This is a genomic window from Actibacterium lipolyticum (assembly GCF_900184935.1).
Classification (GTDB): domain Bacteria; phylum Pseudomonadota; class Alphaproteobacteria; order Rhodobacterales; family Rhodobacteraceae; genus Actibacterium_A; species Actibacterium_A lipolyticum.
On the sequence record NZ_FXYE01000003.1, the window covers coordinates 1 to 57,671 of the forward strand.

Consider the following 57,671-nt stretch of genomic DNA (forward strand, 5'->3'; position numbering starts at 1 on the left):
CGCGTTCGATGAAGCCGAGCGCATCCCCTGCCCTGCCCGCGGCCAGCAGGCGCATCGCGATTTTGGCAGCGACCTGCGGCACCTTGCGCGTCCTCACATCGTATTGGGCGATGAACGCATCCACATCACCCATCGCATCGGCGATGTCCTTCAGCGCCATCTCCACCATGCTTTGCCGGGAGCGTTCTTCCATTTGGTGCGCATAGGTCGCACCGCCGCTGCCATACCCTACGGCCTCCCATTGCCCTTTCGGTGGGACGGGAACTGGCGTCGCGGCAATTGCCTCGATCTGCCGCTTCAGATGGGCCAGCCCCTCTTCCCCAAGCGCGGGTGTCAGGATTGCGATCAAACCGTCATACTGGCCGTAGCCATTGTCACGAAGGGCTTCGACCACCGCATCGGCCAGCAACTCAGGCTGCGCCCCGGCAGCAAGTGCTATCTCGCCCAGCAAAGCGCAGCCGTCGTGAAACACGCCGATGACGATTCCACTGCTGTCATCGCAGCGCTCGAACAGCGGTGTTGCCACCTGCATGAAGCGCCAGGCCAGTGCGAGTGCTTCGGCCGGATCGGCCGGGGCGATCTGCTCCTTGATCGCTCGGAGTTGGCTTTGCAGATCGGTGACAAGTGGCTTGCGTTTTTGCCAATTCACAAAGCTGCGGGCCCGCGCGATGCTGGTCAGCCGCTTGGCCACCGCCCGCCCCGCTTCCTTAGGGCTTTGCGCTCCTGCAAGTTCCAACCTCAGCCGCCGTTTGGCCACGGCAGAGCCGGTACTGATCTCAATCAACAAATCGGCCAGGCGAGCAGCGCCGAGCGTCTCAAGGTTTTTTGCGTTCAGTGTCGTTTTCGATACCATTGGAAACCCATATTGTCTTGGCGGACTTTAGCAGCGGTCAACGATAAGCGAAACGCCGACATTGATTAGGTGCCAAGACCAGCCTCAGGCCAAAAAAACCAGACCTGAGTTTCTCGTACAGCTACGCAGGTTTCACCTGCATTGCTCAATTCGAATCTGTTCGCAATGTTCTATACGTCCTGGTTCAGTCGCCGGCCTTTCCATCGAGTGGGCGCGGCCCTTAGCGCTTGCTTCAAAGGATATTATTGAGGAGATCTTTGGATTAAGTTGCTCCGGGATTATGACCTTCTGTCCAGATATGACGTATGGCCATGCCATCTCTGTTACACAGATGGAGATGTAAATGAGCCACGAACAACACCTTGCCCTAGATTTGATCGCCCGACTTGCCAGTCGTTTTGGTCCAACAAGCCGAATTGCCAAAGAACTGCCCGGCTGGCTGGAGTATCTGACCGAAGTTGAATGCCCAGAGCGCCCCCGCACCCGACCTAGTGCGATTTGGTGGGAGAAAATTCGGGAACTCGTCCGCAACCTGATTCCAGGCGCTGGTGGCGGCGAGGGCGAGATCGTGCAAGGCAATGCCGCTCTTCTTGGTGATCATTTTGGATTATCCCCGGTCGAGACATCCATGCTGACCTTTGTTGCTCTATACAAGATCTTCGACACGTTTGAGCATGTCGTCGACGGAGCCTTGGAGACGAAGGAGGTCACAGTACCGCTTCTTTTGTCGTGGTTCTGCCTAGCGCCTGAGCCTGAGATCCGGGCTGCTATGCGCGCTTCCAGTCGGCTGGTAAGCTCGGGGTTGGTGCAGCGCAACAGCGGCGGGCGCTATCATCGTATGCCGTTTGACCTATCTGATCGTCTCACCTTCGCGCTTTTGGCCGAGGCGGGAAACATTAACAATCTGATCGCGTTGATGTTTCCTTGTGCGGGCGCTCCCGAGGCTGAATGGCAGGATTTCGAAGGACTGGGACGAGATGCAGACCTGATGCACAACTTGGTGTCCAAAGCTCTGGCTAACAGCACGCCGGGCGTGAACATCCTGCTCTATGGTCCGCCGGGCACCGGAAAAACTGAGTTTGCAAAGGTGCTGGCACTTAAGGTTGGGGCCGTACTGCGTGCGGTGGGAGAAACTGACGATGAAGGTGGGGAGCCGTCGCGCCATGAACGCCTGGCCGAGCTGAGCATAGCGTCCCGCATGCTAGGGCAAAGATCGGACACCGTACTCCTCTTTGACGAAATGGAGGATCTGTTCGGGGCGAGGGGGTCTTTTCTTAGCCGGGAGATGTCGAAAGTCCATTTCAACCGGATATTGGAAAGCAACCCCATTCCGGTAATCTGGACCACGAACTCGGTCGATGCCTGCGATCCTGCCTTCCTGCGCCGGATGAGCTATTCGGCTATGATGCGATTGCCATCAGGAAGGGTTCGATCACGGATATGGCAACGCCTAGAGGTACGACATTCCACCGGCATTCCGGATGCAGTCTTGACCGTACTGGCCGAAAGGCACGATCAGGCTCCGGCGCTGGTGTCAGACGCGATGCGGGTGGCGCAGCTTTGCGCAGGTGACGAGACGGTGGTGTCGCAGGTGCTTGATGCGGCCGCCCGGCTCGCGAAGGGCGGCGCGGACAGCGCGCCGAGCCATCACTCGGAAGTGCCATGGCAGCCCAATCTCGCACAGACTGACACCGATCTGGGTCGGATCGAGGCACGGCTCCTAGATCCAGATGCGCCCCGGCGAATTAGCTTTTGTCTAGACGGCCCGGCCGGCACCGGGAAAAGCGCTTGGGCACGGCATCTAGCCCGCGTGATCGGAATGCCGGTGATCGAGAAGCGCGCCTCGGATCTCATCTCGAAATGGATCGGCGAAAGCGAACAGAACATCGCCCGTGCTTTTGCCGAGGCGCGCACCAACGCTGCTATGCTAATCTTTGATGAAGCCGACAGCCTGCTGGCTGACCGGCGCGGTGCCGAACGCATCTGGGAAGTATCTCAGGTCAATGAAATGCTGACCTGGATGGAAAGCCACCCGCTGCCCTTTGTGTGCACCACGAACTTCGTAGAGAAGCTCGACCCTGCCACACAGCGCCGGTTCACCTTTCGCATCCGTTTCGACTTCCTATCAACTGATCAACTCCCACTGGCTTGGGTCTCGCACTTCTCCCATTCGCCGCCAACCGGACTGTCGGCGCTCGATCGGCTAACATCAGGAGATTTCGCCAATGTAGCTCGCAGGATGCAGGCGCTCGGGAACGCTGATCCGCACGAAATCCTACGCGAGCTAGCACGCGAAGCTGCTGCAAAGGTAGGAGCGGCACGTCCGATCGGTTTTGGCCGTTGACGACCCGGAGGGTCGCCGCGAAGGTGGCAGTTCTTTTCCCGGAGGATTCATGCGTTACGCTCGTCAGGAAGATCTGCAGAAACTAGCGCTCCTGATGCAGGGATCGGCCGAGGGAGTATGCCTTGCCGATATCGAAAGAGAGTTCGACGTGTCTCGACGCACAGCAGAGCGCATGCGAGACGCTGTGCGCAATGCATACCCTCAGATTGAGGAGCTTTCCGGCGAAAGCGGACGCAAATACTGGCGTTTCCCGCCGGGGTCATTGGGTCGAATGGTGGAGCCAACGCTGGATGAGCTGACCGCCGGGCACCGGGCCGCCGCGATTGCTCGCCGCGAGGGGGATGAGGTTACGGCTGATGTGCTTGAGCGTCTGTTGGTCAAGGTGCAGGCCATGTTCCGTGAGGATCGCCGCCGCACAATAGCCGCCGACCTTGAGGCACAATTGATGGCTGACGGCGTCGCCTTTAGGCCCGGACCGCGCGAGAAGATTGCTCCTGACATCCTTTTCGCGCTCCGCGAGGCGATCCTTGCAGGGGTGATGATCTCTTCTGACCACCGTGCCCGCGGCACCACAAAGCTTTCGCGCAATACCCGGCTTGGCCCGATTGCGATGCTATTCGGACAAGGGCGCCAATATTTGCTGGCCTGGAGCGAATATCAGGACGATCTGCGCCTGTTTGCTCTCGCTGGTTTTGAGCGAGTTTCGTTGGAAACCGATGTCTATCAGCGCCCCGAGGGGTTCGATCTACAGGATTGGCTGTCGGAGAGCTTCGGCATCTGGCGCGAGCAACCCCGTGACGTCGAATGGCGGTTCCTTCCAGAAGTGGCGGATGAGGCGGCGGGATATATGTTTCATCCGAAACAGCAGATGGAGCGTTTGGAAGATGGTTCTCTGATGGTGCGTTTCCGTGCGGGCGGACAGCAGGAAATGGAATGGTATCTCGCGAGATGGGGAGACAAGGTCCGGGTGCGTTACTTGACCAACTCGCGAAATTTCGATCCCGATACGACCGAAAATGACGTAAGCGGAGAGTAGTGTTGGCTGGAATCGACAGAAAAGGAACACCGCTTGCTTCGAAACAGCACAACCCACCCACTTCGCATCGATAGTCTGCCGATCAGCAACGGTCTGCTCGGCCTCACACTTTGCCCTGGCAAGAAGGGCGACAGCGTCTTTGGCGGTGCTTGGGACCGCGATCTGGACGTCGATCTCGATGTGATCAAAGCTTGGGGGGCGAAAGCCGTTCTGAGCCTGATTGAAGACCATGAGTTCGGCTTGCTTTCGGTGTCGGGGCTTGGCGATGCCGCAAAATCGCGAGGCATAGACTGGTATCACTTCCCGATCCGCGATCTGGACGCACCGACGCCAGAGGCCATGCAGATGTGGCGCAATCTGTCGCCACATCTCCACCAAACTTTGGAGAACGGCGACCGTTTGCTGATCCATTGCCGAGGCGGCCTTGGCCGTGCCGGCACGGTTGCAGCCCTTCTGCTCGTCGAACGGGGGCATTCAGCGAGCGAATCTATGAAGATTGTGCGCGACGCGCGGCCGGGGGCGATAGAGACCCCGGTGCAAGAACGTTTGGTGGCAGCCCATGGCCGACATGACGGATTGCAGCCTATCCAGCTCCACGCCAGTCTTCTCGGTGGCGCCATTGGGGATAGCCTCGGCGCTGAGATCGAGTTTCTGTCTCTCGCGAAAATCTGCCGTCGCTACCCCGGTGGCATCAAAGACCTGCCTCCGCATATGGGACTGCGCGGCGCCATTACCGACGACACTCAAATGACGTTGTTTACGGCCGAGGGCATCATCCGCGCGCTCATCCGCAGTGAGTTGAAAGGCATCTGCCATCCGCCATCTGTGATTCATCATGCGCTTTTGCGCTGGTACAAAACCCAAGGCGGCAAACCGATAGTTCAAACAGATGATGTGGGCCTGATCGAAGATCCACGACTTTGGGTTTGCCGCGCGCCGGGCAATACCTGCCTATCCTCGCTGGGGGCGAGCGCGCATTTTGGCGACGTGGCGCGAAACAACAGCAAGGGATGTGGCACCATCATGCGCGTTGCACCGATCGCGTTGATGTTCCCACGCGATCAGGTGCGCAGGATGGCGATTGAGACATCAGCGCTGACGCATGGCCACGTGACAGGTCAGCTTGCGGCGGCTGCATGGGCAGAAATGCTTGCTGATGTTGCCGCAGGCGCGCGCCTTGAGGAGACTGCAACCCGCACAGGAGAGATTTATGCGCGACTGGATGGGGGCAATGAGACTGCGCAGGCCATTCAAGCCGCACTTGCCGCGCCGCGTGACGGTGCCGGTGAAACTGTCGAGTCCCTTGGTGGTGGCTGGACGGCAGAAGAGGCCCTGTCCATAGCCCTCTATGCCTGCCTAACTGGCAATTCCTTTGAAGAGGCTCTTGCGATTGCGGTCACACATGGTGGGGATAGTGATTCAACGGGTGCGATTGCGGGCAACATGCTGGGCTTGCTCGATCCCGCGGCCGTGTTTCGACACAGATGGGCTGAGACCGTTGAAGGTTCGGATCTCGTCACTCGGCTGGTTCGTGATTTCCGTCGCCTTTCTTCCGACATCGATGCCGCAGAAGAACTCTTCCAATACTACCCGGGCGGATAGAAACAGCTATTGCTGCAATTGCTGAATTATAAACCGCAAAAGCCATATAGATCATTGATTTAGACTGGCTGCTCAATACACTGCGCTAATAGCATTATTTACAGGCAAACCATGTTTTACCCTTTTCTCGTCGCGGATCCCCGTTCTGGTTTGCAGTATCGCCTGACTGATACCAGCCTCGCAGAGCTTTCGCTTGCGCCCATAGCGTCGGAATGGTCGCCCGGGCGCGCGATTATCGACGACCCGGATCCCGTCTGGAAAGACAGCGTTGCGAACGCACCGGTCGAGACGATCTCGGCAGTCAGTATGGCGTTGGAGGATCTGGTGCTTGCCACCAACGATCTCCGTGTGCCCGTGGTAGATCCTTTGCAAGACAGCCGCGCACGGCGGCATCTGGATGCACTGATCGGGCTATGGCGCAGGCTGGGCGATGGGTTGCCCGAGGGGCTTGCCCCGGTGCGTCATGTTCTGGAGCTTCCGCATGGGAAGTTCCTTGATTCACTGCCCGTGGTTGAGGGATCGCTCGACTTGGCTGCACCTGCCGCGATGCGGGCTTTGTATGCTCGCCTGGAACAAGAGTTTGGCACAGTCCCCGCGCCCGCCAAAGGTCTTGCCGCGCCGGTTGGAAGCAGAGTTCACGCTTTACAGAGCGGCATTGCTGCGCCCAACATTACAGTCGGAAAAGCTGACGATAGCCTTGCCTTCTTTGGCTTGCGTGATCCGGCGGCCTGTGCTGATTTCGCGGCGGCGCGGGCCCGCGCACTAATTGAGGCCGGAGTCCCCGCTCGCGAGATCGCGGTCATGGCCAACAATAATCCAAGCCAAATCGCCCGTGCCTTTGTCGAGCAGGGCGTGCCACTGTCCGGCCTTCCCGGCAGCCTGCCAGAGCGCGACATCATTGGCGAGACAGCCCTTCATCTGGCACTGGCCAAGCGCACACCGACCCCGGCAATGGTGCTTGCAAGTCTTGCGTTATCACCTCTGATGCCTTGGTCATCGCAATCCGGGCGTGATCTGGCCGAAAGCCTGATCGGCGGCGATTTCCGGGGCGATATACTGTCACCTACCCCTGCGCATAAGGAATTGTGGAAAGACATCCGTTCTTCGGCGGGCAGCTTGGCGCAGCTGCGTTTCTTGCTCGACCGTATCTGTGAAAGGATCAAACGAGGTCAGGACGTGCGCGCGCGCCTGCCCATTTCGCCCGGTGACGGTAGCCCGGATTGGGAGGCAATCCTGCGGGGCATCCACATTGCACCGCCTTTGGGCGCTGATCCAGATCGCAATCTGGAGGGCGTCAGCCTGTGGTCCGCGCAGGACAGTCCGTGGCGCCCCTGCCGACATCTGATCGTGACGGATTTCACCGACGGCCTTTACCCGACGCGGGGGCGCGGCAATCCGATGTTTCTCGAAAGCGAGATCGCCGCAATCCGCCGATCTGTTGGATTGCAGCTGCGAGGCCGGGCCGAAGTGCTGGCTTATGGGCTCTCGTTATTTGATCAACAGCTTCAGGCGGTCTCTGAGACGGCGACATTCCTGACCCCTTGGCGGGATTTGTCCGGTGTGCGCCTGCAACCCTCGGCAGGGCTTTCGCTGGTTGCGCGCGCCATCGAGGGTGTCGAAGATGCTGCCAATTTAATCCTAGACCTGTCGCTCTTGCCACCAGCAGATTGGCCCATCACGCACCATCACCTGCCACCGGTGCCAGAACCGCCCGATCTGCCAGAGGCCCTAGCTTTCCCGGGGGTCGACTTGTTGGCCCTGCGCCAAAAAGATGACGGAACGATGAAACCTCAATCACCCTCGCGACTGGAGACGCTTCTGGTTAGCCCGCTGGCCTGGCTTCTGGCCGAAGTGGAGGCCAGTGACATGTCCTGGTCGGCAGAGGAACTGGATGTCATGGCCAAAGGAAACATCGCCCATGATGTGTTCGAGCACATATTCCTCAAGGACCAGCCCATTCCCGACCCCGCGGCCCTGACCGCCGCAGTGGCCGACGCCTATGATCTCGCATTGACCCGCCATGCCGGGTTTCTGCGCAGCGCGTCATGGGAAATGGAACGCAGCGGGCTGGAACGCGAAATCCTTCAGGCGGCCCTTCGCTGGCGCGAGTATCTGTTGGCGCTCGGCGCAAAAATCATTGGCAACGAGATCTGGCTGGCTGGCGAGGCGCATGGCATCAACCTTCACGGAAAGGCGGATGCGATCCTTGAACTACCAGACGGCGCACTGCTGGTCGTTGACCACAAGAAGAGTGGCACATCAGCCCGGCGCAAGCGGATGGAAGCGGGTTGGGATCTGCAGGCGGGGCTCTATCGCGACATGATCGCGCGTCCTATTCGGCGCGAAGGCGACGGGATGGAGCCGTTGATCGGCCGTGACGTCGGGATCGCCTATCACCTGATGAATGACGGTGGTTTTCTGACCTCAGGTCTGCCCGTAGCCGAGGGTTCACCCGCCCGCGACATGGGCGATGCCATCAACCTGGCTGCGATTGCAAAGCTGGCCGAGCGGTTGGCCGAGCTTGGTGCGGGGAGGGTCGTGCTCAACACCTCGCTCGACGAGAGGTTCTTCAAGAAAGAGGCGGGGTTTACGCCCTATGCGCTGACCGATGGCTCGGCCCTCGTAACTTCATTCATTCGCCAGATTGAGGAGGAATGATCATGGGCGAATTCGATTCAGACCGGGGACTGGTGATTGTGCCGGCAGGCGCGGGCGCGGGAAAAACCCATCGTATCAAGACGCAGCTTTCCGACTGGGTCAAACGCAAGGTCGTGCGCCCCGAGCGCATCCTTGCCGTGACTTTCACCGAAGCCGCCGCAGGCGAATTGCGCGAACGCATACGGGCGGGCCTTCTGGCGGACGGGCTGGTAGCTGAGGCCATGGCGGTCGAGCGTGCCTATGTCTCGACTATTCATGGGCTGGGCCTGCGGCTTCTGACGGAACATGCGCTGGCGGCGGGTGCGTCACTGCAACCGCGCCATCTTGGCGATGCCGAGCGCGATCTGCTGATCCGACAGGCACTGGCGCATGCCAGATCGCTGGACCCGATCAAGGCCGAGCCCGAGCGCTTCGGCTATCAGGCCAACTGGCAAAAGGGCGAAACGGTCGAGGACTCATTGCGCGGACGGGTGCTGTCGATGATCGACCTCTTGCGCGGGTTGGGTGACAAGGGCCGCGATCCCAGGCTTATTGCACCGGCGTTGACGCGCCTCGATACCATCTATGGCGAGGTGCTGACAGATCCCGCCGCTGCCCGTGACGCGCTGGTGTTTGCGGTTCGGGCCATGCTTGCGAGTTTTCCCGAGGGCGGCATGGCTACTGTGACGGCCAAAGGTCCGCGCGAGACACTGGAAAAGAACCTCGCGCTCCTTCGTCGCGTTGAACGGGAACCGGAGCTGCTGGATCGGGACTGGGGCCTCTGGCAATCCCTACGAAGCCTCTTCATCTCAAACAGCCGCACTAAGACACCGGATGGTTATGACGCGCTTGCCGAGGCAATCATGCAGGCCGCCGATGTGCTGCCAACCCATCCCGGCCCGCTGGCGGATGCAAAGCTGCATCTGTCGTGCCTGATCGCCTGTGCGCAGGAGGTGATGGAAGCCTATGAGGCGCGCAAGAAGGCACTTGGCTTGATCGATTTCGCCGACATGATCGCAGGGGCGGAACGTCTGCTGCGCACCGATCCGGCGGTGCGACAAGCTGTGCTCGACGAAATTGACTGCGTCATCATCGATGAATTTCAGGATACGAACCCGGTACAGTTTGCGCTGCTCTGGCAGCTCGGCGCGAAAGCACCGCGCACCCTGCTCGTGGGCGATGTGAAGCAGTCGATCATGGGCTTTCAGGGAGCTGATTCGCGTCTGTCGCAGGCCCTTGCGGCGGCCAATCCAAAAGCGACGCAGCCCCTTGACCGCAATTGGCGCTCGACGCCAGCAGTCATGGAATTCATCAATGCCATCGGAGCGGGGCTGTTCGGCGCAGGCTACAACCCGCTGGCCCCAACCCGCGATCCGGTGGCCGGTCCGGCATTGGAGATACTGAATGTCGTGAAGGGGCGCGGGGTCAAGAAATCCTCGAAACCTCAGGAACACATTGCCGAGCGCATCGCCGGTATCCTGAAGACAGGCGAATTGATCATCGATAGGCACACGAAGGCCGCCAGGAGCGCCCGTCCCTCGGACGTAGCGCTTCTTGTCTGCCGCCACGCCACCGCCGCACGCTACGCGGAGGAACTGCGCGCACGTGGTGTCCCTGTCCGCATCGCTGAAGATGGCTGGGCGGCAAGCCTTGTTGTGCAGGCGGCCCGTGCTGCGCTGAGCTATGCCGCGAATCCCTCCGATATTCATTCTGGGCTTTTGCTGCGCACGCTCGGCCCGGATCCACTCAGCCTACAAACTGCAATGGCAGCGCAGATCGACGGGCTGCTGGCGGATGATCCGGTTCTCATGCGCTTGGCAGCCCTGTCTGATCGGCTCGCTCGCCTGTCGGTGTCGACCGCGCTGGACGTGATCCTCGACGCCGCCAGTCTCCGCCTTTGGGCCGCGCGTCAGCCCGACGCTGCGGCGGCGCGCGCAGACCTTCTGCGGCTTGAAGCCGAGGCGAGTGAATTCGAAGCCGCGCACCGCGACCTCAAAGCTGCCTCCGGTTTCCATGGCGAAACTGCCAAGGTCTTTCTCGGCTGGCTCGATGCACGCGCGGCTGATCGTGATTTTGATCGCCGTCCCGATCCCTCGGGCAACAGTGCAGAAGCGGTGGAAATCGTCACATGGCACGCCTCCAAGGGTCGAGAGTGGCCGATCACCGTGGTCGCCGAATTCGACCATGGCATTGAGGAATGGCCGGGCAGCACAGCGTCTCGGTTCGACGCATTGGACAAAATTGACGACATGGAAGCCGTGCTGGCATCAGCCGCGCTGATCCATTTGCCAGGATTTGCAGCCCCCGAAGCTGAGCGGCGGTTCATTGAGGATCGTCGCGCGGATTTCGAGGCCAATGCGAAGAACCTGCTGTACGTCGCCCTGACCCGGGCGCGCGACCGGCTGGTGCTGGAATGGCCGAGCTTCATCAAGGAGCGCGACGAGGACTCGCCCGAAGCCAAATGCCTGTTCCATGTGTTTACAGATGCCTGCGCGCCGCAGGTCAGTAGTGGGAAATTGCGCATCGGCGCGGTTGCTTGCCCATCCGTGATCACGCAGATGCCCGAACACGCAGGTTTCACCGAGTATTTGGCAGGGGCGATCACGGATACGCCACGGCTCGGCCGCGCCACCCCCTTGCCTGCCGTGACATTGACGCCCTGGCGGTTGCAACCATCACAAGCCACAACGGCCCAGCCCGCACCAGAAACCCAGGGTATCACTTTGGGCACACCATGGCCCCGCACGGTCAGCGATGCGGCCCGAGGCACGGCGCTACACCTCGCCTTGCGCACGTGCCTGACCCGGCCTGATCTGATCACAGCCTTGCCAACGGCAACCGGACTGGACGATGCAACCCTCAACTTGGTGGCAGAGCGGGCAGCGGCGCTGAAGACTTGGCTTTCGGCCGACGGCTACACCGATCTGCTCTGTGAAATTCCTCTGCTAGGACACACTACAGAAGGTGCTGAAATTCCCGGCATGATCGACTTGCTGGCAGTTGGGCCGAAGGGATGCCTGTTGATCGACCACAAAACCGGCGGTGCGGGTGAGGGTTTTGGCCTCTACTGGCCGCAGCTTTCAAGCTATGCAGATCTGGTGGCAAGACTGTTCCCGCAGCATCCGCTGCAAGGTTTAGCTGTGTTCTGGATAGACCATGGGCGGCTGGAACTGGCGCAGCTACCCGCCACCGAACCGAAAGTTATTACTGAATGACAATACATTGGGGCATGCTGGCACCTGAAAACGTCAAGCCGTCGCGCAGAAGACTGACACTGGGGCTTGGCAGGGCAGTCATGCTCTACAACGAAGCTGCGGTTCCCGGCCTGGGCGGGATTTGGTTCATACGCCAGGCGGCGCTTGCGCTTCTAGGCATTCGGGTTGCGGAGGAGTCTCCTTATGCAGGAAGCAAGATAGAGGTGGCCAACGCCATAGAGGCTCTGGCCTGCTGGATCGGCTATCAGGAAAGGGACTGGAGCCGTGGAGACTGGAGACTTCGGGGACCACGAAAGCTCAAGTCGCTGCAGGACCGGGGGATGGAGCAGACCTTTCGCCGTCTGAAGTCGCCGTCGTCCTATGTAACTCAACCCATGCGCATGAGTTGTGTCGAAGCGCTCCCCGGGCTTGGACTCGTTGATGCGAGCGGATCCAGATTCAACAGCTTTTCAGTCAACATTCGCGGACAGCAACTCATCGATGCCGTCTTTGGCGAAAGAGGCCAAGGGCGGCTGCACCTTCCCGATTACCTCCGCGACTGGGTGCTCGATAAGCCGGTAAACTTTACTTCCTCTCTTCGCCGAAAACTCAATCCAACGACCGATGCGGGAGATGATGCCCGCATTGCAATGCGTGAGGCACTAGCGTTCCCCGGAGCAGGCGCCGAGCGTCGTCGGAACGCTCTAGTCTGGATGCGGAGAATCGATAGAGGGGACGATTTTGGCACGACCCCGGACACCGACTGGGGAAATCAACCCGCCGAGATCGACGACAACCACTGGAAGGATCTGCGAGCAGGAGCAGCGCTTCTTCAAACCCGCGACGCCGCTATCGGTGTGCTGGCAAATATCGAACAGGAACTTGTCGCCCATTCACGTCTTGACCTGACCCGAGCGCTTCCTGAAGGCGTGTCAGCCTCATTGGAAGCGTGGCGCAAGGAAGCGCAGCGCTTTCTGGCACTTGATGGTCACGGGCCGATTGACGCAGCTGCAGCGGCACGCGAGTTTTGCACCGAAGCACTTCAATCCGACGTTCATGCGATCACGATGCTCGTGAACCGCGAGAACCACATGTTGCGGGTGACGGGCAGCGTTGTCGTTCCGACTGCTGCGTGGCGGACAGACGCCGCTCTTCGTGTAGACGATGCTACGCACGAGGGGTCCGATATCGAAACAGACCCCGAGGGCAGAGAGGACGATTCGCCCATGCGCGCCGAGCGTGACGTCCTGCCCCCTTCGATCTCTCCGCGCATAATTTACCTGCGACGCCTGTCACTAGACCTTGAGGGACGGCTCGGCACGTTCATCGAAGCGCAGGGGCAGAACTGATGGCCGCTCCACATCTGCCCCTTTCCCTCGTGGAGCATGCTGCACCCCCGACGGACATGACCGGCCATGCAGGATGGATTTGCGGATTTTCTGCCGACGCAGATTTCATGGAGGCGTTCGTCGAGCGTTTCACCGGCCATGGTCGATCGGCACGCGCTGAACTTGGCCGCACGTTCATCGGGCTCTGCCTTGACCGTTCGCAGGCACAGATCCCTCCTGGCGAAGTGCCAGGCGTCTTGCATCTGCCCGCCCGCAACGACGCACCGCCCTATCGCCTCATGCATGCGAAGGTGGCGCTGTTGGCATTTCGCAACCCGACCGATGAAAGCAAATGGGCTCTGCGCTTGCTCGTTACCACGGGCAACTGGACCCGGCAGACCACCGAAGACAGCATCGACCTCGTCTGGCGGCTCGATCTGGCGGCGGAAGATGTTCTTGCGCGGGAGTCGGACGACGCGCTTAAACAACACTGGACTGACATGGCCGCGGCGCGCGATTTCTGGCGTTGGTTGCGGCGGCAATACCAGTGCCGACTTTTTGAAGGGGACGCCGAGGCGGGAAAGGCCCAGGAAATTCAAGGTGCGGCATTTGCAGAATTGGAGCGCTGGACGAACCGGCTAAAACCCCGGCCAAATGCTACGCCACGCTTCATCGATACGAGGCAGCAAGCACTAGTCGCCCAACTGGCGAGTCGCGTCAAAACCCATGCCGGGTCGCAGCGCCGCAACAACCTCGTTCTTGGGTCTGGATTCTGGGAAGGCGGGCAGACGGCGGGCTTGCCACTTGTTCCCAGCACGGTCGCCAAGGCGCTGATAGATGCCTCTCTCCTGACACGATCCGCGAAGATCACGCTTGTTGTTGAGAGCGACAAATGCGCAGCACTGGCCGAGGAGCTTGTTTTCAATAGCATGCGCGAGGCGAAATGGTCGCTCCTACGTCCGCTGAAGGCTGATGGCGACATGAGGCGCATGCACGCCAAATTCCTGTTCTCGGCAAACCGGCAAGCAGATGGTAAAGGCTGTGCCTCCGCCTGGGTCTATCTGGGTTCGGGCAATCTTACGCCTGCCGGTTTTCTCGCTGCGCCAAGCCGTGGCGGGAACCTAGAGGCCGGGGTCATAATGGCGGCAGACGGTTTGAGCTGGGAACCCGCCGCGACCAAGTCCCGCCTGACTCCTGTCGGGCACGTTCTACCAGTCGACTGGGACGCTCACATCACCGACCTTTCAGCCCTAACCGCAGGAGACGGCCCACCCGTCCGAGACACGCGCTTTATCGCCCCGCCTGTCTCCCATCTTGTCTGGAAGCCTGGCGAGACGGCCAATTTCCTTGCAGTGCCTCAAGGCGAGGATGCCACGGGAATAGTGATACTGGGACCGAGCAATCAAGCGCTTACATCGAACGGGTCCGGACATTTCCTGTGGGATGGCGAGCAGCCGGCGCATGTAGGCGTGCGTCGCCTCGATCAGAACGACGGTGCATCGACCGTCCTGGTTCCCGTATTGGACCACTACGGACGGCTTGCTGCGCGGCCACTGGAGCCGATAGATCTGGAGCAGGCCATCGAGCTTCTAGACAGCTTTCCTGCAGTGCCAGGTGGAGGGGACACCGGAGACGACGAGGATCCGCCTGCACCGCCAGACACCAGAAATTCGTCGGGCGCGGCTGGGCGAGCGGCACCGGACGCGCGCTATGCCATTCGGCGAACCATGAAACTGATCGAGGCCATTGCCGAACGCCAGACGATGGTTCCCAAGGCTGATTGGACGATTTGGACACAACGGCTGCAATGTGTGCTGACGCAATTAGGCAACCTGCCCGAACGTGGGAAGCTTGGCCCGAGGCGACACGACGTCAAAGCGCCGACGAGAGGCGCATTGGTCGAGGCCCTGCTTCCGCTAAAGATCAACCCGCTTTCCTGCCTACGGGAACCGCCGTTCCTGCCGGACTACGTCAAGCGGGGCAGCACTGAGTTCTTGGCCCTTAACGAAGCCTTGAGTGCCGCTGAGGCCAACTGGGACGTGAGCGAATTCGATGGGCTGGAAAGTAGGGTCTCTGATGTCGGCTAAGATGGGCAAGTTCGCGGGATGGGGATCTGTTGCCGCCAACATCAGCGGGCCACAGGCATCGCCATTGTTTCCACAAGGCTATCTCGATGCAGGTCAGATCGAAGCGTTGAAAGCCTTGGCGGCATCCTTGAGAAAACACGGAGCCGTGCTCGCCGATGAGGTAGGAATGGGCAAGACGCGGATCGCCGTTGCTCTGGCCCTCGCAGTCAAGCGTAGCGGCGGCAGGGTTGCCTTGGTTGTTCCGCCGGTCGTCGCCCCCCAATGGCGCGACGAGATCACCAAGGCAGGCGAAAGTTCAAAAGATATTTTGCGCAGCTTCGACGGCTTGATGCGTGAATATGAAACCGATGGCGCGGCAAGAATGGATGATGCCCTCGTGATCCTTTCCCACCGTTTTGGCGATCTGCGTGCGCAAACGTCCGGGATAAGGTGGCGTGCCGATCTCCTGAAGCTGATCGTTCGAAAGCTAGACAGGAAGATCAGAAACGGGTGCAAGCTCGCACATTGGCGAATGCCAGGCGTCGAACTGGCGGCAAAAGAAATTTTGAAGCGGGCAGAGAGATGCCGACTTACGGAGACTTCAGTTGAAGCGATCGTCCAGGAATTCCGAGACATCGATAACCGTTCTGAGCTCGATGATTTTCAGTCTTACCGCTTTGAGAACCATTCGACCGAGCTCAAGTTGCTCGAGCGCACTCTCGGGCTTGCTCTTGGCCAGTTCGACCTTGTCATCATCGATGAGGCCCATAAGTCTCGTCGTGAATGGGGAAAGCTATCGGCGCTGCTCGATAGCGTCCTTTTTCCGCGTGGCAAAACATGCCGCCGTCTGGGCCTAACTGCGACCCCGGTCGAACTTGATGTGTTGCAGTGGAAAAGCACGCTAAAGCGCGTTTCCATGTCGGACAGCAAATGGATGTCGATCGAACCTGCCGTTTTAGAGTTTCGCGAAGCTGCCGAAGCGGTGCGCAGGCGGTGGCGTACAGACGAAGCAGCGCATCATCGTTACAAGGCCGCCGCGACAAATTTTCAAAAGGGTCTCGAGGCTTGGGTAGTACGCCGGGACAAGCGGCGTGATGAAACCATCATGCTGTTCGACAAGCATGCGCCCAACGGAATGAGCTACCGGCGCGAGCACCCGATCGAAGTTCATGCCGGCAATTTGTCGCCAGGTTGGCGCCGGATCGTCTTTGCCGCCGAGGCACTGTCAGTCATCGGCCAGGCGGCGGCCGATACAACGGCGGCCCGTGCACGGCTAACGATCAGCAACGGACATGGAGTGGCAGGAATCATCGACAAACTGGCGAAGCGGCGGGCCGGAGACAGTCGCCTCGAAGATGAGGAAGCTGATCGCCAGCAGATAGCAGAAGATGGTGCCGACGAAGGTGTCGAAGCAAGTGCAGAGCTCACGGCCGAGCAGTATGGCGTACGCAAGCGAAAACAACGCGCAGATTGGTGGAAAAACGCGCTGACTGCATCATTCGCTGATGGCACTGAAAGCCTTTATGAGCATCCGGTTCTGTCGGCGGTCGTTGATGAAATTGAAAATTACACACGCAGCGGGGAGAAGGTTCTTGTGTTCGGCCGCTTCACGCGGCCCATGCGCGTGCTGACCGATCTTCTCAATGCTCGGGCCATGTTGCGGGCAGTGCGGGACGGAACGCCATGGCCACAGGAAAAGACGTCAGACGACGATCAAGGGGTACTGCGCGCAGCGGCCAATCAACTTGAACTCGAATACGACCGCAAGCGCGTCGATGACATCCTAACCGCTTCCTACAAAGCCTTTGAAACGCAACGTCAGACGCTGCGCAACCACATCCTGGCCCTGATTGAGAGCGGGGCGACCGGCCAGACAACACTGCTGCAGGCCTTTGCGAGTGACAAGAATGCGTCTGATATCGTCACGCCACTGGCTCGGGCAGCCGAGCCCTTTCTACGGGAGGAGGCTTCGGGAGCCAAAATCTCACGCGAAGCGGTAGTGGAAGCGCTCACTCAGGTAACCAATGCCCTCCGCGAACGCGCCGAAGGAAGTGCGCAAGACGACGAACTAGACGGCATATCTGCGAAGGCATTGTGGGCAAAGCTTCGTCAGGGTCTGATAGACGAGTACGGTGCGCCTCGAGCCTCATTCGCCCGGATGCTTTACGGGCAGACAGCCCCTCCCACGCGACGTCTGGTCCAACTTGCATTCAATCGCTCGGAAAGCGAACCGCATGTGCTCATCGCCCAATCCATGGTCGGACGCGAAGGGCTTAATCTGCACGAAAGCTGCCGGATCGTCATTCTACTCCATCTCGAATGGAACCCGGGCGTCGTAGAGCAGCAGATCGGCCGCGTCGATCGCAAGAACAGCTATTGGTCGCGGCTTCTGCAGGAGGCAGTAGATGCCGGTAGCCAGGATTTGCCGCGAATCGAAATTCGGCCCGTAATTTTTCGGGGTACGTATGACGAGCATCATTGGTTAGTGCTGTCACGACGCTGGGACGAACAACGGTCGCAGCTTCACGGACTTATTGCGTCCGGAGAAGATCGTGAAAATCTTAGCGAAGAGGAGAGTAGGCTTCTACAATCGCTCGAAGAAAAAAGCCCTGACTTCTGGCCAAAGCCACCGCCGCAGAGCTAAGCTCACGGCCACCGCTTATCACCGCCGAGACGAAGATGCATCTGGCGGGAAGTCCTTCAGGGAGTGCACCTCTGCCGTCAACAAGATCGGTGAAGTCTGCCGCGGCCTTCAATTCGCCGAACGCCACATCCGGTAACGGCCCTGCCCGGTCACTTCGCGGATCAGCCCCCGCGTTTCCATCCAGGCAAGGTTGCGCTGAACGGCGGCACGGCTCGAGCTCGTCACTGCCTCGGCCATCGGAGCGGATACAAGGGGCCATTCGGTCAACACTGCGCGCAAGGCGCGCGGGGTCTTTCCCGAGAGTGGGATCATCTCGGTTTCTGCGCGCGCTGACCATGCCTCGATATCATCTAGGTGCCGCATTGCGGTCAAACATGCGGTCTCTATCCCTTCGAGCCAGCGCCACAGACGGTCAGCAGACGGGCCGCCAGAGCGCAGCCCCCCTGCCCCGCCCATGGCCAGAGGCGCAAAGACTACGCCGCTCCCCTCGCTGACCACGATCCGTGCGGCCGTGACCGCCGCTTCCATCCTATCACCCTGTTGCCCGAGGCCCGCAAGGCTCCAGAGGTGAAACCCCATGCAGGCGCGCGTGATCGGGTGCAGGTCGGCGGCTTGCGCCATCAGGTCAAGCCAACCGCCCGCGCGATCCGCAAAGGGCTCGGCCTCATCTGCCATGTTCTCAGGATCGCGGCGGTCGAGGAAGGCAGACAGGTCCACCTCTGGGCCTGGCCCCCCTGTCAGACGACGTACCGCCCAACCGACACGCGCGAGTGCGGCGGTGTCGTCTTGCAAGCCGGAAATGCGCATGGAGATCCAGAGCGCCAGCCGATCCGGGCCGATGCGGTCACCCGCGAACCAGCTGAGGTCGGCAGCCTCGATCAGGGCAAGCCTGTGCCGCCATCCTTCCGGGCCGCGCTTCAGCCGGTCGTCCAGCGCGCCTACGCGACCGGCCACACAAGCAAGACGCGCGGCATGACCCGCCTCTGCTTTCCGCCAATCGCCGAGGACAACGGCTTCACGCGGTTCGGCACGTGGTCCGGGCGGCAAATAATCTGGCTCCTCTTCCGTCGGACCGGGCAGGAACCAAAGATCGTCCTCGGACGACTGTTCCATTTCCTCAGCGTCTAGCAAGAGAGCATCAGTTTCATCATGAAATACGGGTGCTTGAGACTTCATATATGCAAAATACTGGAATTTTGCATATTACCCAAGGGTTTTGTTGGAGTGCGCCCACGCTCCTTGTATAGCACGCGTAGGCGATGGTCAGCGAGGGCTCTCTCATCGCGCTCACTGTATAGAAACCAAGGGGTTTCTGATGAGCAAAGTCCGAGAACACGGGCTTGCATTCGTTTACAAACGGTCGTTTAATAGCGATGTATGAAACTGCAAAAAGACTGTTTTGGTGCCCCTGATAGGTTACGCTCGGGTCTCGACCGAGGATCAGACCCCCCTGCCCCAGTCGCAGGCCCTGAAATCCGCGGGCTGCGCCGAGATCCATGAAGAACAAGCCTCGGGCGGCAATCGTGCGCGGCCGGTGCTGGCGCGGGTGCTGGAACGCGTATCCAAGGGCGACACGCTGGTGGTCGTGCGGATTGACCGCCTCGCGCGATCCCTGTCGCATCTGCTGGAGGTGATCGAGCGGCTGGAGGCCAAGGGTGCGTTCTTTCGTTCCATTCAGGACCCGATCGACACTGGATCCCCCCAGGGCAAGTTCACGTTGCAGGTCTTGGGCGCTGCGGCCGAGTTCGAGCGTGCCCTGATCCGGGAACGCACCAAGGCCGGCCTTGCCAGCGCACGCACAAAGGGCCACGTGGGCGGGAACCCTGGGCTGCGGGCCAAAGACCCTGCCGCTCTTCGCAAGGTGCGGCTCGCGCGGCAAGACGGCTACATGGAGCGGCTGAACGAGACGGCTCAAGACTGGGTGCCCCAAGTGCGCCGGTTGCGCCCCGACTTGGCCTGGGAAGACGTTGTGCGCATCATCAACGGCCCCCTGCCCGAGGCGCGTCGCTGGACCCAAAGCCGTCTCTTGCGCGCTGTGAAGGCCTATGTCCGCGACGGCTTCCTGCCTGCCGAGGTGCTGGCCCGCGCCGGGCGCCGCGAAACCGACGACCGCCTGCCCGCAATTATTGCTGGCATCAAGGGCGCAGATCCCGACATCACGCTTCAAGCGATCTGTGAACGGCTGGAATCTATGCGCGAACGCACGCCTCGTGGCCGAACAAGATGGCAGCCGTCTTCGGTGAAAATGCTGTTGGAGCGGGCGGAACGACTTGGCCTCATGCCGTACGAATCGAGCCAAGATCAGATGTAGCTTCTGACCCGAATCCAAAAAATCTCACTGGGAGAAAACTCCGCAGGAGGCATAAAGTGCCAATAGTTGCTTGGGGTTAGCTGCTAATGTGCCAACTCAACAGAGTAGCGGCTCGATTCGGTTAGATCTGCATTTAATATATCTATATCAATGACTTGCTGAGTTTTTTATACGACAACACCTATAGGTGTTGTGGATAACTTTCACACTACATTTAGATTCTTCTTGCCGGACTCACTGGATCGTGGCATTCCCATTCTGACGGCAAAACGCGTCAGACACGCTGTACACCGTCAGAATGACTAAGAGCCTCAACAGAGGCCGAGAGTAGGCGGCAGGACATGGATGATCGTAACATTGGATACACGCAAGGCATAGGCTCTTCCGATATCGGAGCATTTGCCGACAATCTGGCTGAGTCTTTGGATCGCCAGATGAAGATCGCTTTCGAACCCGAAGAACGAAAGTCCCTACGCCGCTTCAGTTCCACCGAAGTCGCCGGCCTCCTGCGCGTAAGCACATCTAACCTGCGCAACCGGCACAAGGACGGCAGCTTCCCGGAAGTGCATACAGACAACCGCGGACACCGGTTCTACACAGCCCAAGAGATTGATGAGTTGCGCGATGTTCTTGGACGCACTGGAAAGAACGCAGAAAGCTACCGCCCAGGTCGACGTGATGGCGATCGTCTCCAGGTGATATCCGTCGTTAACTTCAAAGGCGGTTCATCAAAGACTACTGCAACGATTCATCTTGCGCAAAGGTATGCCTTGCGCGGTTACCGCGTGCTGGTCCTAGACCTCGATCCGCAAGCAAGTTTGACCACGTTTTTCGGCTTTCGGCCCGAGCTTGAGTTCGCCGATGGCGGCACAATCTATGATGCTTTGAGATATGAGGACCAAGTTCCTCTCTCGAACGTCATCCAAAAGACCTACTTCCATAAGCTCGACATGGTGCCCGCCGGTTTGATGCTCTCGGAGTACGAAACCGAGACCGCAAACGCTCTCGCCCGTCGCGTACAACCCATCTTTGCAGAGCGCCTCGCCTTGGCGCTTGAAGAGGTTGAGGCAAACTACGACATCGTCCTGATCGACTGCCCGCCTCAGCTTGGGTTTCTAACCCTAACTGCGCTGGCAGCCTCGACGGGACTTTTGGTTACCGTGGTACCTGGCATGCTTGACATCGCATCCATGAGCCAATTCCTGAAGCTTGCTTCAGAAACGGTCAAGGCGGTGGAGGAAGCCATCGGTCGGCGTGTCACATGGGATTTTGTCAAGTTCCTGATTACCAGATATGAACCGTCGGACGGTCCGCAGACCCAAATGGCAGGCTACCTGAGATCAATTCTGGCAGGTCAGGTCATGACAGAGCCGATGCTGAAGTCTACGGCGATCTCCGACGCGGGGATGACCCAGCAGACCGTCTACGAAGTCGATCCAAGCCAATTCATCAGAAAGACAATTGATCGCGCCCTGACCAGCGTGAATGGCGTTGGCGATGAGCTAGAGCAGACGATCCAAATGGCATGGGGGCGTCGCTAATGGCCCGAAACATCTTCAACCAGCCTCCAAGGAATGAGACGGAGAGCGGAGCCCCCTCCCCTACCCCGCCAAAAGCGGCAAAGCTGCCGGGATCTGTTGGAGGATTGCGCGACTCTTTGCGCGAGATCACAGCAAACTCGATTCGCGATATCGAACCCGATCAGATTGACATGGATGGGCTGCGGGATCGGTTGGTGCTGGAAGATTCCAGTATCGATGAGTTGGCCGAGAGCATTCGCAAGCATGGCCAACAAGTGCCCATCATGGTCCGTCCATCAGCCCAACCGGACAGATACCGCATCATCTACGGCCGCCGCAGGCTTGCGGCGATCCGTAAGGTCGGTGGAACGGTCAAGGCAATTGTTCGAACCTTGGACGATGACGCATCTCTGATCGCTCAAGGCCAGGAGAACAACCTCAGGCTTGATCCGTCTTTTATAGAAAAGTCTCTTTTTATCAAAGAGATGCAAGAATCCGGGTACAAACCCGGCGTCATTCAAGATGCTCTAGGTCTGACCCGGCAAGGCGTATCCAACCACAGGGTCGTCATAGAACAACTGCCAGACGGTCTTGTTCAACTCATCGGGCCAGCACATGGGATCGGACGACGGCAGTGGGGTGAGCTAGCTGCCTTATCGGTGAAGGTAGATTTGGTGGACATCGCCAAAGAGGCGCTCACCGCCCTGCCCGACGACACTCCTAGCTCCGAAAAGTTCCAAGCGGTCTATTCGGCTTGCTCGAGCAAAGCCCGTAGCGACAAGAAGCCGCCCAATCGTGGGCTGACTTCGGTCATCAATGATGAGAACGGCAGTTCATTGGGCACGCTGACAATCGATGAGAAGGCGATCGCTCTCAAGGTCACCAAGAAGGACAATCCAGAATTCGGCCAATGGCTCGAAGAACACGCGGAAGCTGCGCTTTTGCAACTCTTCGTACAGTGGCGGAATGAGAGAGGCTCTGGGTCCTAACCCAGGCCACACAGAGCAACACGAGCAGAGGAGAAAAGCGAAGACCCGAAAGAAAAGAGCCCCCCAAAGTTTCCCCTGGAGAGCCCTCATCATCTGATTAGCATCTTTGATGTAGCAACCTCCAGCATACCGGTCAAGAGTCACCGATTCGGTGGACTGATATTTTTTGCCTTTTTCCGCGAAAATTCGAGGAAAGAGACGGGGAAGTTGTGGGCCGAACGGTCGTCGTGAACAAGCCATGGCATTTACAAAACTCTCGATCGAAGCCGCAGGTGCTGATGCAACCCGCGGCTCATTTCCCCCATCTGAAACCGACGTCTGGACCATCTTCAGAGCCCTGAGAGATGCACGCAGCGTGTTTGGTCTACGTCCTGGCCACATACAGACACTTCAAGCAATGCTCAGTTTTCTGAAACCTGGCCATGGCGAAACGGTTTTTGCGTCTAACAATTCACTTTGCCAGCGCGTTGGCGGAATCGACGAACGGACACTCCGGAGGCACATCAACCGCTTCGTTGAACTCGGATTCATCAAGCGCAATGACAGCTCGAACCGAAAGCGCTACCGCGTTCGCTCATCCGGCGGGGAGTGCATCAGTTATGGATTGTCTCTCACCCCCCTGCTCCAACGTGCGAGCGAGCTTATAGCCATCGCGCAAGAGATGGAGAATAACCGGCGAGATCGGATATTTGTCCGCAAACAGATCCTTACAAAGCTCGCCCATTTGGAAGAGCACGATCCTAGCAACGCATTCATCAACCACGCACGGAAAGCTCTACGCAGGAAGCTGAGCCTCCCCGAATACCACGCTCTGCTCGCCAATACAGATGCAGAATGCCAGAGTTTGTCTACCCCGGATGACCCGCCTGAAACTATGGAATTGCCCGCCAATGACGGACAAACTGTCCGGCATCAATCTAAGTCTGAAGAAGAAAAAAAAGATTTAGATAGCAACATAGGCGATGAGGCCCTGAAACCAGACTTGCTGACCTCAGTCTGCGATCAGGCGACATCGTTCTCCACAGAGAGACTTAGAAACTGGTTGGACATTGAAAACCATGCTCGAACACTTGCACCCATGATGGGCATTCACCCAGAAACTTTCGAGAAAGCCAAGAATGCTGTAGGAGCTCAGAAAGCGTCATGCGCGATCTTTATCATGCTACAACTTGGAAAACGCATCAGGGATTTTGGGGCGTATTTTCACAGTATCACCCTGGGTCAAAGGCAAAACCAATTTGATCCATTAGCTTTGATCAAGCGACTGTCCGAAACCAATGAGCGAACTGTCTAATGTCCACCGCGGTGGACTTCGAACGAGAAGCGGCGCTTGTGGCAACCAAAACTGTCCAAACGCACCTGGCGGCGCGTGGTGGTTCTTCAGTTTATCTCAGACCAGCAGATGTCCACCGCGGTGGACAAGTAACGCACGAGCGAACCTTGATGCAAATCTCGCCGCCCATGGAAGAAATCGGCGGCCAGGCATCAAAACCTAAATCCCTAAAGTTATTGTGGGAGGTCACCATCTCCAAAGAGGTTTGGAAAGAGCCGCTCTCGATAATCCAACGGAAACGCCAACCGAACTGGTGTCTTCGGCGAGGCGGAAGTCAGGTATCCGGCGGCGGTCAATTTACTCAGCGTGTTGCGAGCAGTACGCTCGGACGTCTTGAGCACTATCTGCGCGTCGCCTCGTTCCAGTGCGCCATGCCGAAGAACCGCCGAGATTAGTTCCGGTGCTCGCTTGTCATCGATGGTATCTGCAACAAGACGACGATACCGTTGGTCCAATCCGCCGAGATCGAACAATCTTGCTGAGAAGGTGATCTGGTCGAGCGTCACCTTTAGGAACCATTCACTGAACGTCTTCAGTGCCGCTTCTGACAGGTTCCCACGCCCGTCGCGGTCTCCGCGGCGAGGACTGTCGGCCAGATCCATCATCCGTTTGTACTCGCCCCGATCGGTTAGTCCGCGGGCCAGCCCTCGCGATACGGACCAGAGCCCCTGGCCACCGATCCCCGCTGTGAGGGCCATGGCATGAGACATCAGTCTGCTGACACGGCCGTTACCATCCGGGAAAGGGTGGATGTAGTTGAGCCGGTGATGTGCAGAGGCGATCGCGATGATCCGTCCGCTCGAAGACCGCGCCGCAATCTGAAATCGTTTGTCGAAATGGTCCATGAATGCCGCGACCCGCGACGAAGAAGGAGGTAGGTGGCGCCCGACTGCAACTTCCCGATCGTCATCCTGGCGCATGCGTCCTGGAACGATGGGCTCTTGTGTGCCGTCGGGATGTTCGATGACCCGAAACTCATCAGGCATCTCATCGTAGAAGCTCTTATGGACCCAAGTCAGGAATTCGACAGATGTGGGGCGGGGCAGGGTGCCTATGCGATGCATCTCATCGATGGCCCGTTGAACGATGACGTGCGCCCGGGCCTCAAGGGCGAGAGGGCGGGTTTCTTCCTCTAGCACGGCGCCAGCCAGCGCCCTTTCGATGTCGCGGGGGCGCGTGTTGTGTCCTTCGATCAGGTTGGAGTAGTAGCAGTTCATCACACGGACGAGATCGGCAAGTTCGGCTGCGCTGTCAGGATGCAACCCTTGTCCCAGCCCGGTGGCTTCCCTCTGGATGTCGACCGAAAGGTCTGCCAGTTCTGTAGGAATATGCTCCTCGAAGAAGCAGGGTTCGATCCTGGCGGGTGTTTCCAGCATTTTGCCGATCTTCCATGTTTGCAAAGTAATTGAAAAATAAACACATTTCGTACTTTCAAGCAAGGTTTTGCCGATATGCGTTGCCGATCTTGGTTGTCGATCTAGAATTGCTGTATGAAATCAATGGTTTCGGCAGATGTGCAGGGCCCTTCGGTTTTGTTGTGTGCCCAAAGGGGCCGGGAAAAAGAGAAAGTGTTCTTCGGGTTTTGTGACTGACGGATGAGGGCCTTTGGGGTCCCTCAGATGGGTCCGGGCCGGGTTCCGGTCTGCCGTTCCTGATGAAGGGCATTCCCATGCAAACAGGTGTCTTGCGCGTGTTGCGCGCCACCGCTGCCTCGTGGTGGCGACACAAGGAACTACGCCGAACCGGCCAGACGGGGCAGGCACAACGGCTCGAGCGCGAGACTGTCCTGCGTGATCTCGGGTATCTGAAGCAGGCGGCGACAGTACCGGACGCGCATGTGATCTGCGGAGAGGACGGAACATTCCTCCATCTCGGTTGCACCATCGTGTCCACCTTCGCGCCGATCGAGCGCTTTCCCTTGGCCACTCTTGCGGTCGCACGAGGGACCCCGTTCATCGATATCCGACCCGTCACCGATGTCATCGCCTTCGCAAACTTGCCGCGGGTGGCGCGGGACGGATCGGGCGACCCTGAACCTTCGGGTTCCGGCAAGTCCGTCTCGCTGACCACCTACATCGACATGGTCGAAGTGCTCGGCGCCAAGATCGCCAACGATCCGCGGTCCCATCAGTCAGCCTGATCACCATTTCCTCTCACCAAAACTCGAAAGGAGGCCAGCCATGGCCCGATCCCGCACGCCCAAATTCGATGCCTCCGAGGTCATCACAAACGAAATCATTCGCATCATCGAGCGCGGCGTTTTGCCGTGGCGCAAGCCCTGGACGGCAGGAGGCAGCTCGCGTCCTCTGCGCGTTGGAGGAGAGCCGTACCAGGGGGTCAACAACTTCCTGCTCACCATGCGAACGGTGATGGCGGGCCATAGCTCACCCTTCTGGATGACGCTGCCGCAGGCCAATGCTTTGGATGCAAAGGTCCGCAAAGGCGAAAAGTCCTCTGTCGTCGTTTATTACGGTCAAAGCCGGAAAGACGCGGGCGGCGAGGACGACCGCAGCGATGGCGATGATCGCTCCGAGGAAGCCCGCATCTTCCGCTTCCAGAAATCCTACCGCGTGTTCAATGCCTGCCAGATCGAGGGCTTGCCCGACAGCTTCTACCCTGACCCCGAGCCAGTGCCTGAACATCCGCCGTCCGAGCCCATCCCGCACATGCAGGCGTTTTTTGACGCCATCGACATCACGACCGTCTTCACAGGAACGGAAGCGTACTATTTGCCCCCCGTGGACAAGGTTTACATGCCATCCATCACGCGGTTCCAGGACCCGCGCAATTTCTACGGGGTCTGGGCCCATGAGCTGGCCCATGCCACGAAAGCCCCGCATCGACTGAACCGCGATTTCGGGTTCTCGGAGTTTGGCAACACGTCCTATGCGCGCGAGGAGATCGTCGCCGAATTGACCTCGGTGTTTCTGGGTCAGACGCTCGGCTTCACAGCGCATACGCTCGAGATGAATGCCGCCTATCTCCACAACTGGTTGCGCGTTCTTCGGTCGGACAAGGGTGCGATCTTCAAGCACGCCGCGGATGCGCAGCGCGCTTGCGACTATCTGATCGCCAGATCGGAGACGGGCAGGGTAGGGCGCAGCGCCGAGGCCGCCTGACCGCACGGAGAACGGAGACACCCATGTCACGTAAGGAACCCAAAACGCTGCGGGTGGCCTGCTTCAACGACGGCCGCCGCAAGATCATCACCTTCAAGCGCGGTGCCTATTGGTGGAGCTCATCCGAGGGCGCTTATCCGCTCTCGGCAGCGCTCGAGAGCATCACGGACCAGGGCGGCTGGATCGAAACCATCCCCAACCCGAATTACAGACCCAAAGGGCTGTTCGGGTAGGGCGCCTTCGGCCTCGATTCATCCGCCAAGCGGAAAAGAAAAAGTGGGCTTTGAGAAGGGTGTTTCAAACTTCTCAAAGGAGATTCCCATGTCCATGACCGTTCAACCCCAGCCAGATCGTCCCGATGCGACCTTGATCGCGGCGCAGAACGACGCGTTCCGCAAGCTCGCGTGCCTTGGAGTGCCGCCCGCGCAGCCTATCCAGGGCCGCATGCATGTCACCCGTTCGCTCATGGAGGCCGGTGACGGCTTCATGGCCGAGGCGGTGAAGGCCACCGGTGAGTTTGCCACATTCGAGCCTGAGAATGATCCCGAAGGATGGCACGATTTCGGGGCGGTCGAGATCCGGGGCGAGACCGTGTTCTGGAAAATCGATCTCTATGAGGCGGATTCAGACTTCCGCTACGGGGCTGAGACCCCGGACAATCCCGCCGCCACCATGCGCGTGCTGACCATCATGCTGGCGCGCGACTGGTAGAAGGGCAGGGGACTCCTCCCCCTGACATCTGAGACGATGAAGGCCCGCTGCCCCTCAAAAAGGCAAAGCGGGCCTTTTGTCGTGGTGATCCCTGAAGCCGGGGATTGGTTACGCGCGTGAAGGCGCGGGCCACACCTCACCCACCTGGAAGGAAATCCCATGACCACAAGCTTTGCCCCTCTCACCGTCGCCATCGGCGATCTGGTCCCGCATCCTGCCAATGTGCGCAGCAACTCGCCGGAAACTTATGACCCCGAGAACATCGCGCATCTGAAAGCCAGCATCGCCGTTCTGGGCCTGCTTCAGCCGCTCTTGGTCCAGAAGCTTGACGGCAAATATGCAGTGCTTGCCGGCGGCCGGCGCCATGCCGCGCTCAAGGAACTGGTCGCTGACAAGGCCGCCAAGGGGTTCACCGCGAAATCCAAGGTCGACTGCCGCCTTGTGCCGGAGGAGTGCGACGTCACCACGGCGCTGTCGCTCGCCGAGAACATCACGCAATCCCCGATGAATGCCATCGACGAGTTCGAAGCTTTCGCCCGGATGATGGAGGTAGATGGACAAACGCCCGAGACGATCGCCAAGACCTTCGGCACCACGGTGGCCGCCGTGAAAGGCCGGCTGCGTTACGGCCTGATCCACCCCGACATTCGCGCGGCGGCCCGGGCCAAGACGATCACGCTCGACACGATGAAGGCCTTTGCCGAGCACCCGAGCCAGGAGGTGCAGCGCGAGGTCTTCGAGGCGCTCACGAAAGACGGCGGCTATCTGCAGGCCTATACCGTCCGTCAGGCCCTCAAATCCCGCGGCGTGCAGGTCAGCGACGATATCGGGGCTTTCGTGCGCGAAGACTACGAGGCACGCGGCGGGGCCGTCGCGGCTGACCTTCTGGAAGAGCATTCCGTGCTCGAGGATGCGGCTCTTGTCGAGACCATTCTACTCGAGAAGCTCGGTGCCGCCGCCGAGGAGGCCCGTACGAGGCTGGGCTTTGCTTGGGCCGATGCGATGGTCCGCTATGATTACGCGACCATGGCCGACTACGGCCGCGTCTATCCCGGCCCGATCGAGCCCGATGAGGCTGCCCAGAAGCGCATTGATGAGATCACCGCCGAGCTTGAGAAATTGCAGCTCGAGATGGAGGATGAGGGGCTCGAGGACGGTGCCTACAATGCCCTTTACGAGCGCGTGGACGCTCTGGAAGAGGAAGCGCGCGACCTGCAGGAGGCTTACCGCACCGAGGACCTCGCCCGTGCAGGCGTGATCGCGTCCTGGTCGGGCGGGCAGGTGACCCTCCATGTTGGCCTCGTCCGCCCGGAAGACACCGTCAAAGAGGAAGGCGCGCGCGGCTCCTCGGCTAACCCGACGGGGGAGGAGGCCCCGGACGCCGGCGAAATCACTTTTCCAGCCTCGCTGGCAGAGGACCTCAAGACCGAGCGGGCCATGGCCCTCGGCGCCGCGATGGCGCTTCATCCGGAGGCCACGCTCGATCTCACGCTCTTCAAGCTGGTTAGTGATGTTCTGGCCAGTGGAATGAGTGTCACGCAGGCGATCAAGATCGATGCCCGCAAGGAATACCGCAGCCACGCCAAGATGGACGAGATCGACGAGACCTCGCTCGAGCAGGTGGCGGCGGCGCATGATGCGCTTGACCTCTCGTGGCTCGATGACGCCCGCGCGCCCGCCGATCAGTTCGCGGCGTTTCGCGCGCTCGAAGCAGGGGAGAAGGCCAAGCTCGTGGCCTATGCCACCGCCAGCACCACGCAGTCCTGCTTCTCGCGGGACCGCCAGCGCGACAGCCTGATGCATGATTTCGAAATCGAGATCATGCCCGATATCCGGGCGCATTGGACGCCGAACGCGGCGCTCTTCAACCGCTTTAAAAAGGCTTGGCTCCTGAAGATCCTCGGCGAGGATCTGGGTCTCGCCCAGGAGGCGGTGACGCTGGCCTCGTCGAGCAAGAAAGAGATCGTCGCCTTCTGCGACAAGCTCTTTGCAGAGCCCTTCGCTACGCTCACCGACGCGCAGCGCGTTGCCGTGGCCGCCTGGTGCCCGCCGATGATGCAGACCGCCGGTATCGCCTTTGATGAGGCGGAGCCCGCTGCGGAAACCCCCGAGCCTGACAGCGAGGTCGCGCAAGCGGCCTGAGCCATCATGCGACCCGCGCGTGGACCACGCCGCCCGCGCGGGTCGACCCTCCCACACCCAACCGAAAGACATCCTCATGGCTATTCTCAAGTTCTCTGCGTCCGCTGTTGCGGCGCAAATCGCACATGCGCGCGCCTGCAAAACCTTCCTGCCCAACTGGAACGGGCCCGTGGACAGGCCGGCCCTGATCCTCATCGTCGGCAATGGTGTGCATCTGCGCTCGAACGGCATCGATGGCACGACCACCCGTATCGTCACCACCGAACAGGCCGATCCCTCCTTCGCCTTCGCCGACGGCATGAACCCGTTCCGGGACACCGACTGGATGGCGCAGCGCCGCATGGCATTTCGCGATCTGACCGGCCAGTTCTACACCGACATCCTGGATGACGTGCAGGTGCTCATCGACCGGGGGCGGGGTGCGATCCGGCTCGCCACCGATGGCCACAGCATCCGCGTCTTCGTGCGCCGGGCCTCGGATTATCTCATCGGCGGGACCTACGAGGTGCCCTCGGGCCTCGGCGGCACCTTCCGGGTCATTCTCAAGGATGCCTGCGACACCTTCGCGATCGTGCAGAACTGCGGCAATTGCGAGGATTTCGACGCCATGCAGCCCTACCGCGTGCCGCTCGATGCGCTGATGGAACTCGATGATCGGAGGGCGGCGTAACGCGCCCTTTCTCAAACACGCATCGCCAATACCCTGCCGGGCCTGCGGCCCTCTCGGGACATTGGCGACAACAATTCCCCCAATGAAAGAAAGGACTCTGAGATGGGTTGGCTCTTCTACACCGATGGCCGCGTCCAGACCTACGCGGATGAGAAAGCGGAAATCGCCCGGCTCTGCACCTCTCATGGCGACACGCGCAAAACTGAACTGGTGAAAGCCTGCAAGGTCGGCTCCACCTGGTACGCGGCGGCAAGGGTCATCAATCTCGACGGCACCCCTGTCGAGGACGCGACCTATGTGACCGATGCGGATGGCTCCATCACTTTCGGGGCTGTCTTCCTCACCCGATACGATGACGGCTGCTGGGGCTACAAGGACATGGAGGAAAGCGCTGGCCCGAACGAGACTCGTGCTCCCCTTGGGTTGATCGAGCTTCTCTCCGACCTGAAAGACCCGGACAGCTACGCCCAGGACTGGCGCCAGCGCTGCCGGGACTGGGCTTCGATCCCTGACTACGAGGAAGGCGACAAGATCAGGCTCGCCACGCCCGTGACGCTCACCGATGGCAGTACATGCCAGATCGTCACCGCGACGCACTACAGGCGGGGGCGACAAAAACGCCGCTGCTACCGCATCGAGGAAACCGGTGGGCTCGTACGCCTGTCGAAGGCCTCGCTTGCGGGCTCGGAGCTGCTCAGCTCCGCAAAAGGCGAGGCCAGTCCTGTGCTGGCGGAGTTTCTGGCGGGGCAGGGTGGCTGAGTTTCCCGCTGAGACAACACCACGGGACCACGCGCGCACATACTGCCGACTTGAATTCGTATCTCAAATGAGATACATCACTCCCATCAACTGGAGGACCATCCATGCCTGCCCAAACATCCATGCTTCATGTCCGTGTTGACGATCAGCTGAAAGCACAGGCTTCGGACGCACTTGCGGGCGTCGGTCTGACGCTCTCCGACGCGGTGCGTATTCTTCTGACCCGCGTGGCCGCAGAAGGCGGCTTGCCTGCCGGATTGACCGCTGATCCGGATGCCTATGACGCCTGGTTCAGGGCGAAGGTACAGGAAGCGCTGGACGATCCAAGGCCCACAACGCCCCATGCCAAGGCGATGCAAGACGCCCAGGCAGTGATTGACGGGAAGCGCCTTGCCAAATCTTGAATGGAAAGCCACGGCCATAGCCGACTTGCTGGCAATCATTGACTACATCTCTGACGACAACCCGGATGCCGCCCAAGTTCTCAAAGACGAGATTGAACACAAGACGTCCCTCCTTCCAGAACGCCCTCAGATGTACCGCGCGGGCCGTGTGAACGGGACTAGGGAGATGGTTGTTCGGCCGAACTACATCGTGGTTTATGCTGAAAGCCCTGAGATGGTGACCATTTTGCGCGTTATTCATGCTGCGCAGCAGTGGCCATGATCGGGGTGCAGGCCCCCCGCTAAGAAATTGCCCGCTCTACGCCTTCAAAGTGTAGAGCGGGCTTTTTGTCCTTTGGAACTCAGACCCAGATCCAAAGGAAAATCCCCATGACCAAGCCCAATCCGGCAAGCCCGGATTTCCCAACCCCCGACACTGATCTCGCCTCTGCCCTCGCGCAGATCGGCGCGGAGATCGACCACCAACCCCTGCGCAGTTCAGCGCTCGCGCGTATCATGCGCGAGACGTTTCATGGCAGCGATGCTGGCGGTGCCTGGGACTGGCGCATGGCATATGACCTGATGCAGGCCGCGGCTGTTCAGGTGCTGCTGCGTGGGGACGGTGCAGCAGGTGACATCGCCGCTGCAAAGCTGCTTGCCTCACGGCTCCTGACGGAAACGCGCCGGTCAGAGCAGCAGATCCGGCTGCAGCAGTTTTCCACGCCGTTGCCTTTCGCGGCAATGGTCGTGCGGGCGGCAGCCATTCACAAGGGCGAGACTGTGCTGGAGCCCTCGGCTGGCACCGGTGCCCTGGCCGCTTTCGCCGCCCGGGCCGGTGCCACGCTTGTGCTCAATGAAATCGACCCCTTTCGCCAGCGCCTCCTGCGCGCGGTTTTCGGCGGCGAGGTCACAGGCCATGACGGCGAGCATATCGATGATCTGCTGCAAACGCCGGTTCTACCCGACGTCGTGGTGATGAATCCGCCCTTCGCCTCCTCGGTCGACCGCTCCCGGGACAAACACATCGCCGCCAAACATCTCATCGCGGCTGCAAAGCGTCTGGCACCCGGCGGGCGGCTTGTGGCGATCATGCCGCCGGGGTTCACGCCCGAACGCGATGCCGCGCATTGGTCCCGCGCCTGCGGTCTCCTGACGCCGCGCTTGGCGTTGACGATGCCGGGGCAGGTCTACCGCAAGCTCGGCACCTCTGTCGAAACCCAGCTGATGGTCTTCGACAAGGTGCAGGAGGTCGGCGAGATGATCCGCGTCCCTGTGCGGGATCTGGATGAAGCCTTGGCATATGTTGATGCCGTGGCCGCAACCCGGACCGAGATGCGCCCCGCCCAAAGGGCTGAGGCGATCCCTCATGCTCGGCCGACCGTTCCATCATCTGCCCCGCGCAAGACCGCCGCTGTGCCTGTCGCCGCCTCCAAACCCCGGGCCAATGCCGTCTGCCCGCTCACTTTCAAGAGCCTCGATATCCCGCGCGACAACACGCCCATCTCGGACATCTATGCGCGCTACCGTCCGCAGCGGATTGAGATCGCAGGCGCGCAGGAACATCCCACCCCGCTCGTCGAAAGCATCGCCATGGCTTCTGTCGCGCCGCCCGTGCCCTCAGACGCGGCCAGTGCGGAATTGCGCTTGCCCGCACGGTTGATCGAGGAGGGACATCTCTCCGAGGCGCAGCTGGAAACCATCATCATGGCGCATGATGCCCATGGGCGCGATCTGCCCGGTCGGTTTACCATCGATGACGACCAGACCAAGCTGACGCGCGCCGATGATGACCCGGATGCACGGGCCTATCGCCTCGGCTATTTCCTCGGGGACGGCACCGGTTGCGGCAAGGGGCGCGAATGCGCGGGGCTCATCCTTGTGAACTGGCTGGCCGGACGCAGAAAGGCGATCTGGGTCTCCAAATCTGCCACGCTCATCGAGGACGCCATCCGCGACTGGACCGATCTCGGCGGCTCGCCTGCCGACATTCAGCCGCTTTCCAAATGGAAACCGGACCAGCCCGTCCCGATGGGCGACGGGATCCTTTTTGTCACCTACGCCACGCTGCGGTCCGCGGGCAAATGCGGCACCACGCGACTGAGCCAGATCCTCGACTGGATGGGCGGAGACTTTGATGGCGTGCTGGCTTTTGATGAAGCCCATGCCATGCAGAACGCGGCCGGGTCCGAGCAGGGCAGGGGGGTCAAACCCTCCCAGCAGGGCCTTGCAGGCCTCCGGCTGCAACTGACAGCACCCCGCGCCCGCGTCTTCTACATCTCGGCTACCGGCGCCACGAGCGTGCACAACCTGGCCTATGCCGCGCGGCTGGGGCTCTGGGGGCAAGGCCCCGAATACCCCTTCCCGAGCCGCGAGAGTTTCGTCTCGGCGATGGAAGCAGGCGGTGTCGCCGCCATGGAGGTGGTCGCGCGTGATCTCAAGACGCTCGGTCTCTACACGGCCCGCGCCCTCAGCTTCGATGGCGTGGAATATGACGTGCTCGAACACGCGCTCACCCCGGCCCAGATCGAGATCTACGATGCCTATGCGGGAGCCTTTCGCACCATCCACCATAATCTCGAGGCGGCGCTGACGGCGACTGGCGTCAACGATGCCTCGGGAGAGACTAATGCCTCGGCTGCTCGCGCCTCGGCCAAGTCCCGCTTCGAGAGCACGAAGCAGCGCTTCTTCAACCATCTCCTGATGGGCATGAAAGCCCCGACCATCATCCGCGCGATCAAGGACGATCTGGCGGCGGGCAAGGCTTGCGTCATCCAGGTTGTCTCTACAGGCGAAAGCCTGTTGAAGCGTCGGCTTGAGACGATGGACCCCGAGGATGAACTCGTCGAGGGTGCTTTGACGCCGCGCGACTATGTCTTGGGCTATCTCGAACAGGCCTTCCCGATCCATGCGCAAAAGCTCGTGGAGATCGACGGCAACATGGTGGCTGAACCCTTGCGCGACGCCAATGGCGCGCTGGTTGTCTCCCGCGAAGCGCTTGCCCTGCGCGATGCGGCCATGATGGAGTTGATGACGCTGGCCCCGATCCCTTCGGCGCTGGATCAGATCCTCTGGGCCTTTGGCGACGATGCCTTGGCCGAAGTGACCGGAAGGTCGATCCGACCTCTGAAGGCGGACGATGGCCACCTCTTCATCGAGAAGCGCGCCGCCAGCAGCAATTCCTCCGAAACCCAAGCCTTCATGGACGGCGAGAAGGATATCCTTATCTTCTCCGATGCAGGCGGTACGGGCCGGTCCTATCACGCGGCGCAAACGGCGAAGAACCAGAAACGGCGGCGGCACTATCTTCTGGAGCCCGGCTGGCGCGCGGATGCGGCCATCCAGGGGCTCGGGCGCACGCATCGCTCGGCTCAGGTCAGCGCGCCCTTCTTCCGGGTCTGCACCTCGGATGTGCATGGCGAAAAGCGTTTCACCTCGACTATAGCCAAGCGCCTCGACCAGCTGGGGGCCTTGACCAAGGGTCAGCGCGAGACCGGCTCGCAAGGCATGTTCCGCGAGGAGGACAATCTCGAAAGCCCGATCGCACGGGCGGCGCTGCGTGGGTATTTCGCCGATCTTGCCGCTGGGCGCGCCGAGGCGATGAGCTACGAGAGCTTCACCGACTGGACGGCCCTGCGGCTGATCGACAAGGACGGGGTGCTCCTTGAGGAGCTTCCCCCGATCCAGCGGTTTCTGAACCGGGTTCTGGCCCTGCCCATCCACATGCAGAACGCGCTCTTTGCCGAGTTCATGCGCCGGATTGCCGATCAGACTGAACGGGCGCGCGCGGCGGGCACGCTCGATCTCGGCGTGGAAACCCTGCGTGGCGAAAAGATCGAGCAGGTCTCCACAGAGGATCTCTGGACCTGCCCGAAATCTGGCGCCGTGACGCGGATCATCGGGCTTGAGGTCACCGACCCGGTCCATGTCCTGGGCGCTGAAGAGGCCATATCGCGCAATCCGGACAAGCTGCCGATGGTCAATCGCGCCTCCGGCCGCGCGGCGCTCATCTCGGCGCGCCCTATGCAGATGTATGACGCGGACATTGTCACGCTGATGCGCAAGGTGGTGAGGCCAAACGGGTCGAGCTATTTCGAAGAGGCACGGTTCGAGTCCTCGGCTTGGGAAGAGATCGACAGGCCCGAGTTTGCACGGCTTTGGGATGCCGAGGCTGCCTCCTTGCCCAAGACCACCACGACCAAGCTCTACCTGTTGACAGGGCTGCTGTTGCCGATCTGGAAGGACATTCCGACCACCAATGAGCGCATCTACCGGGTCACGCCCGACGGGTCGACCGCGATGATCGGGCGGACTCTGAGCGAGCAAGGCGCGGCCGCGCTGCACGCCCGCTTCCTCGTGTCCAACCCGCAAACACCGCAGGAGATGTTGACCGCCGCCCTCGGCACCACCGCGCCTGTCGATCTGGGCCGGGGTCTCACCCTGACCCGTCGCCGGGTCGCAGGCGAGATGCGCCTTGAGTTGAGCGGCGCCGACAAGGGCATGATCGACGGCCTCAAGGCCCTCGGCTGCTTCACCGAGATCATCGCCTTCCAGTTGCGGGTGTTCATGCCGCATGGGGACGGGATCGACACGGGAAGCATTCTGGCCCGGATCGTGGGGCAGCGAGTCGCCAAGGTGGCAGAACAAGCCGCCTGAAAAGCCAAAGCAGGCTTTGGGTGGGGCGTCGCAGATCGGGATTTGTCCGGTCTGCGCGTTCCGGGCGCGCGGGCCAATGCCACGCCCGGCCCCCCAATTGCAGACAAGAGGACAGACCCATGACCAATCCCCAGATCGACTATGCCGCAATGGCGGCTCAGTGGCGTGCAGAGCGCGAAACCACCTTGAAGGCATCTCGAGCGGAGCTGCTCGCGCAACTACGTGCGCTTGGCATCAGCGAGGTGACTGCCGAATACGAAGGCTATGGCGACTCCGGCAATGTCGAGGATGTGACGGTTCAGCCTGCAGAGGTCCGACTGCCGGAGGCGCTTGCCACAGAGATTGGCGATTTCGCCTGGTCGCTCGCCTATCACCATCACCCGGGGTTCGAAAATAACGAGGGCGGCTACGGCACGCTGACCTGGGACATAGCACTAGACAGCATCACCCTCGATCACGCGGACCGCTATGTCGAATGTTCGCACAGCTATGTCGAGGGTCTTTGAGATGGCCCATCCGCTTCATCATGCTGAAAGCTCTGCCCGGAAATTCGGCGGGGTGCCGTCTGACTATCAGTCCATACATGACTGGTTCGATGCCTCGAAAGAGCACCTCGCGCTCTTTACGCACCGAGCCATGCGCCACCACGCTCAAGGCCTGTTCGAGGCGGAACGGGTTTTCGGCCTGACCCTGATCAATAGCGCGGGTCGGGACATCCCCGTGCGCTGGATCGGCGAGCAGCATGTCCGTGAAGACTGCCAGGGCCGCATCCCGAGCATGGCGGACTGGCTGCGACGGATCCAGCCCGAGCCATGGATGGCCAATGGCCATATCGACCGGCATGTCGGCTCCGAGCCCTGCGGCGACCCAAGGGTTGCCTGGGCCTCCGAGGTCGCCGCCGGAAGAACGGTTCTTGGTCTGAAGGATTGGATGGCGGCGCACGCGACGCAAGCCACGCATGTTGCCTGACAGCACTCGGCCGTTTGCCAAACGAATACTGCATGGAAGCCCGGTCGGACGATCGGGCTTCTTGCGTCGTTTCCCCACCATTCTTCGTAAGGAGGATCGCATGACACTCGATGAAATCAAGGCCGCCGTCGATGCCGGCCAGACCGTGCATTGGGCCAATACCGGCTACGTTGTCCACAAGGACCGGCTCGGTCAGTACCTGATCACCTATGTGCCGAACGGCAGCTGCATCGGCCTGACCGACCGGGGCGGGCACGGGTTGAACGGAAAAGAGGCGGAGTTCTTCGTCGCGCAACCGAAGGTCGCCGCAGAAAATCCGGGCAACCAATCAAGACCAGACGGGCAGGGGAGGGGCGTAGCACCCGGAGGCGTGGGGGCATTCCCACTCGGACGGCAGCTCTGACCCGTGGGCGGGGCTGAAAGGAAAGCAAGCTTTCTGGTTTGTGATCCCAGGAGGGGTCGAGAAAGCAATCCCGGATGCGCTGGCAAGAACGTCAGGCACCGGCCAATCCAAGAAGGAACTATCCCATGTTCGCAGGAACCCTCACCCGCAATGTCGAGACCGCCGCCACTGAATACACCGGCATGATTCACTCGACGCGATTTGACATCGCCATCCAGCTTGAGGCACGGGCCAAGATGTCCGCGCGCAGCCCGGATTATGACGTGACGGCGGTCAACAAGTCGGGCCGCAAGGTGCGCATCGGCACGGCCTGGAACGAAACCGGCAATACCAGCGGCAACCCCTACATCTCGATGCAGATCGATGTCGGCCTCGGCCCCTTCCGGGTCAACGCGGTGCAGACGAAAGAGGCGCGCGCGGCCCAAAGCGGCGCGTTCGAGATCATCCCGCTGGTCTCGAACGGCCTGATGAAATCCGGCTCGATTTCGGGCGAGCTCACCGCCATGGACGCCGACAACGCCTTCACCGGCTACATCGCCAACATGATGTTCGATCTGGAGTTCATGCTGATCGAGAACAGCTACAAATCCGAGGAGACCCACCCCGATTACCGGATCGAGGTCAGCTCGCCCCGGGGCACACCGATCCGCGTCGGCTCGGCCTGGATGGCGAAAAGCAGCCGCACGGGCAATGACTACCTGTCGCTGCTGATCAACACGCCCGATGGCGACCTGCGCGTCAACGCCGTGCAGAACGAAGAGCAGCGTGGCGGCCAGACCTTCTCGATCATCCCGTTCATCGACAGCGGTGAGCAACCGCAGGACGCAGGCGCGGGGCTGTCGCTGGTCGCCTAATCGGCGTGCGAGGGGAAGACGATCTGAACCGAAAGGGGAGCCGTGGGACCGCGGTTCCCCTTTTTTTCATGCCTGGGTCAGTCGAGCGATCGAATGGCGATTGCATGAGGCGGTCCGATGTAGATGTATTGTCTAGATTGGAAGCGCTGCACAGCGTCTCCAATAGAGTCAAACTTGCACAACCGCTTGAGCGGCAATTAGGGCTTCGACAGCTACTTGAACCTCGGCATAGAGTTCGGTATCCAACCCTTCCGCATCGATTTCTACGATTAATGCATAGCGCACAGAAGGCAAACCTTCAGCGAGAAGCTTTTTGGATTTCCACCATCCGGTGACTGGGTGAACGGCCAACAAGTTTCGCCTTGCGAGATCTGATGCCTTGCAAGTCAGTTGATCGATGTGCAGCGATCCGACATGGCGCCGATTGCTACCGTAGTCCCAAAGATCATCCTCGTCGTTTGCGGGACCGTCGGGCTGTTCGGCCGCCTTGCTGATCCGAGCTAGGAATTGGGCTTCGTTCTCGCCGGCGCGATTGAGTTGGAACCGCAGATTGTGGGATGCGTAGCGATAACGAACGCCGCGTGAGGCTTCCGACGGGTTTGGAGCAATAAAGCTGCTTAGCGCCACCCGCAAGGTAACGTCGGCATTGCCGAGCGCGCGCAAAGCCTCAACGGGCCAGGGTAGGGCGAAGAGCTTCAACTCATTGTGGACATCACCGCCGGTCTTTTCGGAGATTCCGTAGGGTGTAATCGTGTCTTCCACGATGAGTGTCAGCGCGTTCGACGCGCTGCGGCGGGCACGGGCCATGTCCGGAACGCCAAATCCATAGCGCTGAAAAAGCGGCATGTAATGACCTTTGTTCGCTTGGGCCGGCAAATGTGCTCGCATCTGCTGAGTCCAACGCGCGGAAGACACATAGAGACCACGGACTGTCTCGGGCCAAAGTGTCGGATAATCCGACCAGAGTTCCGTTACATCCTTCGCTGCAAGCGCTGTCGCAGCGCTGGTGTCGAAGGTGAATGTGAAAGATCGGACCGGATAATTATGGTGCGTCGAAAGGAGCGATAACCATCCGTGCCGCATTGGCGGAGGCATGGCACTTAGCGCCCAGTTTCCGCCCTCTAGGACAACGTCCGGTTTGTTCGGCCAATGGGACGACCACGATGCAGTTCTCGAAGCTGGCGATAGATCGCCGAATGGTGCAAGCGCTTGGGCCGGGTCTCCGTTTGGTAGTACAGTCTTCTCGGTAAAGGCTCCAACAGACAAAACATTCCACGCTTGGGCAGGCGACTCGATCTCGTTGTCTTCGTGATCGCATCGGTCGAGGTAGTTTCCGGCACCAAAGGTGAAGTTGTCGGTATTCCCTGCCGAAACCAGCACCAAGCGCTGCTGTCTGAGTCCACCTGAAACACCGGCGGCAAGCTGATCGACTTCCGTCGACCACGAGGTCGGGGCACCGTCGTGCGGCGTGTCCTCACCCGTCGTCGTCGTCATGGTGAAAGTACGGCGTCGGGGACCAACCTGTTCGACCGCATTGATCGCCTGCCTGGTCACCGCGCCTAGGAGATGATGCGGGTTCATGCCGGCATCTGGCAGGAGTTTGACGGATTCCAGACGGTTCATGACCATAACTGGGTTCGCCTGATGAAGTTTTTGCGTCAGATCGCCAAAGAGCGCGAGTCCTCCCATCTGCGTTCCATGGCCCTTCACATCCTCCAATCCCCAAGCCGGATTTGCGGCATGTCGATCATCCACGCTAAGCGCCGGCTGAATCAGAGGATGCGCCCGACTGACACCAGTATCCAGGAGCGTAACGTAGCCAGCATTGGGGTGATCCGAATAGGTGGTCCGGCCTGAAAGCTCATCGACCCACTGTGCCTGTTCGGCCACCGGCAAGCCGTCAAAGAAATCTGCAGTGATTGTCGGAGCGGCAAGTGCTCGTACGCCACCCAGTCGCCGGACGGCTTGGGCAAGCTGATTGCGATCGGCCTTGACGACCACCACTGTATCTTCGGGAAACTCCAGCCGATCCGCGCCCACAGTCACACCATAGTTAGGCGCTGCTGCAACGAAGGCCTCGGTCATTTGGGGCTCGAGCCAAACCTCCCAGACTGCCGCAATATCCGCCGCGGGAAACTTGCCCGGCGGGCTGCGCCAGAGGGCACGCAATCCCGCTTCCGTAATGGCAGCGACGCTTTGAACCAAGTCTGCATTCTTTGGTCGGCCCGGGATGAATTCACCATCTTTCTCGCGATCAGGCGTGTCTTCCGTCCGAAACTGGTCGACCTTCTTGCGCAGGTTCTCAATACCCTTGGCTGTTGCAAACACCGTCGCACGCTCTTGGGCACCACCTGGAATAGGAAAATCTTCGATGCGAAGAAGCATCAGGCCACTGGCATCTAGGCTATCCTTTTTCAGGCGCTCGTCGATACGGGAGCTGATTTCGAGATAAACGCCGGGAAGCTCAGTGGCCGGAATATCCGGCAACGCGTCGATGGCCTGAAGCAGCGCTTGGGCGTGCGCAGCGCGATTGGGGACATCACTTGGTCTTTTGGACCCGCCCCTGCCCTTTGCCTGGAATGGGCGAGGTTGTCCTAGATTGCGAAGGTGGAAGTGTGGAAGCTCTCGTGCCATCGTCATTGGTCCCTAAATCTTGGAGCGACCGTCGGCGTTCGAGGGCGTCAAGCAAATCCTGTGTCGCAATCTTGTCAGTATCATTCAAAACCGCACGTCTCGCGGCATCTTCCGCCGCCGCCACAATATCGGCCGTTGAGAGGCCAGTGGCGACATCCGTCACCCGCTTCCATCCTATTCGATTGAACGAGAAACCGATCAGACGGCGCTCGAGTGCCTGTCGGATAGCGGGACCATCGGGCATCACATAGGGCAATACGAGATCGAAGCGGCGCAGCACGGCGCGGTCAAGAATTCCCGGCAAGTTTGTAGTGGCGACGACGATCGAAGGCCCTGTGTCTTCATCCAGGAACTGCAAGAATGAGTTCAGAACCCGCCGGGCTTCGCCGACATCGTTCTCACCGCCCCGGGCCGCAGCCAAAGCGTCAATTTCATCGAACAGGTAGATACCGCGTGTTGTCTTGATGGCATCAAAGACCATCTTCAATTTCTGCGCCGTTTCGCCCATGAACTTCGTTATTAGACCGTGGAGCATGACCGAAAATAAGGGGTACTGCAGCTCCCCGGCCAGTGCTGACGCACTCAGTGTCTTGCCGGTACCGGGAGGACCAGAGAGGAGAACGCGCCTCCGTGGCTTCAGGCCTTTTGCCTCGAGCTTTTCGCGCATACGCGTCTCGAAGACGAGATGCGACAGTTCACTCCCAATCCTATCCGGTAAGATTACATCGACGAGTCGCTCCGTCGGATAAGACGCGGCAAGAAACTCTGCAAGATCGCCGCGAGGCGTTGCGATAGGGGTGACTGCAGGGGTTTGCTTTGCTGGCGGCTTTTGCCCCGCTTCAGCCCACTGCCGCAACTGTTCAGCCAGCCGGGTGTGTCCCTTCTGCTCTTCGGCCGCCGAGAGTTGCATCGCCAGATCGTAAAAACGATCAGCGTCCCCTTCTGCGTGGCTCTTAACGAGACCGATGAGTTGTTGGGCTGAAGCCAAAGTCGAACTGCTCTTTCTGAATGATCATTTTCAGCGTTGATAGGGTCTTTTCTACATCCGAACCCTTTAACAGACCAGACAATTTGCACGGTTTGCATGCGGAGTGTGTCGGTTTTGTGCACTTGACCATCGACCTGAGTCCCAGCCTGTCGGCCTCCCCTGCTCGGCTGCGCGTGTCGCAGGGGAGAACGGCCCTTCGGTCCGTCGCGCATTCGGCCATGCGGCCTCACCGCGGCGTCGCACCCGGCATCCCGGTTTGCCCGCCTCGCGAGCACGTCCCTCCCCGGCCGCTCCGCCGGATTGCGCTCTGGTCTGTTTTGGCCTGAGACCAAAACGATCCCGCCGCTCCATCCGTCTCCCGCGTCCGGTCGGGCCGTTTGCCTGCTCGGGTCGGGCAAACCTACCGTCAAAACACACACACATGAGTGCGGAAGCATATCCTCCGGATGGCCCCCAAATCAGCCCGCGTCAAGGATCGCAAAACTTTTCGGCGAGGGCGGGGCCTGTGGCGGGGGCGGTCCCGTGCGCGAGCGCGCGCATGTGTCGGGTGCTGCGCGCGGAAAACTTTTGCGCCCGGCAAGCCGGCGGCTGCGCCGTCCCTGACCCGGGCAGATTCGGAAACCAGGCATTCGGCCATGCCCCCACACTCACGTGGTGGCCTTGGAACCGAACACTGGAGACCAGACATGGCTTACGACACCGCAAACACCTACGAGACGATCGAACTTTTCGGACTGACCGAGAGGGACGCGCAGCTGCCGATCCCGGAGGATCACGTCCTGACCAACCACATCATCCGCGAGAGCTTCGAGGCTTTGCTCGGTCAGCTGCGCGGGACCGGGCTTGAAGCAGAGATCGAACCGCTGGCCCATGGGCTCGCCACGATCCTGCAGCGCCGCAAGGTGGCGCTTGGCAAGGAGGTCGACCGCACCGCCGACAAGATCGGCGCGCTGGCAAAATCCCACGACGGATCGGAGATCGCCGAGACCGCGCTCGAAGAGGCGCAAGCGCGCTTTGTGCAGCTGCGCGAGATCGTCGGCGCCATCGAGGTAATGAGCGAGGCGGCGGCGGAATGCTACGAGGTCGAAACGGGCCACGCCTTCATCCCGGCAGCCGGGTCGCGCGCAAGCGTCCGGGCGCAGGAGACCGGGGCGGTCTTCGAGGCGCGGCAGCTCCTGGAGCAGCACGACCGTGAAACCGCCGAGAAGTCGAAAGTCGAGGGGGTGCCCCTGATCGTCTCAGGCGCCACCGACTGGACCGATGTCGATGTGATCTTCAACACGCTCGACAAGGTTCGCGAACGGATCAAGCAGAACCGCAATCAGGAGATCTTCCTCTGCCATAAGGGTGGCAAGCACGGGGCGGAGATGATTGCGGCTCGGTGGGCCCGGGCACGCGGGGTCGCGCAGGCGCGCTTCGATCCGCGCTGGTCCGCGCATGGCCGGGCGGCACCGTTCAAGTGCAACGACGAAATGCTGGATGACAAGTTCGCGGCGACGGGGGTTGTACTCTTCGGCGGCAACGGGGTCGCGCTGAACCTCGGGCAGAAGGCGGAAGCGAAAGGTCTGACGGTCATGCGGGTTGCGGACCCGGCGAAGAAGGCGTCGCAGGATTGAAGAGAGAGGGTCGCCTTCGGGCGGCCCTTTCGTTGTTTTCCCAGATGTGTGCGAACCTCAGGCGTGTCGCAGCGAACTCCAGCAACGGGTAGCAAAAGTCTTGATGACTGCAACACGGCCAATGTGGTTTTGGGAATGGCTGGATGGTATCTCGATGCAATCACAGCTTAATGTGGCCGTGCGGCAGAAGACATTTGTTGCGCAGCTCAACACCCGAACAGGTTTTTCCTCGATGCCTTTTTCTCCGGAACGCACCAAAGAGATCCAATCACGCATTGATGCGCGTTTGCGGTCCGGGCAGGCAAACGATTGGGAAGTGTCTTTTCTCACAAACATGGCTGAACGGTTTGAGCGTCACGGGACGGAGACGCGCCTGAGCAAAGCTCAGTACGCCAGCCTGCACAAAGTCCTGAAACTGGAAGGGGAAAAACCGGCCCAGACAAGGGCAGCTGCCGACGACGGCACTTCGAAACCAGCACCAAAGCGCAGCTCCAGAGCCGTTCAGGCGAGACCTCGTCCGATCTCCGTGAGCCGCGCAATCACCGCACCTCGGCGTGCCGTGCGAAAGGCTCAACGCCAAATCATGGTGCCGCTGGTTATTGCTGTCGGGTTCTTCGCATTGGTTGGATCATTGTTTGAGACGTCGAATTCGCGATCCACGCCCTACAGTCCGTCAGCAATTCCCACATCGCAAACGACAAACACCACTTACGTCTATGTGACAGGGACACGTGTCAACCAACGTTCTGAGCCGTCTACCGCGAACGCTGTGATGGGCGTCTTGAGCGAAGGGACTCGCGTCGAAATGCTTCGCGATGAAGGGCAATGGACCCAAATTCGGTCTAACTTGGGAGTGGGCTGGATGTCTTCCAGTTTCCTATCGCCGGTCGCGCCACCTGCAGAGCGACCCGCCTCGCAGGACCGGTCGCTTCGCGCCAGCGATGTACGGATCATCGACGGTGACACCGTCGACATTCGCGGGCTGCCGGCGAACGTCCGCCTTGTCGGGTTCAATGCCCCTGAGACGTGGCGGCCGTCCTGCACTGCAGAGCGTCAGGTCGGGGAACGTGCAACGGCGCGTCTGAGCCAGTTGGTGCGGAATGCGGCATCGATAGAATTTGAACGCGTGGCGTGCTCGTGTCGACCCGGTACCGAAGGCACCGATCGTTGCAACTTTGGACGCCTATGTGGATCGCTGTTCGTAGACGGTCAGGATGTGGGACGCACTCTGATTGGGGAAGGACTGGCTGTGCCATACCGGTGCGGCCGGACCAGCTGTCCTCCGCGTCCTCAAGCTTGGTGCGGATAACATCACAACCATCTCAACACCGGAGAACTGGACTTCGCTCGAGGCTGAACAACCGCCCTGCTGTTCGTTGCGCGCGACAGACCAAATCCCCAAAACTTTGAATCAGAGCGAACCCGACCTTCACCTCTATCGAGATCAACGAGAACTGTGGCGACTGCGATGTGGCGGCGCATATTTGGGTCTCTTCTTTTTGCTCATTGATGTGGATCGCACGGGGTCGGCCCGTTCGTGCCCTCAGCTCACGCTTCGGCAAGCACAAATACGGCTTCCACGGCGGGCCGCGGACCCTCCGCATTTGCGCTTGCGACCGGGCCTCTTGCCCCCGTGCCGGGTGATCCTCATCGCAACAAGGAGTAACCCAAATGACCAACCACTACGTCGCCACCGTCCCCGTCAAGTTCACCGATACCGATGGCCAGGAGCGCACCCGTTTTCAGCGCGTGGGCGCGATGTTCCGCAACACCCGCAACGGGGATGGCTCGGAGTTCTTCAGCCTCAAGCTCGACTTCCCGGTCGCGGTCTCGGAGCTGGTGATGTTCCCGCCGAGCGCAAAGGATCCGCAGGACTAAATCCTCTGACGAGGATGGGCCGCCCCGAGACGATCTTGGGGCGGCCCGATCCCTGTTCCAGGGATGCCGGGTCCGGCGGTCAGATCGCCCGAGGCGACCTCACGAAGCCGCCGGTCGCTGCGCATTTAACGGACGCACTTCGCCCGGAATGATCAGGCCGCGACAGACCGGCCAGTCAGCCTCAAGGGGGCCATCCACAAAAACCTATCGGCCAGGGCCTCCCGGTTTTTGCGGCAGAGATTTGGGGACCCAAATCTGGTCCTCCTTGACCCTGCCTGTCCGCCCTGTCGGTGGGGTTTGCACCCGCCCGCGTTTCCGTCCGAACACATGAGTGTTCGGCCAGAGCCTCGGGCGGGGCTGGGGAAGGGGGACTTCCAAAGCTGGAGGCTGTGCTGGTGGTGACGGGACAGGCCCGCGTCCCTGCGGGCCGCGGCGTGAAGCGGACACCAAGGCTGCCTGACCCTGAATGCGACGTAAGTATATAATTGACAGGTTTGTATATTATCGTAAGGTGGAGGCAGCCTTGGTGGAAGGTGGCAGGAAATAGGGGGTCTTTCTTCGCATGTCGCGCTCAAAACGTCTCACAGATGCGGACCGCATGGAGATCGTTCGCGAAGCTGCGGAAGGCGTTTCCACTTCAGTGCTGGCGGAACGGTTTGGCGTGTCGGTGCGGGCGATCCAGTACACGCTCAAAGCTGATGCCGAGCGCCAGACGGATGCTGCGATCCCGGTCTCAGCGGTCAGTGTGAAGGTCACGGCTACGGAGCTGGTGGCGCTCGACGAGGTGCTGGCGAAGGCGGGGATCGAGAGCCGGGCCGAGGGGCTGCGGCGGCTGATCCAGGCGGCGGGTGGGGTGTTCGTTCCGGACGCGCAGATGGCTGCTGAGATGGCGCGCTACCGCGCCTCTCTGCACGAGGTCGGCAATGGGGTCGCGCAGATCGCCAAGCAGATGACACAGGCCAACCGCACGGGGCATGCGGCTGGCCCGGTGTTCACGGAACTGCGTCTTGCGCAGATGCGCGGGCTGGCGCGGTTCATTCTGGATTCCGCTGACGAGATCGATCTGCTCCTGCGCCGCCGTCGGGACGCGATGCAGCTCGAGGCCACGGCCGCGCTGAGGGAGTTTGCGCATGCGGCTGAATGATGCCGTCCATGCCGTCACGGGCGAGGTCTTCCGGGATGGCTGGAGCCGCGTCCGGGGCTCGATGCAAGGTCTGCATGTGGCCAAGCAGACCCAGCTTACCCGCGCGGCAGCGGGGCATCGGCCAGCGGTGTTCAAGGCGATCCGGGGCGGCGGCACGCATACCAAATCGCAGCTCGCAAACCAGCTCGATTACCTCACCACCAAGTCCACACATATCGTGGACAGTAGCGGGTTCCTGGATGGCAAAGCGAAACTCGAGGCGAGTGACATCAAGGACCTGACCGCGCGCTTTGCCAAGCGCTGGGATGCGGGCTTCAAGCCCAAGCTGGGCCAGACCACCCACTTGCTCATGTCCTTCCCCATCGGCACGCGCGGCGAGGATGTGCGCGACATCGCGACGGATGTGGCCGAGCGGTTCTTCCAGACTGATGAGGGGCATTTCGACTACATCATCGCGGTGCATGAGGACCGCGATCACCCCCATGCGCATCTGGTGCTGAACCGCCGCTCGCAAGAAGGCGAGTTCTTCTTCCTCGGCCGCAACCACCGCTTCAACTATGACGATTTCCGCCTCGCCATGGTCGAGGAGGCGGAGAAGTACGGCGTGCGGCTGGAAGCCACGCGGCGGGTGGAGCGCGGCGTCGTGCATTACCCAGCCCGCACCAGCGAGGTTTATGCGGCGAAAGACGAGGGTCGCGCGCCCCGCGAGCGGGAACGTGTTGGGCAGGACCTGACCCGGACGCTGGCAGAGATCGCCAACACCAGAACCGTCTATCATTCGCTTGCCGCAGAGGCCTCCCGGGAGGCCCGGGAAGACATCGCCGCGGCACTTTTTCGCGCGGGCGAGGTGCTCGCGCATGGCGGGCAGGTGGACCGAACAGGAGATGTTTATATGGCCGAGGATCAAAGCTTCGAGGACCTGAGAAGCCTCTATGCGGAAAAGCTCGCGCGGGTGCAGGGCATGATCGCCGAGAAGCCTGACGCGGAACGTCCCGTCCTGGAAAAACGCCTCATCGAGATCCAGACGCAGGTCCAGCACATGCAGCCTCTCGGTTTGCGATCATCCGCGCTGTCAGAGACCCCCTCGGAGGGCGGGATCTATTCCGAGGCGAACATCGACACCAGCCAGCTTGAGCGTCTGGCCGAGCCCGACCTGAGATCGCGCATTGACGCGGCACTACGGGGCACCGGGATCAGCACATCGGAAGTGGTGGCCCGGATCGAGACCGGGGCCTCAAATGCAGCGCTCGAGCATCAATGGATCGCCAATGATCTCGCCAAGGTGGCCGAGGCGCGGGATCTGAACCTTGAACGCCGCGCTGATCTGGAACAGGCGCGCGACGTTCTCAACGATGTGCATGTCGCGCTTGGCACGCTGCTGGAACGGGAGAACGTGCTGCGCCGGGATGGTGTCATGGAAGCGGAAGTGGTCAGCGAGCGGTTCCATTATCATGAGGGCGCGGTGCGGGCGATGGAAGGGACAATCCGTCAGGAGATGCGCGCAGACGGCCTGACAGCGCAGCAGATCGAGGACCGGGATTGGGAGGTTGTCTCGCGGGCGGAGCGCCGGATCGAGACGGAGCAGCGCGCGTATCTCGAGGCACACCCGGACCTGCTCGCACGTCCTGGCGATGTGATCGACCGGTCTGAGCCCTACAGGGAGACCATCACCGATGCGGCCCGCGCCAGCGAGATCACCCGCGAGGTCGACCGCATCATGGAGGGACGCGATGTCCGCACACCTGTTGCGGATGCTGTCGCAGATGACTTGCGCGCGCGCTATCCGGACATGCCGTCCCACCTCGCCCGCGGGCTTGGCGCGACCTATGCGGCCGTCGTCGAGATACGCGACACGGAGGCCATCAATCAGGTCCGCCGCGAAAACGAGATGCGCGATGGGCTTGGGTCTGGAACGCGCGACACACTCCTCGCAGCCCGCGATGAAACTGCTTCGCTGTCTGACCGTGCCGACCGCCTTGCAGACGAGATTGCGCGTGTCCTGGACCATGAGCGGGCGGGGGAGTTGTCCGCGCCCTTCGAGACCGAGGCGGAGCGGGACGCCTTCCGCGACGAGATCGCGCGGGTACTGGACGTTCGCCAACTCGACCGGCTCACATCTGGCGATGCCGATGCGCTGGAGAAGGTTCTCGAGGACCGCCTCGACCGGCTCTATGTCGCCAAGGTCTACCTGCAATCGGATGCAGCGACGGCCAACACGGAGGCCTTGCGCCAGGTGGTCGATGATCTTGCCGATACCGAATACGAAAAACACCGCGCGACGGACGTTGATGGCGAGACCGAGCGGGGTCAGGTCCATTGAGCGCCTCCATGGGAAAAGCGCGGATCGCCACCGGTGTGCTTCTCGTTACGCTGGTGACCGCCGCCATGGGCTACACCATCGCCTCGGCCGTGCTGAGCTACCAGGACCTTGGCTTCGGGGCCGAGATCGACTTTGCTTATATCGTGCAGAACTATCTGGCGATCCTCGATCGCCGCCCAGAGGACGCCCAACTCATCCACCTGATCGTCGGCAGCTTTGCCGCCGCCGGCATGATGCTGAGCCTCGCCCTCTCGGGATCGGCCCTCACACGGTTTGGTCAGACCCATTGGCAGACTGCGCGCGAGATGAAGGCCAACGGGTTTTTTGGCGCGCCCGGGACCGGGTTCATCCTCGGCAAACTTGGGACGCCCGGCTCCCGCGCGAAATACATCTGCTCGAAAGTCTTCCCCCATGCCCTGATCGTGGCGCCCACGGGCCGCGGCAAGACCACGGGCTTTGTCATTCCGAACCTGCTCACCTGGCAAGGCTCTGCCGTGACGCTCGATGTGAAGGGCGAGTGTTTCGAGGCCACGGCGCGCCACCGCGCTGCCCAGGGCGACAAGGTCTATCGCTTTGCCCCCACCGATTGGGAGGGCAAGCGCACGCACCGCTACAACCCGCTCCTACGCATCTTTGAGCTGAAGGATCCCGCGCGCCAGCAGATGGAATTGCAGCTCCTCGCGACGCTCTTCCTGCAAAGCGACAATGACCGGGTGCAGGGCCTCCTCAAGGGCGGGATCGATCTCTTCGTGGCGGCAGGGCTCTTGGCCTTCCAGCGCAGGCGCCCCACCTTGGGCGAGATCTACCGCATCGCTGCCTCGGGCGGGAACAAGCAGAAGGAGTATTTCGCGCGGGGCCACGAGGTCGACAACAGGGCCGCCAAACTGATCTTCACGCGGCTGGCGTCGACCAATAACGACACGCTGACCTCTTACGTCTCGCTCCTGATGACCTCGGGACTCGATCAATGGCAGAACCCTGCCATCGATGAGGCGACGGCGGTGTCGGATTTTGATTTCCGCACGATCCGGAAAAAGCCCTTTTCGGTCTATCTCGTGGTCCAGCCGCTGATGGTGAAGCCGCTCGCGCCGCTGATCCGGCTGTTTTTCTCCGACCTGCTCTCGGCCATGCAGGAAAAGGATCCCGGGCCAGACGAGCCCTGGCCGGTGATGATCATGCTCGACGAGTTCAATCGCCTCGGCAAAATGCCCATCGTGGTCGAAAGCATCGAGACACTGCGCACCTATCGTGGTCACCTCGCCGTTGTCACCCAAACCATCCCCGCCCTCGATGAAATCTACGGCGAAAACACCCGCCGCGCCTTGCAGGGGAATGCGGGCGTGAAGCTCTACCTGACGCCCTCCGATGAAAAAACTGTCGAAGAGCTGAGCAAGGCAGTCGGCAAGACCACGAAAACCGTCGTCACGCGGTCGCAATCCATCGGCAAGAACCCCTTCGAGGGGCGCAGCCAATCAACACGGACCGAAGAGAGCTCTCTGCTCCCCGAAGACGAGGCGCGCCGCCTGCCACTCGACGAGATCGTCATGGTGATCGATGCCCAAATGCCGGTCCGCGCGAAGCGGATCCAGTATTTTGACGACCGGCTGTTCAAGGCGATCCATGCTGCGCAGACGGGGAATCTGCCATTTCCGGAGCCGGGGGGAGGGGCGCCGCAAGGCAATCTGCCGTTGAGTATGCGCGCCATGCCGATGACGCCGCCTTCGAACGGAGCAGGTGGGTCTGACGCCGTCGTGGAGACCGCACGCCAAGATGCTGGCAGTCAAACGTCAGGGCAATCCGACGTCGCCCCCAAAAAGACCGCGCCTGTCGTTCAAGCCGTCATCGCCGAGGAACAGCGCCAGATGGAGATGGATTTTGGAAGCAAGGTCGTGGATGCTGACGCTGCGAGCGTCGTTGATGAGGCGCAGATGCGCTCCGCTGTCGATGGCTTGGACGACATGGAAGCGATGCTGCGAGAGGACCGTGGTGAAAAGCTGGTTGCGCGATAGGGTGGCGAGGATAGCATGTCTGTTGCGCATGGCGCAGGAAAGTTATTGGCAGCAGCAGTTACATTTGTCTGGTTTGGGCTGAGTTTGAACTCCGTCTAGTGATGGATTGGACGGTTTTAGCAATGCTTTCAACAACTTAGTGGGCGCTGTGTGCACTGTGTGTGTAACATGGAATCGCCTTCTGGCGCGCCATGTCGGGCGTTCGGCGGGTGCGAGAATTTGGTGAAAATTGAAGCGAGGTGGAGCCGGATCGACTTACGGTTCTTGCCCACCTAGGGGCACCTCGGGTAGCCACGTTGACATTAAGTGTCCTTTCGTTAGGTCGGCGGGCTGTGGATTGAATGTCATGCGTCTGCGGATAGTGGGGGAAGGGCGATATCCGCCAGCGTCGAGCGATCCAGATCTGCGAGGAACGCCGTTTCGGCGGTGCGCAAACGGGCTTTGAGCCGACACCGCCCGTCAAGCGAGCATGTGTTTGTCTGGGTTTGGAAGCACTCCACCAATGGCTGATCTTCCTCGAGCAGGCGCACAACATCACCTAGCCGGATGTCATGCGGTGTTCGTGCCAGCACTGCGCCGCCACCGCCGCCTCTGCGCGTTTCGACAATCCCGCCCCGTGAGAGGCGCTGCATGATCTTGCTGAGATGGTTACGCGATAGTTCGAATTCCTCGGCAAGTTCGGCCGTCGAAAAGGCGCGGTCCTGGGAGCTGGCCATGCGCATCAGCATGCGTAGGCCGTAATCTGTGAATGAGGTGAGACGCATGTGCTTCTCCAGCCAATCAATAGGTATTTACAATACCAATTAACAGGTCTATCGCTGTTTGCAAGCTCTAAGACCTGGAGGCCGCCATGGCCGAACTCTCCGAAACGACCCCTCGCATTGCCTCGGCCCGTCCAGAGATGACCCGCGCGGTCATGGTTGAGACCGGCCTTGATGACGCAATGCTCACGGAGCTTGTCCACCGGTTTTACGGCAAAATCCGTGCAGATGAGACGCTAGGCCCGATCTTTGCCGACCGCATCACCGACTGGACCCCACATCTGGCCCGCATGGTCGATTTCTGGTCCTCGGTTGCGCTGATGACCGGGCGCTATCATGGCGCGCCGGTGCCCGCCCATACCGGCCTGCCGGTAGCACGGGCGCATTTCGACCGGTGGCTGGCCCTGTTTCGCGAAACCGCACACGAAGTCTGCACTCATCAAGGGGCCGACCACGTCATTACCCGCGCCGAGCGGATCGCTCGGTCGCTCCACATGGCGGTGCAGGATGCGCAAGGCGTATGTCCCCACGCCATTCCTTCCCTACGTTGATGAAAGGACGCGACAATGACCGACACGCCACCAAATGACGCCGCCGAGCTGACCCGCTACATCGAGACGCGCTATCATGCGCTGCACCGCGAGCATCTTCCCGTCCTCGCCCAGATGGCAGAGAAGATCGAGACCGTTCATTTCGGCGATGACAATGTGCCCGTCGGCCTTGCCGATGTGTTGGAGCGGATGATCGGCCACATGGAAGTGCACATGAAGAAGGAGGAGCTGATCCTCTTTCCTGCCATTCGCAAAGGCGGGGTGCCGGGCATCGAAAATCCGATCGCCGTGATGCGCGCCGACCATGACGATCATGCCACCGAAGTTGCGGAAATCCGTCGTCTGACCAGCGATCTGACCTTGCCGGACGGGGCTTGTGGGACCTGGACGGCGCTTTACAACGGGCTGACGGAATTCCTGACCGATCTCGAAGAACATATGCGACTGGAGAACGACGTGCTCTTTCCGCAATTCGAGCCTAGTTGAGGGAGGACGATGTCAAACTTCGACGCATCAAGGCGCTATGCCTCGTCACCCTGCCTCGCGGGAGAGATCGCGCCAGGTTATTTCGATCCGCTGGCGGTGGACCCCGAACAGGAACGCGATGTGGCCCGTTGGCGAAATGCGGAACGCGCGCGCCTGCGAGCGGAACGTGCCGCGCTTAGTGTCGAGTGCCGCCAAGCAGTGGGCGCCTCGCTGGTCGGACACGTGCGTGACCTTTTGGCTGATCGGTTCGGCGGAGCGCGGGGCAGGGTATTCTCAGCCTATTGGCCGATCAAGGGCGAGCCTGACTTGCGCGAGTTGATGGCTGAATTGCACGCAGGTGGTGTCACGATTGCATTGCCATTGGTCGAACGAAAGGTAGCCCCTTTGGTCTTTCGCCGCTGGACGCCTGAGACAGTCATGGTACGTGGCGATTGGAATATTCCTGTTCCGCCACCTGGCGCAGAAATGCTCACACCTGACATTGCGCTGGCACCACTGGTGGGTTGGGACGCTGAAAGCTACCGCCTCGGCTACGGCGGCGGCTATTTTGACCGGACGCTGGCGGCCCTTGCCCCGCGGCCTTTTACCATCGGGATCGGATTTCAATCCGCACGATTGTCCTCCATTTATCCGCAGCCGCACGATGTGCCGCTGGATGAGATCCTGACTGAGGCAGGCGTCCAGGCTGAAAGGCCGAGAACATGAGCAGTACGGCAGAACAGATGCGCGCGTGGCGCGGTCCGGCTATTCTGACGTTCGGGTTTCGTCCGTTTTTCTTCGGGGCGGCAGTCTGGGCAACGCTGGCTATGGCGCTTTGGATTCCGATGCTGTCGAGCGCTTTGGTGCTGCCAACTGACTTCGATCCCGTATCGTGGCATGCACATGAGTTCCTGTTTGGCTATCTTGCAGCCGTGATCGCTGGGTTCTTGTTGACGGCTGTGCCGAACTGGACGGGGCGGTTGCCGATTGTGGGCTGGCCACTGGGGGGGCTCTTTGCCCTCTGGATCGCAGGCCGTATCGTTGTGGGTGTCTCACAGGTTTTGCCACCGCTGTTCGTAGCGGCGGTGGACCTCGCGATGCCTGCCGCTTTGGGTGCCGTGATCGCGCGCGAGATCGTAGCGGGCAAGAATTGGCGCAATCTTATCGTCTTGAGCATGCTGGCGGTGTTCACGCTCGCCAATGGGCTGTTTCATTGGGAGGCCGCACATGGCCTCTACGCTCCGCAGGGATACGGGCTGCGTCTGGGGCTCGGGGCGGGCATGATGATGATCGCGGTGATCGGGGGGCGTGTCGTGCCCTCCTTCACACGTAACTGGCTGGCCAAACGAGGAGGCGGGCGCTTGCCCACGCCTCCAATGCAGCGGTTGGACAAGGCGGCGCTTCTCGTCCTGCTAGCAGCACTCTTGATGTGGGTGATTTGGCCGCATTATCTACTGACGGGTATTGTTCTGTTGATGGCAGGTATCGCACAGGCTGTCCGCTTGGTGCGATGGGCCGGGTATCGGACGGGACCCGAGCCGTTGGTTGCAATTCTGCATGTATCCTATGCTTTTGTACCATTGGGCGCCCTTGCAATCGGTGCGGAGATTCTCTGGCCCGGCACATTTGGAACAGCAGCGGCACAACATCTTTGGATGGCAGGTGCTGTTGGGTTGATGACACTGGCCGTGATGACGCGCGCTACACTCGGGCATACTGGCCAACCTTTGACGGCCGGTGTCGGGACGGTGGGCATCTATACCGCCGTATTGATCGCGGTGCTGGCGCGTGTGGGTGCAGGTTTCTGGCCCAATGCGCAAGATTGGCTCAATGTGGTCGCGGGTCTTGGCTGGATAGCGGGCTTTGGCGGGTTCGCTACTGTCTATGGCCCGCTGCTGCTCCGTTTGCCGCCAGACAAGAGGCCAGGAGGGTAGGGGAGCGTGATGGGCTGGTTGGAATTCGCCCTGACTTGGATCGCGTTCTTCGTGACCCATTCAATACCGCTGCGCCCTCCGGTGCGGCCGTGGTTTCAGGCGCGGCTCGGGCGGCGTGGGTTCAGCATTGCCTACTCTCTTCTATCGCTGGCCGCTTTGGCCTGGCTGATTGGTGCTGCAGGCCGCGCGCCCTTTGTGCCCTTGTGGGACTGGGCACCATGGCAGGGACATGTGACCTTGGTCATTATGCTGCTCGTCTGTTTGATTTTGACTTTGGCGATCGGGCGGCCCAACCCTTTTTCGTTCGGTGGCGCGCGGAATGAGCGTTTTGATCCCCAGCGCCCCGGCATTATTCGGGTGATCCGACATCCGCTGCTCGTGGCGCTCGCGTTGTGGGCTGCGGCGCATGTCGTTCCCAATGGGGATCTGGCGCATGTACTTCTCTTCGGGGTCTTTGCGACGTTTGCAGCACTTGGCGGGCGTCTGGTGGACCAGCGACGGCAGCGCGAAATGGGGCCAGAATGGCAGTGCTTGCATGATGCTGTCACCGCCAGTTCCGGGAATGTCATACCTGCCTCTTGGACTGCGGCGTCGGTGCGCCTTGTTGCGGGTGTAGCACTCTTTGGCGGTTTGATCTGGGCGCACCCATGGCTGTTTGGGGTCAGTCCGCTGGGATGATGCTCAAAGCGAGGCTTGACGTCGATCAATGTGCATTTGCTTAAATCAACTATAAAACATTCCACAATTGCTTGACGGAATTGTTCTCCATGAAAACACTTCGAAACATTCTGGATGAGAAAGGCGCAGAAGTTTTCAGTGTAGCGCCCAATGACACCGTCTTTGATGCAATCAAGGCGATGGCGGATCACGACATCGGAGCACTTGTTGTTTTGGATCGCGAAATACTGGTCGGCATAGTCACCGAACGTCATTATGCGCGAAGAGTCTTCTTGAAGGGTAAATCTTCTCCGAAAACCCAAGTCAAAGACATCATGACGACGCCAGTTGTTTGCGCTGACCCCAGTCAATCAACAGATCAGGGTCTGGCATTGCTGACTGAAAAGAAGATCCGTCATTTGCCGGTTATCAGCGAGAACCAGGTCATAGGTATTGTGTCGATCGGCGACTTAGTGAAAAGCAAGATCAGCGACCAGAAATTTGTGATTGATCAACTGGAGCGATACATATCGGGTTAAACTCAGGTCCGCAGTGGTCACACGCCCAATGCCGTTGCGCCGCTCCATTTCAGAGAGTTTGTGCCAGATCAAGGAACTCTCCTGCTTTGTGTATAGAGTGATCTTGTGAAACTCACGGGAGGAGTGTCGTATCATGACTTCAAGTTTGTTTGAGACAACGATAGGCGCCTTCGAAGAGCGAATGGCGCTCAGGCGCAAGATGTTCAACGTCACCGGCGTCAAACTGCCGAAGCGACGCTTAACGCAAGATGTGGAAGATAGAATCCGCGACAGCATCATCAACTGCTACGAATGCAAGAGTGGCGACACCTGCACAAGCTGGCTGGCAGAAGTGGCGGATGACGTGCCACCGCCCGAGTTTTGCCCCAACCGGGATACTATCCTGCGTCTGAAGGCTGACGGGTACTCTAAGGAATCGATCAAATGAGCATTCGAGCGGCGCTCGGCAGTTGTTTTGCTGTTCGCGATGCGCGACTTGGTCAGATGGGGGACATGCTTCAGGTTACCGACGCATTAACAGCGTTTGAGCAAGACGCTTGCGGAGAAACAGAGCTTCAGTCAGCTGTATTGAGGTGTTTGGACTGTCTGAATGCCGATATCTGCAAAACCTGGCTTGCACGAGCCGAGCAAGGATCGGCCGCGCCTTCGTTCTGCGCAAATGCGGCACGATTCTACAGGCTTAGGCAACGTCAAGACATCATCACTTCTTAGCAGTGTCCTCGATCCAGGTCTTGGCCGCAACCGCGCGGGGCAAGCCAAGCGGTCCGATGGCCAAGAGCGCTACTTGTGCGAGAGCGCTGTCTTCGATGCCCTCAGAACGTGCACGACGGCTGTGTGAGTGCACTGCCCCTTCCGATGATGCGCCTATTGCAAGAGCCAGTTTCACAAGGCGCCGTTCCCGATCGGTCAAAGGCCCTGCCTCGGCGCAGGCTTTGCCCAAGGCGGCATAGGCGTTCCAGATATCCGGCTGCTGTTCTGCAAGATCGCCGGCGGCGCCGGGCATTGATTTTGTCATGGTTGCGTCCTTATGCTGAATAGTCGTCGATGAGTGGATTAGGTTTGGCGTAACGTGTCAGGTCTTCGAGGTCGGTGATCACAATATGGTTTTGTGCGACTTTGACACCGTACGGCTCCAAGCCCTTAAATGCTCGGCTGAGGTTCTCGGGTGTCATGCCCAAAAAGGACGCCAAGCGCCTTTTCTCCATCGTCAGATCGAACTCGAGCGACCCAGTGCGGTCCTGTTGACGCAGCAAGTAGTTTGCGAGACGCTCAAGTGAGGTACGTAGCTTGAGATCCTTGGTGTTTTTCACGACTGCTCGATAGCACTGGGCAAGTTCTGCAACGATTGCCTGAGCAAAAGCACTATCCTCAGAAAATACGGCCCTAACATCCTGGGAGGGAATAAGGGCAATGCGGCTTTTCTCGAGTGTTCTGGCGGACATCAGATATGGCAAATTCCGAACACTGGCTGCAAGAATAAAGGTCGACACGGGTCTGACGGTCGCCATGCTTGTCTCTCGCCCATTCCACGCCGAGAACAGATCGACGGAACCCGACAGGACGACATGCAGGAAGTCCGGTGGCTCATTTTCATGAATTAGATCAATTCGGGGTGGAAAGTTCTGAACATAGGCGCCGCGCATGAGGGCACGGTA

At 60.3% G+C, this 57,671-nt stretch carries 48 protein-coding genes (1 of these 48 running past the window's edge); 40 read left to right on the plus strand and 8 right to left on the minus strand.

Going from position 1 to position 57,671, the window contains the following annotated elements; translation table 11 throughout:
- The coding region (locus tag COL8621_RS17140) for a DUF6880 family protein (RefSeq protein ID WP_370804700.1) at window positions 1–853 on the minus strand (853 nt) is incomplete at its 3' end.
- 343 nt (window positions 854–1,196) lie between these two features.
- Here COL8621_RS17140 and COL8621_RS17145 point away from each other — a divergent pair.
- From COL8621_RS17145 to COL8621_RS17180, 8 genes are all read left to right on the plus strand, one after another.
- Window positions 1,197–3,197, plus strand: coding sequence for an AAA family ATPase (locus tag COL8621_RS17145; RefSeq protein WP_093968659.1), 2,001 nt, complete (start codon window positions 1,197–1,199; stop codon window positions 3,195–3,197).
- 49 nt (window positions 3,198–3,246) lie between these two features.
- Entirely contained in the window at window positions 3,247–4,233 is a 987-nt protein-coding gene (locus COL8621_RS17150; RefSeq protein WP_093968660.1) for a helix-turn-helix transcriptional regulator, read from the plus strand.
- A gap of 33 nt (window positions 4,234–4,266) precedes the next feature.
- On the plus strand, window positions 4,267–5,835 hold the full coding sequence (locus COL8621_RS17155) for an ADP-ribosylglycohydrolase family protein (RefSeq protein WP_093968661.1): 1,569 nt from the start codon (window positions 4,267–4,269) through the stop codon (window positions 5,833–5,835).
- Window positions 5,836–5,946: 111 nt separating this feature from the next.
- The gene (locus COL8621_RS17160; protein ID WP_093968662.1) at window positions 5,947–8,493 is read left to right on the plus strand and encodes a PD-(D/E)XK nuclease family protein; all 2,547 of its coding nucleotides are present in this window, start codon (window positions 5,947–5,949) and stop codon (window positions 8,491–8,493) included.
- Between the two features lie 2 nt (window positions 8,494–8,495).
- The gene (locus COL8621_RS17165; RefSeq protein WP_093968741.1) at window positions 8,496–11,687 is read left to right on the plus strand and encodes a UvrD-helicase domain-containing protein; all 3,192 of its coding nucleotides are present in this window, start codon (window positions 8,496–8,498) and stop codon (window positions 11,685–11,687) included.
- Window positions 11,684–13,015 carry a hypothetical protein gene (locus COL8621_RS17170; RefSeq protein WP_141137910.1) on the plus strand — a complete coding sequence of 444 codons (1,332 nt, stop codon included), beginning with the start codon at window positions 11,684–11,686 and terminating at the stop codon, window positions 13,013–13,015. Before COL8621_RS17165 ends, COL8621_RS17170 begins: the two co-directional genes overlap by 4 nt.
- On the plus strand, window positions 13,015–15,081 hold the full coding sequence (locus tag COL8621_RS17175) for a phospholipase D-like domain-containing protein (RefSeq protein ID WP_141137911.1): 2,067 nt from the start codon (window positions 13,015–13,017) through the stop codon (window positions 15,079–15,081). The genes COL8621_RS17170 and COL8621_RS17175 overlap by 1 nt, the downstream gene beginning before the upstream one ends.
- Window positions 15,047–17,704: a DEAD/DEAH box helicase family protein gene (locus tag COL8621_RS17180; RefSeq protein WP_093968665.1), complete on the plus strand. Its 2,658-nt coding sequence runs from the start codon at window positions 15,047–15,049 to the stop codon at window positions 17,702–17,704. The genes COL8621_RS17175 and COL8621_RS17180 overlap by 35 nt, the downstream gene beginning before the upstream one ends.
- A 108-nt stretch (window positions 17,705–17,812) precedes the next feature.
- Here COL8621_RS17180 and COL8621_RS17185 read toward each other — a convergent pair whose 3' ends face one another.
- Window positions 17,813–18,880 carry a hypothetical protein gene (locus COL8621_RS17185; protein WP_093968666.1) on the minus strand — a complete coding sequence of 356 codons (1,068 nt, stop codon included), beginning with the start codon at window positions 18,878–18,880 and terminating at the stop codon, window positions 17,813–17,815.
- A 226-nt stretch (window positions 18,881–19,106) separates the two neighbouring features.
- On the opposite strand from COL8621_RS17185, the gene COL8621_RS17190 reads away from it, so the two are divergent.
- The 4 genes from COL8621_RS17190 to repC all read left to right on the plus strand — a co-directional run bounded on the left by COL8621_RS17190 (window position 19,107) and on the right by repC (window position 23,818).
- Window positions 19,107–20,015: a recombinase family protein gene (locus tag COL8621_RS17190; RefSeq protein ID WP_093968742.1), complete on the plus strand. Its 909-nt coding sequence runs from the start codon at window positions 19,107–19,109 to the stop codon at window positions 20,013–20,015.
- A 341-nt stretch (window positions 20,016–20,356) separates the two neighbouring features.
- Window positions 20,357–21,556 carry a plasmid partitioning protein RepA gene (repA, locus tag COL8621_RS17195; protein WP_009807965.1) on the plus strand — a complete coding sequence of 400 codons (1,200 nt, stop codon included), beginning with the start codon at window positions 20,357–20,359 and terminating at the stop codon, window positions 21,554–21,556.
- Window positions 21,556–22,524 (plus strand): plasmid partitioning protein RepB, encoded by a 969-nt coding sequence (gene repB, locus COL8621_RS17200; protein WP_235823935.1) that lies wholly within the window; start codon window positions 21,556–21,558, stop codon window positions 22,522–22,524. Before repA ends, repB begins: the two co-directional genes overlap by 1 nt.
- Before the next feature lie 238 nt (window positions 22,525–22,762).
- Window positions 22,763–23,818 carry a plasmid replication protein RepC gene (repC, locus tag COL8621_RS17205; protein WP_093096833.1) on the plus strand — a complete coding sequence of 352 codons (1,056 nt, stop codon included), beginning with the start codon at window positions 22,763–22,765 and terminating at the stop codon, window positions 23,816–23,818.
- A 212-nt stretch (window positions 23,819–24,030) separates the two neighbouring features.
- On the opposite strand, the gene COL8621_RS17210 is transcribed toward repC, so the two are convergent.
- The gene (locus COL8621_RS17210) at window positions 24,031–25,233 is read right to left on the minus strand and encodes a Fic family protein (protein WP_093968668.1); all 1,203 of its coding nucleotides are present in this window, start codon (window positions 25,231–25,233) and stop codon (window positions 24,031–24,033) included.
- 278 nt (window positions 25,234–25,511) lie between these two features.
- On the opposite strand from COL8621_RS17210, the gene COL8621_RS17215 reads away from it, so the two are divergent.
- From COL8621_RS17215 to COL8621_RS17280, 14 genes are all read left to right on the plus strand, one after another.
- Window positions 25,512–25,997: a hypothetical protein gene (locus COL8621_RS17215; RefSeq protein WP_093968669.1), complete on the plus strand. Its 486-nt coding sequence runs from the start codon at window positions 25,512–25,514 to the stop codon at window positions 25,995–25,997.
- Between the two features lie 40 nt (window positions 25,998–26,037).
- Window positions 26,038–26,976: an ArdC family protein gene (locus COL8621_RS17220; protein ID WP_093968670.1), complete on the plus strand. Its 939-nt coding sequence runs from the start codon at window positions 26,038–26,040 to the stop codon at window positions 26,974–26,976.
- Between the two features lie 23 nt (window positions 26,977–26,999).
- Window positions 27,000–27,209 (plus strand): DUF6330 family protein, encoded by a 210-nt coding sequence (locus COL8621_RS17225; RefSeq protein ID WP_093968671.1) that lies wholly within the window; start codon window positions 27,000–27,002, stop codon window positions 27,207–27,209.
- An 88-nt stretch (window positions 27,210–27,297) separates the two neighbouring features.
- Window positions 27,298–27,687, plus strand: a complete 390-nt coding sequence (locus tag COL8621_RS17230) for a DUF3768 domain-containing protein (protein ID WP_093968672.1) — start codon at window positions 27,298–27,300, stop codon at window positions 27,685–27,687.
- Between the two features lie 159 nt (window positions 27,688–27,846).
- Window positions 27,847–29,829 (plus strand): ParB/RepB/Spo0J family partition protein, encoded by a 1,983-nt coding sequence (locus COL8621_RS17235; RefSeq protein ID WP_093968673.1) that lies wholly within the window; start codon window positions 27,847–27,849, stop codon window positions 29,827–29,829.
- A 76-nt stretch (window positions 29,830–29,905) separates the two neighbouring features.
- Window positions 29,906–30,499 carry a regulator gene (locus COL8621_RS17240; RefSeq protein WP_092765105.1) on the plus strand — a complete coding sequence of 198 codons (594 nt, stop codon included), beginning with the start codon at window positions 29,906–29,908 and terminating at the stop codon, window positions 30,497–30,499.
- 102 nt (window positions 30,500–30,601) lie between these two features.
- A complete protein-coding gene (locus COL8621_RS17245; protein ID WP_093968674.1) occupies window positions 30,602–31,258 on the plus strand; it encodes a DUF6927 domain-containing protein in 657 nt (218 codons plus the stop codon).
- 104 nt (window positions 31,259–31,362) lie between these two features.
- The gene (locus tag COL8621_RS17250) at window positions 31,363–31,662 is read left to right on the plus strand and encodes a type II toxin-antitoxin system RelB/DinJ family antitoxin (RefSeq protein WP_093968675.1); all 300 of its coding nucleotides are present in this window, start codon (window positions 31,363–31,365) and stop codon (window positions 31,660–31,662) included.
- A complete protein-coding gene (locus COL8621_RS17255) occupies window positions 31,649–31,924 on the plus strand; it encodes a type II toxin-antitoxin system RelE/ParE family toxin (protein ID WP_093968676.1) in 276 nt (91 codons plus the stop codon). The genes COL8621_RS17250 and COL8621_RS17255 overlap by 14 nt, the downstream gene beginning before the upstream one ends.
- A gap of 107 nt (window positions 31,925–32,031) precedes the next feature.
- Window positions 32,032–36,294, plus strand: coding sequence for a strawberry notch-like NTP hydrolase domain-containing protein (locus COL8621_RS17260; RefSeq protein WP_093968677.1), 4,263 nt, complete (start codon window positions 32,032–32,034; stop codon window positions 36,292–36,294).
- Window positions 36,295–36,413: 119 nt separating this feature from the next.
- The gene (locus tag COL8621_RS17265; RefSeq protein ID WP_093968678.1) at window positions 36,414–36,800 is read left to right on the plus strand and encodes a DUF6878 family protein; all 387 of its coding nucleotides are present in this window, start codon (window positions 36,414–36,416) and stop codon (window positions 36,798–36,800) included.
- 1 nt (window position 36,801) lies between these two features.
- Window positions 36,802–37,263 (plus strand): DUF6915 family protein, encoded by a 462-nt coding sequence (locus tag COL8621_RS17270; RefSeq protein ID WP_093968679.1) that lies wholly within the window; start codon window positions 36,802–36,804, stop codon window positions 37,261–37,263.
- A gap of 100 nt (window positions 37,264–37,363) precedes the next feature.
- On the plus strand, window positions 37,364–37,666 hold the full coding sequence (locus tag COL8621_RS17275; RefSeq protein WP_093968680.1) for a hypothetical protein: 303 nt from the start codon (window positions 37,364–37,366) through the stop codon (window positions 37,664–37,666).
- A 125-nt stretch (window positions 37,667–37,791) separates the two neighbouring features.
- On the plus strand, window positions 37,792–38,520 hold the full coding sequence (locus COL8621_RS17280; protein ID WP_093968681.1) for a DUF736 family protein: 729 nt from the start codon (window positions 37,792–37,794) through the stop codon (window positions 38,518–38,520).
- Between the two features lie 168 nt (window positions 38,521–38,688).
- Here COL8621_RS17280 and COL8621_RS17285 read toward each other — a convergent pair whose 3' ends face one another.
- Window positions 38,689–41,154, minus strand: a complete 2,466-nt coding sequence (locus tag COL8621_RS17285; RefSeq protein WP_235823936.1) for a S8 family peptidase — start codon at window positions 41,152–41,154, stop codon at window positions 38,689–38,691.
- A complete protein-coding gene (locus tag COL8621_RS17290) occupies window positions 41,060–42,142 on the minus strand; it encodes an AAA family ATPase (protein ID WP_093968682.1) in 1,083 nt (360 codons plus the stop codon). The genes COL8621_RS17285 and COL8621_RS17290 overlap by 95 nt, the downstream gene beginning before the upstream one ends.
- Window positions 42,143–42,828: 686 nt before the next feature.
- Here COL8621_RS17290 and COL8621_RS17295 point away from each other — a divergent pair.
- The 6 genes from COL8621_RS17295 to COL8621_RS17320 all read left to right on the plus strand — a co-directional run bounded on the left by COL8621_RS17295 (window position 42,829) and on the right by COL8621_RS17320 (window position 51,109).
- Window positions 42,829–43,758: a DUF2493 domain-containing protein gene (locus COL8621_RS17295; RefSeq protein WP_093968683.1), complete on the plus strand. Its 930-nt coding sequence runs from the start codon at window positions 42,829–42,831 to the stop codon at window positions 43,756–43,758.
- 103 nt (window positions 43,759–43,861) lie between these two features.
- Window positions 43,862–45,067 (plus strand): SH3 domain-containing protein, encoded by a 1,206-nt coding sequence (locus tag COL8621_RS17300; RefSeq protein WP_141137912.1) that lies wholly within the window; start codon window positions 43,862–43,864, stop codon window positions 45,065–45,067.
- A 362-nt stretch (window positions 45,068–45,429) separates the two neighbouring features.
- Window positions 45,430–45,636, plus strand: coding sequence for a hypothetical protein (locus COL8621_RS17305; RefSeq protein WP_007120662.1), 207 nt, complete (start codon window positions 45,430–45,432; stop codon window positions 45,634–45,636).
- A 562-nt stretch (window positions 45,637–46,198) separates the two neighbouring features.
- Window positions 46,199–46,780 (plus strand): helix-turn-helix domain-containing protein, encoded by a 582-nt coding sequence (locus COL8621_RS17310; protein ID WP_093968685.1) that lies wholly within the window; start codon window positions 46,199–46,201, stop codon window positions 46,778–46,780.
- The gene (locus COL8621_RS17315; protein ID WP_093968686.1) at window positions 46,767–49,100 is read left to right on the plus strand and encodes a relaxase/mobilization nuclease domain-containing protein; all 2,334 of its coding nucleotides are present in this window, start codon (window positions 46,767–46,769) and stop codon (window positions 49,098–49,100) included. The genes COL8621_RS17310 and COL8621_RS17315 overlap by 14 nt, the downstream gene beginning before the upstream one ends.
- 8 nt (window positions 49,101–49,108) lie before the next feature.
- Window positions 49,109–51,109: a type IV secretory system conjugative DNA transfer family protein gene (locus COL8621_RS17320; RefSeq protein ID WP_093968687.1), complete on the plus strand. Its 2,001-nt coding sequence runs from the start codon at window positions 49,109–49,111 to the stop codon at window positions 51,107–51,109.
- 344 nt (window positions 51,110–51,453) lie between these two features.
- On the opposite strand, the gene COL8621_RS17325 is transcribed toward COL8621_RS17320, so the two are convergent.
- The gene (locus tag COL8621_RS17325) at window positions 51,454–51,873 is read right to left on the minus strand and encodes an RrF2 family transcriptional regulator (RefSeq protein WP_093968688.1); all 420 of its coding nucleotides are present in this window, start codon (window positions 51,871–51,873) and stop codon (window positions 51,454–51,456) included.
- Between the two features lie 86 nt (window positions 51,874–51,959).
- Between COL8621_RS17325 and COL8621_RS17330 the strand changes: the two genes are divergently transcribed.
- From COL8621_RS17330 to COL8621_RS19450, 8 genes are all read left to right on the plus strand, one after another.
- Window positions 51,960–52,421: a group III truncated hemoglobin gene (locus tag COL8621_RS17330; RefSeq protein ID WP_207652097.1), complete on the plus strand. Its 462-nt coding sequence runs from the start codon at window positions 51,960–51,962 to the stop codon at window positions 52,419–52,421.
- Between the two features lie 15 nt (window positions 52,422–52,436).
- Window positions 52,437–52,907, plus strand: a complete 471-nt coding sequence (locus COL8621_RS17335) for a hemerythrin domain-containing protein (protein WP_093968690.1) — start codon at window positions 52,437–52,439, stop codon at window positions 52,905–52,907.
- Between the two features lie 9 nt (window positions 52,908–52,916).
- Window positions 52,917–53,612, plus strand: coding sequence for a 5-formyltetrahydrofolate cyclo-ligase (locus tag COL8621_RS17340; protein ID WP_093968691.1), 696 nt, complete (start codon window positions 52,917–52,919; stop codon window positions 53,610–53,612).
- Complete coding sequence (locus COL8621_RS17345) at window positions 53,609–54,820, plus strand: NnrS family protein (RefSeq protein ID WP_093968692.1); 1,212 nt, start codon at window positions 53,609–53,611, stop codon at window positions 54,818–54,820. The genes COL8621_RS17340 and COL8621_RS17345 overlap by 4 nt, the downstream gene beginning before the upstream one ends.
- Before the next feature lie 9 nt (window positions 54,821–54,829).
- Complete coding sequence (locus tag COL8621_RS17350) at window positions 54,830–55,498, plus strand: NnrU family protein (RefSeq protein WP_093968744.1); 669 nt, start codon at window positions 54,830–54,832, stop codon at window positions 55,496–55,498.
- 89 nt (window positions 55,499–55,587) lie between these two features.
- On the plus strand, window positions 55,588–56,016 hold the full coding sequence (locus tag COL8621_RS17355) for a CBS domain-containing protein (protein ID WP_093968693.1): 429 nt from the start codon (window positions 55,588–55,590) through the stop codon (window positions 56,014–56,016).
- A 133-nt stretch (window positions 56,017–56,149) separates the two neighbouring features.
- Window positions 56,150–56,443 (plus strand): DUF6455 family protein, encoded by a 294-nt coding sequence (locus COL8621_RS17360; protein WP_093968694.1) that lies wholly within the window; start codon window positions 56,150–56,152, stop codon window positions 56,441–56,443.
- A gap of 56 nt (window positions 56,444–56,499) precedes the next feature.
- A complete protein-coding gene (locus tag COL8621_RS19450; RefSeq protein ID WP_370804708.1) occupies window positions 56,500–56,727 on the plus strand; it encodes a DUF6455 family protein in 228 nt (75 codons plus the stop codon).
- Here COL8621_RS19450 and COL8621_RS17365 read toward each other — a convergent pair.
- Complete coding sequence (locus tag COL8621_RS17365; RefSeq protein WP_093968695.1) at window positions 56,717–57,031, minus strand: carboxymuconolactone decarboxylase family protein; 315 nt, start codon at window positions 57,029–57,031, stop codon at window positions 56,717–56,719. The two genes, COL8621_RS19450 and COL8621_RS17365, sit on opposite strands and share 11 nt — an antisense overlap.
- A 10-nt stretch (window positions 57,032–57,041) precedes the next feature.
- Window positions 57,042–57,671 carry the 3' portion of a helix-turn-helix domain-containing protein gene (locus COL8621_RS17370; RefSeq protein WP_093968696.1) on the minus strand. Its footprint extends 66 nt past the window's final position, so only the last 630 of its 696 coding nucleotides appear in the window; its start codon lies beyond the right edge, outside the window; it ends in the stop codon at window positions 57,042–57,044.

Excerpts from the sequence above, each read along its gene's own strand:
- repC (WP_093096833.1), top strand. The coding sequence starts at position 22,763 with ATGGCATTTACAAAACTCTCGATCGAAGCCGCAGGTGCTGATGCAACC.
- COL8621_RS17145 (WP_093968659.1), top strand. The coding sequence starts at position 1,197 with ATGAGCCACGAACAACACCTTGCCCTAGATTTGATCGCCCGACTTGCC.
- COL8621_RS19450 (WP_370804708.1), top strand. The coding sequence starts at position 56,500 with ATGGGGGACATGCTTCAGGTTACCGACGCATTAACAGCGTTTGAGCAA.
- COL8621_RS17270 (WP_093968679.1), top strand. The coding sequence starts at position 36,802 with ATGGCCCATCCGCTTCATCATGCTGAAAGCTCTGCCCGGAAATTCGGC.
- repB (WP_235823935.1), top strand. The coding sequence starts at position 21,556 with ATGGCCCGAAACATCTTCAACCAGCCTCCAAGGAATGAGACGGAGAGC.
- COL8621_RS17280 (WP_093968681.1), top strand. The coding sequence starts at position 37,792 with ATGTTCGCAGGAACCCTCACCCGCAATGTCGAGACCGCCGCCACTGAA.
- COL8621_RS17235 (WP_093968673.1), top strand. The coding sequence starts at position 27,847 with ATGACCACAAGCTTTGCCCCTCTCACCGTCGCCATCGGCGATCTGGTC.
- COL8621_RS17240 (WP_092765105.1), top strand. The coding sequence starts at position 29,906 with ATGGCTATTCTCAAGTTCTCTGCGTCCGCTGTTGCGGCGCAAATCGCA.
- COL8621_RS17250 (WP_093968675.1), top strand. The coding sequence starts at position 31,363 with ATGCCTGCCCAAACATCCATGCTTCATGTCCGTGTTGACGATCAGCTG.
- COL8621_RS17150 (WP_093968660.1), top strand. The coding sequence starts at position 3,247 with ATGCGTTACGCTCGTCAGGAAGATCTGCAGAAACTAGCGCTCCTGATG.
- COL8621_RS17340 (WP_093968691.1), top strand. The coding sequence starts at position 52,917 with ATGTCAAACTTCGACGCATCAAGGCGCTATGCCTCGTCACCCTGCCTC.
- COL8621_RS17300 (WP_141137912.1), top strand. The coding sequence starts at position 43,862 with ATGACTGCAACACGGCCAATGTGGTTTTGGGAATGGCTGGATGGTATC.
- COL8621_RS17275 (WP_093968680.1), top strand. The coding sequence starts at position 37,364 with ATGACACTCGATGAAATCAAGGCCGCCGTCGATGCCGGCCAGACCGTG.
- COL8621_RS17355 (WP_093968693.1), top strand. The coding sequence starts at position 55,588 with ATGAAAACACTTCGAAACATTCTGGATGAGAAAGGCGCAGAAGTTTTC.
- COL8621_RS17360 (WP_093968694.1), top strand. The coding sequence starts at position 56,150 with ATGACTTCAAGTTTGTTTGAGACAACGATAGGCGCCTTCGAAGAGCGA.
- COL8621_RS17310 (WP_093968685.1), top strand. The coding sequence starts at position 46,199 with ATGTCGCGCTCAAAACGTCTCACAGATGCGGACCGCATGGAGATCGTT.
- COL8621_RS17245 (WP_093968674.1), top strand. The coding sequence starts at position 30,602 with ATGGGTTGGCTCTTCTACACCGATGGCCGCGTCCAGACCTACGCGGAT.
- COL8621_RS17215 (WP_093968669.1), top strand. The coding sequence starts at position 25,512 with ATGAAGGGCATTCCCATGCAAACAGGTGTCTTGCGCGTGTTGCGCGCC.
- COL8621_RS17285 (WP_235823936.1), bottom strand. The coding sequence starts at position 41,154 with ATGGCACGAGAGCTTCCACACTTCCACCTTCGCAATCTAGGACAACCT.
- COL8621_RS17345 (WP_093968692.1), top strand. The coding sequence starts at position 53,609 with ATGAGCAGTACGGCAGAACAGATGCGCGCGTGGCGCGGTCCGGCTATT.
- COL8621_RS17330 (WP_207652097.1), top strand. The coding sequence starts at position 51,960 with ATGGCCGAACTCTCCGAAACGACCCCTCGCATTGCCTCGGCCCGTCCA.
- COL8621_RS17185 (WP_093968666.1), bottom strand. The coding sequence starts at position 18,880 with ATGAAGTCTCAAGCACCCGTATTTCATGATGAAACTGATGCTCTCTTG.
- COL8621_RS17230 (WP_093968672.1), top strand. The coding sequence starts at position 27,298 with ATGTCCATGACCGTTCAACCCCAGCCAGATCGTCCCGATGCGACCTTG.
- COL8621_RS17335 (WP_093968690.1), top strand. The coding sequence starts at position 52,437 with ATGACCGACACGCCACCAAATGACGCCGCCGAGCTGACCCGCTACATC.
- COL8621_RS17350 (WP_093968744.1), top strand. The coding sequence starts at position 54,830 with ATGGGCTGGTTGGAATTCGCCCTGACTTGGATCGCGTTCTTCGTGACC.
- COL8621_RS17325 (WP_093968688.1), bottom strand. The coding sequence starts at position 51,873 with ATGCGTCTCACCTCATTCACAGATTACGGCCTACGCATGCTGATGCGC.
- COL8621_RS17165 (WP_093968741.1), top strand. The coding sequence starts at position 8,496 with ATGGGCGAATTCGATTCAGACCGGGGACTGGTGATTGTGCCGGCAGGC.
- COL8621_RS17160 (WP_093968662.1), top strand. The coding sequence starts at position 5,947 with ATGTTTTACCCTTTTCTCGTCGCGGATCCCCGTTCTGGTTTGCAGTAT.
- COL8621_RS17265 (WP_093968678.1), top strand. The coding sequence starts at position 36,414 with ATGACCAATCCCCAGATCGACTATGCCGCAATGGCGGCTCAGTGGCGT.
- COL8621_RS17305 (WP_007120662.1), top strand. The coding sequence starts at position 45,430 with ATGACCAACCACTACGTCGCCACCGTCCCCGTCAAGTTCACCGATACC.
- COL8621_RS17170 (WP_141137910.1), top strand. The coding sequence starts at position 11,684 with ATGACAATACATTGGGGCATGCTGGCACCTGAAAACGTCAAGCCGTCG.
- repA (WP_009807965.1), top strand. The coding sequence starts at position 20,357 with ATGGATGATCGTAACATTGGATACACGCAAGGCATAGGCTCTTCCGAT.
- COL8621_RS17180 (WP_093968665.1), top strand. The coding sequence starts at position 15,047 with ATGGGCTGGAAAGTAGGGTCTCTGATGTCGGCTAAGATGGGCAAGTTC.
- COL8621_RS17210 (WP_093968668.1), bottom strand. The coding sequence starts at position 25,233 with ATGCTGGAAACACCCGCCAGGATCGAACCCTGCTTCTTCGAGGAGCAT.
- COL8621_RS17225 (WP_093968671.1), top strand. The coding sequence starts at position 27,000 with ATGTCACGTAAGGAACCCAAAACGCTGCGGGTGGCCTGCTTCAACGAC.
- COL8621_RS17295 (WP_093968683.1), top strand. The coding sequence starts at position 42,829 with ATGGCTTACGACACCGCAAACACCTACGAGACGATCGAACTTTTCGGA.
- COL8621_RS17260 (WP_093968677.1), top strand. The coding sequence starts at position 32,032 with ATGACCAAGCCCAATCCGGCAAGCCCGGATTTCCCAACCCCCGACACT.
- COL8621_RS17220 (WP_093968670.1), top strand. The coding sequence starts at position 26,038 with ATGGCCCGATCCCGCACGCCCAAATTCGATGCCTCCGAGGTCATCACA.
- COL8621_RS17315 (WP_093968686.1), top strand. The coding sequence starts at position 46,767 with ATGCGGCTGAATGATGCCGTCCATGCCGTCACGGGCGAGGTCTTCCGG.
- COL8621_RS17320 (WP_093968687.1), top strand. The coding sequence starts at position 49,109 with ATGGGAAAAGCGCGGATCGCCACCGGTGTGCTTCTCGTTACGCTGGTG.
- COL8621_RS17365 (WP_093968695.1), bottom strand. The coding sequence starts at position 57,031 with ATGACAAAATCAATGCCCGGCGCCGCCGGCGATCTTGCAGAACAGCAG.
- COL8621_RS17175 (WP_141137911.1), top strand. The coding sequence starts at position 13,015 with ATGGCCGCTCCACATCTGCCCCTTTCCCTCGTGGAGCATGCTGCACCC.